This is a genomic window from Rhizobium sp. PRIMUS64, assembly GCF_023006465.1.
Taxonomy (GTDB): domain Bacteria; phylum Pseudomonadota; class Alphaproteobacteria; order Rhizobiales; family Rhizobiaceae; genus Rhizobium; species Rhizobium leguminosarum.
In genome coordinates this window covers 1-49,064 of sequence record NZ_JALBGX010000048.1, presented here as the reverse complement: position 1 = coordinate 49,064, position 49,064 = coordinate 1, and the positions used below count along the sequence as shown (strand labels likewise).

Below are 49,064 nucleotides of genomic sequence, written 5' to 3'. Positions count from 1 at the left end.
CTCGGCGCGCGCGCCGTGCTCGTCGGTGGGGTTTGCGCGCCGCTCGGCCGCGCCATCAACATGTACGACGGCGGACTTGGCCGCGGCATGGCCTATCCGTCGAAAGCCTCGGAAGTACAGCGGTTCCTACGTCAGGAACGCATCGGCCCACCCATCGTAGCGGTGGAAGCGGCCATCCTGATCGGTGAATTCGGCAGCGAGCGTAAGGGCATTGACGGCAAGGACATGGTGGTACGCAGTCAGCCGGGCGTCGGCGGCATCGACGCTGAGGACGGCTGGCGGTTCGCCCCGGACGAGACCGCGCGCATGCTTTTCGCGCCACTGGTCAACCTCGATTTTGCGGTTATGCATTCGGTGTTCGACGCGGCCGCACGCCGGCTGGACCGTGCGCCACCGGGCGGACTGCAGGACGTCGACTACGACTCCGACTGGGGCGGCTTTCCGCTCTTCGATCCGCGCGAGCCGCCTGTGGCGGCGGCTATCCGGGGCACCTATCGGCGTTACGAGACGCATGACGAACTCGGCAAGGAGCGGCCGCAGAAAATCACTCCGGGTGGGTTTGCCGTGTTCAGGAAGCGGACGAAGCTTGCCGCGAAGATCGATCCGCCCCGCAAGCGCCAGGAATATTATCCCGACCCGGCCGCGCGCGAGCTTGTGATTGCGCTCCGGTATCCCGACCAGCCGGATCGATACCTCGCCGGCGAGGCGATCCGCGTTTCCTTCTACGCCACCGCCAAAGCGGCAGCTTCGATGAACCCGGGCTACCCCGACGCCCGACCGGTGCGGATCAAGGTGAAGGCCGTGCCGTCGTCTGCGACGCCGCTGGCCAGCCACGACGATCTCAGGAAGCGCGCAGCTGAAGCCGGCGTCCCCTTCACGGCACTGGAGCCGACGGCGGACGGCGTGCCGGTGATGACACTGACCCTCTGCCTCGCGCCCGGTGAGGACTTCGAGGTCGAGACGTGGTGCCTGCCGTCCCGGCAGAGCCTGCAAGCCTGGTTCGACCTGCCGGAGGCCATGGCGCTGATCATGGGCTGCGCCATCGACAACGCTTCCGTGAAGAGCTGCCTGTCGCTTGCGCAGAATACAAGCGGAACTGCCGACGATGCCATTCTCCTGCGCCGTGGCGAAGCGTCCATTCCATGGTCGGCGGTGAAGCGCGCGGCATCGGCCGTCTACGATACGCTTTTACGCCGTCCCCTGCCCGACATCGCGTCGGTGCGGCGCTTGCGCGCCATACATACAAGCGGCCTGCCGAAGGACGACCCCGTGATCGACGAGGTAAGGCTGCTGCGGCTCTCGGCCGCGACGCAGAAGACCTGGCTGGAGAGCGGCTTCGGACCGGACAAGGACGAAGACGGCGGCAGCAACGTTGTTGTGCTCGGCCTTGCCGGCTTCGATCCCGACACCACCGAGACGGTGGAACTGCACGCGGAGGCGGTGATGCCGATCGGCGGCACCTTCGACAACCTCGAGCTTGGTCGGAACTACTACGGACGCGCACGCGGTGAGTGGCCGCGCACGCAACCGGATCCCGACGGGCAGCCGGAACCGATAAAGAAGAGCCAGCGTCAGGGGAATGCCGGTAAAGCCGGTAATAACGAGCCCAGCTACATGGACGAGCTGTTCGGCTTCGATGTCGCCCGCGACGGCAAAGCTGCACCGCGGCTCGGCCAAGGTATCGTGGCGCGCTGGCCGATCAGGCGGACGCAGCAGGTGCCCGCCGATTTGGCTGCATTGACGCGGCAGGGCCGGCAGTTGAAAGACCTCCAGCGAGATGCGGAGCCGACCGACACCAAGAGCCGCGCCGTGTTGGAAGGAATCTTCCCCGATACGCTCGCCCGCCGCGTCAAACTCTGGCTAGTGGCGACGTCACGCACGGCCCGTCATATCCCCGATCGATCGAGCTATCCCACTCCCGCCGAAGCGGAGATCGACCGCGACCGCATGTTCAGGAAAAGCCGTCCGGTGCGCGAGGTCATCCTGCCGGCGACGGAGCGGCCGGCGGCACTGACGACGAAGAGCCTTTTGCCGGCCTATGTGTGGACCAACGAGGGCAGCAAGCGGGAGCGGCGCACCAAGGTGCGCATCCGGCTGCGCCGTCCGTGGTGGACCTCCGGCGAGGACGAGCGGCTGGGGATCGTCGTCTGGCCGCCCAATCTGATGGACGCAAAGGGTACGCTTGAGCGCGACGAATGGACCAACGCCGAACTCGAGCAAGGCATCGTCCGGCGCAAAAGCCCGCTGGCACCGAACGAAGGACCGAACGAGATCGACCTCCACCGTTTCGCTGCTCCTGGAGCGACGGCGAAATGGCGCGAAGGCTTCTTCACTGACGCCGACCTCGGCATCGGCGGCTCCTTTGTCACACGCTGGGGCGCCGATCCGATCTTCGCCTCCGAGGAAATGGCTTGGCTGATCGACGACGCGGCTTTCCGCGATGTCAGCGCCAGCCGGGCGGACTTCGTCAGGCCCATCGATCTCATCGCAACGGAAAACGAGGACTTCGCCGCGCACTGGCTCAGAGCTGAACGTTACAAGCCGCGCTTCGTCGAAAACGCGCTGATGCCCATCCCTAATGCCGACGATGATGGCACGAAGGACGAAGACGCAGAAAAGGATAAGGTTGACGATAAGGACAAGGCGAAGAGCGAGGCTGCTAAGCGGACGCCGGAATTCATGCTGGTCTCGCTGGTCACCTATACGCCGCGCTTCGATCCGGATTTCGAGCACTGGTATGTCGACGTCGACCTCGACGTCGGTAATGCGCGCGATCCTTTCGTCCGTTTCGGGCTGGTCCGCTTCCAGCCCTTTGCCAAGCGCCACCTGCAGGTGTCTCAGCCGGTCGCCGAGTGGGTGCAGGTCGCTGGCTATTTCCGCGACGTGTCGGCCTCGCGCATCCCGGTCGATGGACGCGACTGGGTAAAAGTCGACATCGGCATGGCGACCGGCGTCGCCTCGGGCAAGCAACCCGACGCGAAAGGCCCCGGAACCGCGGCCGGGGAAACGCCGCTTTTGCGCCTGACCTTGATCGAAGTCACCCGCTCGCCGCACGGGCAGATCCTTGAACGCGTCGCGCGCCTCGATCCGGAGGAGTTGAAGGACGAGGTGTTTGCGCGTGCCATCGACAGCACGGCCGGCGGCCTCATCGTCACGACACGCCAGGTCAATGGCGGCGCGTCGCGCCTTCTTGACCTGCGCCTGCCCATCCCCTCGCGCGGCGAGGCATATGGTGTGCATTATGCGGTTCTGGTCGAAGAGGTGACGAGAACGCCTCGCTCGACCTTTTCGAACGAGCCGATCCGCGGCGATGCCGACATTCTTGAAGGCGAGCGCTTCATCGAATCGGGCGTCCGCTTCGCGGTGCGCGTCGAGATCGGCGAGGCCGTGCCGCCTCCCGAAGGCTAAAATGGAGGGAATTTCATGGGCGCTTTGAGTTTCTGGCACCTCGCCATCGTCACACTGGTTGTTCTCGTCCTCTTCGGCAGAGGCCGGCTTTCTGGGCTGATGGGCGATGTCGGCAAAGGGTTGGGAACGTTCCGCCGCGAACTGTTTGGCGCACAAAGAAGCATCGAGGACACAGAGCGTCGCCTGAAAAAGGACAAGTTCAGGCTTTAATTTTACCCCGATCGATGCGGTACCGCTCGGCCAGCAACCACTACGTCCAATCCTGACGTTCGCAGATGTCGTTTGGCACTTAAACGGGTTCATCCTCAATTTCTGAGATTCAGGGGCAGCATTCTCGCCCTCATCAGTTCTGGGCCGGCGCGACCATTGCTCGCTTCAGCATCTTGGGGCGGTTGATCTGAGGGAGCATGAGGCTTTGTGGGGCGATCATGCGGCGCGGGCTGTTTCGTCGATCTCTTGATTGTCATTGGCCAGGCCTGGATACCACTGCCGGAAGGTCGAGCGCAGGGAGCCGTAGAGGGTTTGCGTTCGGGTTTGCGGCAGAAGATGCGCACCGGTCCTGCTCCGTTGCATCTGTTGCTTCTGGGGAGATGACGGCGTTGACGGTCGCCTCAACGAGGGCCGAGGAGATGCGCTCTCCAGAGCGATAGCGCTCGCCGTAATTGATCAGGCTCGCGCTGTTGGAGGCGGTATAAGCCCGGACCTCTCCGATGACGCTGACGACGGCATTTGATGGGCCGGAACTCCGCTGACATAGTGGTTCGGTCAGCGCTCTGCCGAGCTTGCCGTTGTGTCGGGTGGCAGGTTCGGTCTGCCTCGATTGCCGATGGTCTCATTCTGCGCGGCCGAATCCCTAACCTGATGGAGGCTGGTGGCATCTGCGTCTCGTTAACCATATGAATTAACGCTGTTCTTTTCTATTGTGGAAGTCATCCTAACCTTAACTTCCGTCACCGATAACGGCCTTCACCGCGAGAGATAACCATCGATAAGTACAGGTTATCGATGGTTAGACGATCGCTCCCCGATTAACTCTCAGTTGGAGGCGCACGGGCATGCTCGCTACCAATGGTTACGGGTTTTTCTTCCCGTTCCTAGGGAGTGCGAGGATCCGCCTGGAAAGCTGTATTCACGCTCGTTTTCAATTAACGAGCTCTTCGAAAGTACGTGACCTCGGGGGCGATTAGGTCTGTAAGATTTCCTCTCAAAACTGCGAGTAGACGATTCAAAGTCTTTCGCCTATCGATTGCTTATGAAATCGTCGCTTGAACATATGCCGCTTCGCAAGCAGAGAGAGCTCGGCCGTGTCCTCGAAATCCTGCATGAGGAATTTGAAGATGCGCTGAAAGAAGGCACGGCCGATTTCAAGAAGCGGGGCAGGATCCTGAAGGTCATCTTGTTCGGCTCTTATGCCAAGGGTGGATGGGTTGATGAACCATTCACGATGAAGGGGTATCGCTCCGATTTCGATCTGCTGATCATCGTCAACAATCGCAAGCTCTGCGACTTCGCCGAATACTGGCACAAGGCAGCGGACCGGCTGATCCACGAAGCCTCGATCGAAACGCCGGTTAGCTTCATCGTCCATTCCAGACGCGAGGTGAATACCTACCTCAAGGAAGGGCAGTATTTCTTTTCCGACATTCGAAAGGAAGGCATCGTCCTTTATGAGCTCGACGATGAGCCGTTGGCCGAGCCCGAGCCTCTTTCGAAAGAGGATCGGCTGCGGTTGGCGAAGGGGCATTTTGAGCAAAGGTATAGTGAAGCCAGCGCTTTTCTCCGAACAGCTGAATTTCAACTCAGCAAGTCGGAAGGGACCGGGGACGCCTGGTCAAACCTGTCCGCATTCAGCCTGCATCAAGCACTCGAACAAGCCTACTCTTGCGTTCTACTTACGCTGACCAACTACGGTCAACCTTCCCACAACATCAAGTTTCTGCGCTCGCTCGCGGAAGAGCAAGACCGACGGCTGGCCGAAGCCTTTCCGCGGGACCAGCATCGCGAGCGAGCCTGGTTCAACACACTGAACGAGGCCTACGTGAAGGCACGCTATTCAAAGCATTATGAGATCAGCGAGGAGGCGCTCACCTGGCTTGGAGAGCGGGCCACCGTGCTGCTCGATTTGGTGAAGGCCGTTTGCTCCGAGCATATCGAAAAGCTCAATCACGACAGCCACTAGGAGTGAACGGCACGACTCATTTGCTACTCAATCGGTGCAACCGTTGGCCGTCAGCACGCCCCGGATGGTGACAGGTGGGCTGGATCAATAAGCTGCAAAAATGCCCGAGGATGAACCGATGAACCTAGGCCGAAGACCTCGCAAAGCTCAGCCGGCGAGCACTGGGACGCAACACTGGCGCCGGCGTGCGGCAAGGCGTTCCGTCAGTGGACGACGGTAATCACGGGAATTCCGGCTTCCTCTGCAGCGCGAAGGAGTGCGGTACGCGCTGCCTTTGCCGGAATATTACCTTTAATGGCATCGAGACATGTTCTTACCGCCGCGATGTATTCCTTGCCATCGTCGGTCGGCCATACGGCGACTAGAGCCTCGGCAACCTCGCGGAGTGATCGTATCAGCCGATGCTTTTCTTGACCGCTCATCACAAGCATCAGAGGAAAGAAATCCTCGCTTCTATGCCAATCCACTTTACCGACCGTTTGCACGAATAGCCGCCCTTTATTCGTAAGAAGCGACGCCGGACACGGATCGACAGCGCTTCACCAGGGAGGTTCTGTCTGGATACAGCAACATCGCTAAAGCCTCCCTGGTGTCCTTTCAACAAGGATGAGCAAAATTTAAGTCGGAGCGCCGAGGGGAAGACGGACCTAAGTCGGACTGGCCGGCCCAGAACCTGCTTCTCATATTAGGCGTGAGGTAACATGAAGTTCCGTGGAGGGGCGGAACAGGAGGAGAGTATGAAGTTCGGCCCCAATAGTCATGAAGACCGCTGTTCGGAAGGCCATAGTGCGGCCTCCACTATCGCAACGATATCAGCAGCTCTTTCCGTCGATCCTGACATTGACAGCAGCGCCATCGAGATCAGGATGCTCGGCCCCGTCGTTCTGCTCGAAGGCTACATAACAAATGCTGCAGACCGCGACAAAGCCATCTCGATTGCAGCGATGATCGTCGGCAAGGAAAACGTCCAGGACCGGATGTTGAGCCGTTTCCCCATGCAGTAGTTGGCGGTATCCATACGGGCTGAGACCAAGGTCCGATGTCGCCCCGGCACGAAGTCCCAGCTCTGGAACAGTTTTTCTGTTTGACGGTTTCGACCTCCAGCGGAACCAACCGCGTCAAAGGAGAAAAACAGATGAATATCAAAGCAGTAGGAATTGCCGCCAGCATCCTGTTGGCATCGACGTCAGCGTTCGCGCAGTCGTCAACGGTGACAGGTGCGGTAGGCGGAGCTGCCACGGGCGCGATTGTCGGCGGTCCGGTGGGTGCTGCTGTCGGTGGCATCGTCGGCGGCGTGGCAGGCAGCGTCATTGATCCGCCGCCTCAGAAAGTGATCACTTATGTCCAGCAGGCTCCGGCCCCGACCGAACGCGTCGTGGTGAAGGAGAAGGTGGTTGTAGGACAGCCCCTGCCGGAGACCGTTGTCGTGACACCAGTCCCCGATGATCCGAAATATGCATACGCGATCGTCAACGATCAGCGTGTGATCGTCGAACCTTCTTCCCGAAAGGTCGTCCAGGTCATCCAATGACCGACGGACCGGCTTAGGCCGTTTTTCTAACAGTGAGGGCACGCATGCGACGCATGAGAATGCGAGGCGGCATCGCGTGCCCGAAACCTCGGAGATTGATCATGAAAAGCAACCATCTCACCATGCTCGTGGCAGCGTTGTCACTGAGCGTGTCGCCCCTTGCAACATTGCCGGCAGCAGCCCAGCAGGACAGCAAGAGCAGCGGCCAGGCCCAATCCGGTTCTCAAACGGGCACGGACACCGGTTCGCAGTCCGGCTCTAGCGCCGCCGGCACTGGCACCGACTGCACCCCCGACGCCTCGGGAGCCTGCCCGCAAGGCAAGGGCCAGTCATCGCAGCAGAAATCCGGTCAGGGCTCGGATACCCAGAAGAGCGCCGAGCAGCCTTCCCAGGACAAGTCTTCGACGAGTGGAAGCGCCTCCGGCAAGGCTTCGACTGAAACCAAGCCTGGATCGCAAGACGCCGGTAGCGGCACGGCGACCGAACAGAAGCCCGCCGCCAAGTCCGGCACCACCGACAACAGCGGCGCAGCCACTTCAGGTACCAAGAGCAGCACGCAAAATGCCAAGCCCGCGGAGGGCACGGGCAAAGGCGCCACCACGCAGAGCGGTGATGCCTCGAAGCAATCGACCGACCAGAACGCGACGACGAACAAGAGCTCGTCCGAAACCAACGTCAACAACAACACCACGACGAATAACCAGACGAACACGAAGACCAACGTGAACATTTCCGTCGAGCAGCAGACGGAAATTCGCACTGTGGTGAAGGAGGTCCATGTCGAGCCGGTGAAGGAAGTCGACTTCACGGTTTCCGTCGGGGTGAAGATCCCGAAAAAGGTACGGCTGGAACCGCTGCCGCCGCGCATCGTGAAGATCGTTCCGCAATATGAAAGCTACCGCTTCTTCATTCTTGCCGACGGTCGGATCGTCATCGTCGATCCTTCTGCATTCACCATCGTCTACATCATTGCGGCATAGCAGCCGGTGCCTCGGCGGCCTTCCGCCGCCGGGGCGCTGCGCGAAATTCCGCGCGCGGTCAGCACGGTATGGGCAATCTGGCGTTGGAACATCGAAGGTGGCACGACGAAAGCTCGGTACACAGGACCTATTATCCGAGGATTTGTATCATCTTCGTATGGCGAGGAAAGCTGCCCGATCGAATAGGCTGCCCTAGTTCGGGGCTCAAAGAAGTAAGTCAGGAAGCGATCATGCGTTATGTCAGCGTAGGCGGCGTGGTTGCCCGAAGCCCCATGGCGGACGGGCCCATAGCGAGGGGTTGCAGGAGGGCGCGGGTCACCAGCAGTGTCAGTTGCTCGAATGCAAGCCTGGCGTTTCGTTGCCCGGGGACGATGTATTCGTAGCGCCCTTCGCTGAGAGGAATTTGCCAGCTACCGCCGAACTTGCTGCGAGCTGCTTATATTCGAAACCTCGACAAACCCCACAATCGCATCATCTCCGCTGGAGCTGAGATTTCCACCGGGATCACGTAGGGGTCTGCAGATCGTAGCGCCGTGACGCTCTTGCGCTTCTTGATCGGAAGTCCGTGGCCCATATTGGCGACCGAATAGAGGGCCACTTTCAGCTGGCCGCTCATCTTCCACGACTGCAACCTGCCCCATGGTTTTTCCTCCAAACGGCCGCTGCTCTCTGCAATGCCTTGGACTTCGAGCCACTGAGCAACACAGGCGAGCGCATTGACCGGCTTGACCACCCGGTCTTCCATGCCCTGCCAGATGGTTATCGCCGGCCATGCCTTGGCTTCCGGGGAAATCTCAGCGATGGGTCGTCCCCATCCGCCCAGTGGCGGCGTCGCACCTGACTTCATCGCGCGCAGGGCCGACATTGCGTCACGTGCAGATCCGAAAGGCATGCCGGCGATGATCGCGGCGCCGGCAAACAAGGAGGGATAGTTAGCGACAAGGGCGCCCGTCATCGCCCCGCCGGCGGACAGCCCAGCGACGAAGATCCTCGAACGGTCAACGCGATGTCGCTCACATATGTGCTCGATCATCTGCTTGATTGAACACACCTCGCCGCGGTCGCGAGCGACGGCGCTTGGTCGAAACCAGTTGAAGCAATTTTGCGAATTGTTTGCTCTCTTCTGCTGCGGATAAAGAAGAACGAAACCGCGTTCTTTCGCGAGCTTGGAGAAGCCGGCCGCGGCATCCAGGCTTTCGGGAGTCTGATGGCAGCCATGAAGCAAGACGACAAGAGCGGGGTTCTTCGGCAGCCGCGTCGTCGGGACAAAGGATTTCATCACCAGGCGGCCCGGATTGCTTCCAAACGCGGTTGTCTCGACTAATATCGGTTTCGGGGGACGGGATGTTTTACGTTTCGTTCTGCCTCGGGTCGCTTTGACAGCTTTCTCGATCTGCTTGCTGATTTTCTTTTGGGCTCTGAGGGCCTTTAACAGCGATCTGCCGAAACCGAGCTTCATAGGTCCAGGTTCTCAACCCGCGACAAGAGCGTTCGCAGACCTGGCTGGGCGGCGTCACGCACGGCGTCTTTCAGTGGAAACCATCGTGTCTTGCGGATGCTCTTTTCCGGGAACTTGTCCGCGAACCCTAAATCCTGCAGAAGATGGACGGCCACCCGGTAGTGGTTGGGACCCGTCTCCTTTCGATACGAAAACGAACCGAAGACGGTCTCGTCGACGATGCCGACCACTCCGGCTTCCTCGAAGGCCTCTCTCAGCGCCGCAGCGCTGCTGGCTTCACCATCTTCGACGCGCCCCTTCGGAATGCCCCAGCGACCGTTCCGTCGGCTGCCTACAAAAAGGATATCAAGTCCACCGTCTTCGGTCCTACGGTAGCAAAGAGCACCAGCCCGCGCGATATCGCGACCAGACAGGGTTTTCGTAAGTTCCGTCTGGGCGCCTTCGTTGAGCATTGTCTGCCTCCGGTTCGAAGCCCGCGCAAGCTAGCTGGGAGACTTTCAAGAGTCCAGTTTGCTTCAGTCCTGGCGTGTGGGAACCACGGCGTCGGCAGTTTCAACGAGCGCTACGAGCAACATCGACGGTCTTGGTTCCCGCGGCGGCCCGATAATAGATTTCAGTCACCCGAAACCGGCCATCGATACGCTTGCATTGGACGATGACGTCGATCGCAATCTTCAGCATCTCGCGTATGTCGTCTCGCTCCAGATCTCTCCCGCCGTCAGATTCCTTGATCAGCAGTGTGAGCTGCTCGAATGCAAGCCTGGCCGAGTCGGCATGCACGGTTGTGATCGAGCCCGGATGACCGGAGTTTACATTGCGAATGTAGTAGAACGCGGTGCCGTCGCGCAGCTCCTGAAGAAGAATGCGATCTGGCCGCATGCGCAGGCAGGATTCGAGCAGATCTTTTGCCCCGACCTTTGCCAGCCCTTGGCCGCCCTTGGAGTAGAAGAGGCGGACATGGTTCGGCTGCGGGATAACGAGCTCTTGCGTGTCCTCGATCGAGATGATGCGTTCGCTCGAAGGGATATGGCGGATCAACGCCTTCGAAAGCGTCGTCTTGCCGGAACCGGTTGCCCCGGAAATGATGATGTTCTTGCGTGCGTAGACGGCCTCTCGAAGAAATGCCTGGTATGACCCGGTTCGATGCAGTTCCAGGAGCCTACGGTCGATTGCAGAGACGTCCGCGTCTTCCTTTGCCACCTCGGCGAACAAGCCGCCTTGATCAAGATCGTTCAGGCTCAGCGACACCGAGGACGGCTTTCTGATCGTGATGCTGACCGTTCCCTTCGTCGTGGCAGGCGGTATGACGATCTGGATTCGCTCATCCCCCGGCAACGTGGCCGAGAGGATGGGTCGGGTTTCGTCGATCGACTGGTTGGAGAAGCTCGCGACAGCCCGCGCCAGCCGCATCAGCTTGTCGAACGACAGCTCCGGCAGATCGTGGGTTTGCCAACCGGCCGAGCCCTCGGTGACCACCTGGGTCGGCCAGTTGATGATGACCTCGTAAAGCGACTTGTCGCGGAGAAAAGGCGACAGCGGTACCAGCAACTCGCGCACGACACCGGAATCGGCTCCCTCTGTCATGAGCGGCCCTATTTCGTGACCCGGGTGGAGGTGCGGCTGAAGTCGCCAAGAACCGCCCGATCGTAGATGCGGTTGCGCGGTTCGCTCACGCGAAGCCGATAGACGCTCGAGAAGTCGAGATCACGCGCCACGAAGATCGAGACCAGCTCTCCTTGATGCTTCAACAGTGTCGGCGGAATATTGATCGACTGCTCGACGGCGATGGTCGCGGCCTGCTTGCCGGCGCTCGTCGTGTTGTCTGCCTCGACATCGCTATCCTGCAGTTGGCTGTTGGCATAGGAGGTCGCGTCCCCGACGATCGACAAGAGGATCGCACTGCCGAAACGCTCCCACCAATGGGTGTCGACGTAGCCGTCGACACCGGCACGTCCAAGGGCATCGGTTGCCGGCGATGCCAGCGTAATGATTACCCCCTTCGGCGTCTTTGCCCGGTTCCAGAGGACAAACAGGCGTTTCTGGCCACGTCGAAGGCCGCCACGATATTCGCCAACGACCTGCGTGCCCTTCTCCATCAGCACGACGCGGCCGTTGTCCGACAGGACGTCGCGGTTGATGACACAGCTCGTGAAGCCGGGTTGGTCCGAGGACAATGCCGTCTCCAGGACGCATGGAATGGACGTACCCATCGCAACGATGAAGTCGCGATTTCCGAGCGTGCCGGCGCGCGAGCCTTGCAACTGGGTCGGCGTCAACATCCGATTGAAGCGCTGGTCCTCGTTTTCCGCCTGGGCAGAGAGATTGCCCGGGTTGTTTCCCAGCGGCAGATAGTTCGAGGTGGCGTCAGTGCTCGCATCTTCGTCCTGACGACGGGCCGGCGGTGATTTCTCGCCACCATAGGCGATGACAGGCGCACGGCGGGCGGCGTCGAGGAGTTTCTCATCCTCGCCCGTCTGCTCGGGCATGCCGGGGGTTGGCAGGAGGTTTTCCGGCGGTGTGACGACCGGTTGGACCGGCTCCTTGGCCGGCTCGAAATCGGATGTCTGACGGATGACGACGCGCTCGGGCTGGACCCCGTCGGCGGGCTTCTCCTGCCCGCGCATCGACCAGAGCGCAAAGCCGACGAAAGCGACGATCGCCAGCGCCACCACGCCACGTCTCACCGCCGGATTGTTCTCGAGGCCCCGGCCCGTGCCCGTTTCGGCGCGCTCACCAGGAATGTGGGTGCTGTTGTCTTCCTCGGCCATGACGTCCTCCTATTGCCCTGTCGCAGCTTGCGTCTTCACGACGCGCTCGACAGAGGGTGAGGTCGTATTGGTATCGGGATTGATGCCGATACGATCATAGGCCTCGTTGAAGACGCAGAGGACGTCGCTTCCCCTGCGCAGGATGAATTTGCGGCTGATCGCGTGCACAAGCACCAGATTGCTGTCGACGGACTTCGGCACCAGGCTCTCGCTGCCGTCGGAGTTCTCCATGTAGATCGCCGGCATTTCCTGGTTGCCGGCAAAGGCGAAGGTGGTGACCTTGCCATTGTCGTAGACGGCCTGCGGTTCAAGTGCCGCGGACCCTTGAGCCGAATAGCGCCAGTTGCGTGGCCCATAGGCTTCGTGAAGAGCAAGGACCTTGTCCGCTTCGCCGGCTTGAGCTGCTTGCGCGCGGGCAGCGTTTTCCAGCCTCCGGCGTTCGGCCTCGTCGGTGGGATAGCGATACTTCACATAGAAGTAGGTGTTCTGCCCCGCCTCGACGGTGCCGTCGCGCACCGTCAGTTCCATCTGATAGCTGCGCGTCGAGCCGTCCCGCCTTGTCGTCACAACCGAGATGTTCGTCACCGGCTGGTTTTCGCGGGGCTTCAGGAACAGGATGTTGCCGGCCGGCGCCACCTCCCATGCGACGCTGTTGCCGAGCGCGACGTGGGCGATCTCCTCGTCGGCGGCGAACTCGATCTGCACCGAGGAGCGTAAGGTGCCGACGATCTTGGTGATGTTATAGGGCTGATAGTCGATGAAACGGACACGGCTATCCTGCGATGCGCCGCGCGGGATGTCGAGCGCGAACGCTGCCTGGGAAAAGCCGGCGGCCAGGGCCAGGGCGATCAGGGAACTCTGCTTCAATTGATGGCCTCCGGATCGGCGCGATAGTCGCTGACAGCAAAACCAAGCGGATTGGTCAGCCGGTCGGTCGAGGACATCGGCGCGTTGACATAGGAGAAGGTGAGCGTTGCAACCCAGTGGGTTGTCCGGACATCGTCACCGCGGGTGACCGTCCTGGTATAGCGCACCGACACGACATTGGCGTTGAGCAGCGAGATCGAGACGATGTTGACGCGTGACGTTGCGCTGCGCCCATAGATATTCTGCGGAGAGTCCGGATTGCCGCCGCGGTAGATCGCAGCAAAGCGCGTCTGTTCCGGCTGGGTCGAGAGGAGCGCGACGGTGCGAAAATTCTCCTCGGCCTCGCTCCAGACATAGGCTTCCCGGGCGCGCACATATTTGGCAGCGAAGTATTTGGTCACCGCCTCGTCATAGCTGCCGGCCGTCGAGGTCAGCGCCGAGACGACGTCGACGATGCCGGTCGAATTGTCGACCCGAACGACGAAAGGCTCGACCGTTTTCAAGGGCGTCAGCCCGGCAACGGCGAAGATCGAAGTGGCGGCAAGCACGCTGGCGGCGATCGCGATTGACCAGGCGATGCGCGCCGAGCGTTCTACCTGGACCAGCCGATCCTGATCGAAACGGCGCGCCTTGTCGAAATAGTCTTTCAGACTGTCCGTATTCACCATGTCACCGCCCCCGGCACGGCCGATAGGACCCCACGGCATCGAAATGCGCGAAGGCGGCAGGCTCCTCCGTCGGCGGCTCTTCGCTATAGGAAGTCGCCTGGCCGGCCGCCGTCGCCGGGACATTATCAGAGCCACTCTGCTTGGCAGGCTTGTCGTCCTCCCACTGCCACATGGCGCGGTTGAGCGGCCGGCGTGAATAGCCGTCGCATTTGGGCAAGGGGTGGGAGGCCGAAGCGCAGCCCGTGAGCTCCATGGCAATGAAAAGCGATAAGAAGATGCGGATCATTTGAACGTAAACCTCTGAAACGTTTTTCGTGGAGAAGTCATCATTCGGCTCCTCAGGATCTGAGGCGGCGGCTGACGGAACGGGCGCCTCGTCCAACCGCTCGGGCACCATGCGAGGCCGCCCAGGCAAGCGTGCCTTCGTGTGCGTCTCGGGCAGCACCATAGCCGTAGGTCAAAGACGCCCCGCCCGCCGCGAGCGCGGAGGCAATGCCTGGCAGCTGATAGAAGACGTAAAGGGCCGCAAGGCAGATGGCGCAAAGGGCGACCGGGCGCATCATGACGTCGGTATAGCTTTCGACCGCCGTGAAGGTCGTGTCGATACAGCTGATCAGCAGTGAACCGATCGCGACGACCAGGACCTGGAGAATGACGAAATTGACAAGCTGACCGATCCAGGATTCGGTGAAACGACGAGTGGACTGGAACATCGCAAGCGCGACGAAGATCGGGCCGATGGCCAGCACGATGGCAAGCGCCAGCCGGGCATAGAGCGAGACGATATAACCGATCGCCGCCACGGTGAAACTCGCGCCGATCGCCATCATCCCGCCGATGCCGGTGACGATGTCGGCCGGCCATGCGGCACGCGCCCAGATTTCCTTGGCGCATTTCTGGCCCTTGTCGAGCAGACTGTCGAAGGTGGAAGCGCTGGGCGCCGTTCCCGAGTTCAGCGCCTGCGAGATCTCGCGGGGCAGCGTCTCGAAGAAGATGTTGGTGACGTAGGTCTGATACTCGCTGGCGTTGCGCACCAGCATGACGATGATGGCAAGCTTCATCGCCCGAAACGCGAATTCGAGAATGGGCTCCTGGACCGAGCCGCGCAGGACAAGGTAGCCATAGAGCACGACGTAGAGCGTCAGCGCCGCAGTCAGCGGACCGCTGATCCAGCTGGCGATGTTCGACGTGCCCGACGAGATGAAATTCTCCAGAGGCGACTTGAACTGGCCATCGACGAAGCTGAAGACCTGGTACATGGCTCAGCCTCCAGGCGTAGTGCGGAGCCACAGCTTCCAGTGCGCCGCCTCCGCGTTCTGGCAATTAGGTGTCTGACGCAAGGCGCCGGGGTTGTTGCGGCATTCACTTGTGATCTTCGCCAGCAGGACCTCATCAGCCATCAGCTCATCGACGGTGTAGATCCTTTCTTCCTGGCCGAAGCAGCCAGAAAGGGTGAGTATGACGATGCCAGGCAGGAGAAGTTTCATTTAAGCGCCTCCCCCATGGCATCCAGGCGCTTGCGCCAATCCTCGGCCTTGCGCTGGTCGTCGACCTGAACCTGTGCCTGCTGGACCATCTGCAGAGCCTGCATGCGCAGCACATCGGTCTGCAGAAACGCGGTTTCGGCCTGCAGGCGTGCCTGAAGATCGGCGATATCCTTGGCATCCGCAGCACCTGATATCTGCTGGCGCAGCTGATCGATGCCGTCGATGCGCTTGGTGGCGGCATCGTAGATCTGCTGGCCGAGGCTCATCTGGCCGGCATTCTGGTTCTGGGCGCGCGCCAGTTCCTGCGCATAGAAATCATTGGCGCTGGTGCGATAGGTGGAATTATCATCAAGGAATTTCGAGGCGGAATTGCCGAGGACACCGGTGCCATTGCCCTTGAGCAGCCCTTCGATGGCATTGAAATCCTGCGGCAACGCCTTGCGGATCGAGGGATCGTTCAGCAGCCCGGCGACATCGGCCATATTGGTGACCTTGTTCAGCGATGCGTAAAGTTGCTGAGCCTGCTGGAGCTGCTGATTGAGCGTGTCCAGCTGGGATTTCAGCTGGGAGATGCTCTCGATCTGTTTGGCGATCGCCGTCTCATCGATCACCGGAATGCCCTGTGCCGACACCGTTCCAACAGGCACGAGTGCCGCCATCAACACCAGAGCAAACCCTGTTTTGAGCCTTTCCATCAACCCGTCCTCCTTCTTTGCTGAAACAGCGGCAGCCAGTCTTCAAGACGGTCGCCAACCTGCGCCCGGATCGCCTCGGCGAGTTCGATGTTGGCGGTGCGGCCGGACAGAATATCGAGCTCGTCATCGAAACCCCTGAGGTTCAATTCGGCGACGACGCTGTTGTGGCCCTGCTTGACGATGAAGCGGCGGCTTTCGACCGAAAGCTCGCGGGAGACAAGCTCGAACTCGCGCTCCGTCAATTTGAACCCGTCGACGTAATCGCCATGGTCGCCGCGCGGGTTGGGAAGGAAGATCTGCGTCGGGCACTGCTCGATGATCGTGTGGGCGATCGGCGAGACGATCGCGTCGCGCGGGCTTTGGGTCGCAAACAACATCAGCCCGTTCTGTTTGCGGATCGTCTTCAGCTTGTTCTGCGCGAGATCGCGAAAGCCCTCGTCCTGCAAAGCCTTCCAGAACTCGTCGATGACGATGATGATCCGACGCCCGTCGATCAGCTGCTCGATGCGGAAGAACAGATAGGCCATCAACGGGGCGCGGATTTCCTCATTGTCGAGGAAGTCGGTCATGTCGTAGCCAATGAACTTGGCGCCGATCCCGATGTCGTCGCCCTCATTGTCGAACACCCAGCCAAGCGGTCCTCCCCTCTCCCAACGCCTGAGCCTTGAGGCAATGCCTTCGGGATCGGTGTTGTTGAGGAAGGTGCGCAAGGCCCCGATCGAGCGCCTTTCCACCGGCAGGTCCGCCAGGCCATCGACGGCCGAGGCGATGTCACGCAGCTCCAAGACCGTCAGTTCACGCTTCGCCGACCCGACCAGCTGGCCGACCCAGCGGGCGAGGAAAACTCTGTTCTCAGGCGTCAGTTCAAGTGCCTTCAACGGCGCGCAGCCGGTGGCAACGCCGTTTCGAAGCGGCAGGTAGGTGCCGCCTGCTGCCCGGACGAACAGATCGGCTCCGCGGTCCTTGTCGAAGAAGACCATGTGGGGATCATGTTTTTCGAGCTGGGAGAGCATGAAGTTCAAGAGCACCGTCTTGCCGGAGCCGGACGGGCCGCAGACGAAGGTGTTGCCGAGGTCGCTATGATGGAAATTGAAATAGAAGGGCGAGCCGGAAGCAGTCTTCAGCATGGCGACGGCCGGTCCCCATTCATTGCCGTCTTTCTTGCCGGTGGGGTAGGAATGATAGGGGGCGAGCGCTGCAAAATTTCGCGTCGTGATGGCGCCCGATCTTGCGCGATAGCGGAAATTGCCCGGCAATTGCCCCCACCATGCCGCTTCAAGGCCAAGATCCTCGCGGGCGACGACCGCCCCGCCGTTGGTGAGATAGGCGCGTGCTTTCGCCATGTGGTCAGCAAGCTCCTTCACCGAAGGCGCAAAGACCGACAGCGCCAGATGGTGCTCTCCAAGGACAAAGCGGTTCGACTCCAGCTCGTCCATTGCATCGCCAAGCTCTTCGATCTGCGACGCCGCCTTGTCGCCAGCGCTGACCATCTGGTTTTGTTTGCGACCCATGATCGTGCGCGCATCGGCTTTCGAGACGAAGGCAAAAGACTGCGTCAGGATGAGCTCGAACGGCGCCGTCAGGATGCCGTCGAGCATGCCGCTGCGGGTCGTTGCCGGATATTCCTTGAACCCGAATAGGCCGGCATAGCGGCTTTCGGCCTCATGACGGATCTCGATCGTCTCCCGCCCGAAGATCACCCGATCCGAATAGATCGCCGAGGATATCCGGCCCTCCGTCAGCGGGATGCGCTCCCGCCGGCCGCCGACGATCTGATGCAGGACCTCGCTAGGCTCGGAGAAGAGAATGTTGTCCTGCTCGTAGAGGGAAAGCACCCGGGGTTCGAAGCGCTTTAGGCCGGCGGTCACGTCGGCTAGCTTGTCTCGGAGGTGCTTCAAGGCATCCTCGTCGACTTCGATGCCGGCGCGGCGCGCCCTGCGCAATCGGGAAAGCAGCCTGGCTGCTTCTTCGGCGGGATCCCGGCCCGGATGCCAGACCAACGAAAGGTAAAGATCGTTTCGAAACAGATCCTCCGCGACCATGCGGTCACGGTAGCGCGCATTCAGCCCTTGCGAGAAAGAATTGGCGAACTCTCCCTCCGGATAGGCGTTGTCGCGACGACGAATGACATGCGTCCAGAGCGCCAGGCGCTCATCGGCGATGTTGCGGTAGAGTGTATTGAGATCGCGGTGCAGACTGTTGAGATCCAGGACATCGGCGGTCTCGAAGGATATGCCTTCGAGCGCGAGCATCACCATCAGCGCCCTGGATTCGAGGGCAATCGTCGTCTCATCGACATGACGGACGTGCGGAATGAAGGTCTCGGGCCCGAGTTCGCGCGAGCGAAGCGTTGCGATGCTAGGCAAGGGTCAGATCCTTTCGTCATAGCGCCTGATGAGCGTCAGGGGCGAGAGGGTCGCGCCGCCCCAATAGGCGGCGTTGCGCGACCGGCCGCGGGTCTCGATCCACGAGATCAGGATGCGGAACATGTTGTGGTCGTGCTTGACGAGCGTTCGGAATATGAAATGGAAGACGACGCCGACAAGCGCGTAGGCGATCGAGCCAGCGGTGATGTAGAGGATCGTCGTCAGCATGACGTTCATGCCCATCGCCTCTATCGTCACGCCGGCGATCATCGCCGGGCGGGTGCAGGCAAGGAACAGGGTGTCCTCCTCGATCGCGGCGGTGGTCGGCATGATGATCAGCTTCCGACGATCGTGTTGACGAGTTCCGTCGCACCGAAAATCCCGCCGATGCCGATGATCCAGAAGCCGGCGCGGCGCAGATCCATGTAGCCGAACATCCAGGCGATGCAGATGATGATGACGGCGATGACCGCGAGCAGCCGGGCGATGTTGCCGGTCAACATGTCGACGATGTTCTGCAGGACGGTTTCGACGCCGGCTGCCTGGGCAAAGGCAGGCTCCACCAGGCAGGCGACGATGGCTGCGGCCATCAGGAGAGGGGCCGCCACAGGGCGAAGGTTTGCTTTCGAGATCATTGGCTTTGCTCCGATCGAGTTTTTTGAAACACGAGAACCTGGGATGAGCGCCGGGCGTTGAAGACGTCCCACGATGCGGCTTCACCGGATCGGGTAGCGAATTGTTCGACCGCGGACGCCTCCCGGCTGGGTGACGGCTCAGCGCGAGGCGCTTCGTCACGCGGCTCGACGATGGTGAGAGACGCCAGGCTGGCAGGCAGTCGCCCGATTTCCTGGCGGACCTGCTCGTCATATCTGACCATCTTGCCAACCGACGGATCGTCATGCCCGTAATAGGACTGAAGCATCACTGTTTCGGCCTGCTTCGCATCGGCGCCGAAACGCAAGGCAAGGCGATAATAGCCGTCGAGCAGGGTGGCTGTCGCCTTGAGGTTCATACAGGGATCGAACGCATCCGAAATCGATAGCTTGAGCCTGCGCAGTTCCGCCTCGCCAATGCCGCCAAGACCGATCTGAATGTCCTGACGATTGGCAACGAGGGAGGTCGCGAGTTCAATTGCCTCAGCCTTTGATATGGGTTGACGCTCAAGCGGCGGGCCGCTGTTGATGCGAATGGCGAAAGGCTTGAAACCACTTTCGAGACTGATGACGGCGGCGAGCGTCCTGACCTCCACCATGGGCGCGCAATCCTGGGCGAGATCCATGAAAGTGACGGCCATCGATCAGTACCAGACCCGTTGCGTCGCCATCCCATCGATCGTCACGTCGACATAGTGGGGCTGCGATCTCACCTTCGGGCGGGCCGTCGGGTAGCCCATGCATCTGCGTCCTCCATCCGACCGTTGCCATCGCGGGGACAGGACCGAGCCGTTGCCGGAACTGCGGCTCTCACCGACATTGGGGCATAACGCGTCGCTCACTGGCTGGAGGGCCGCCGACACGCAGATGGTTTCTTGCCCGCGCGGGCCATAATCGGTCTTCAGCCGGTATCCGGTTTCGCAGTAATAGGGCTCATAGCCCGGGCGCGAACTGTGGAAGGTGGCGCCGCTGCATGTCGGGAAGGAATGCCCCTCGGCAAGCTCACGCCACAGTTTCTGGATCGACGGCCGGCATGCGGCGAACTGCGTTGGGCCTCCGGGGTTGGAAAGGCACAGGATAACCTCGCAGCCCCACTCATTTGCTTGCGCCTTGCCAGGTGAAGTAAGGTAGGGTGGCGCCAGGCAGCAGGCCGCGACGACCGAGTTGACGAAAAGGTTTTTCATGAGCACGACCCTCCAGAGGACATCCGGTTGCGGAAGTGGTGGCTTGCCTATATAACAATCTATACTGATTTATATAACACAGTAAAATGGTATGACAAGAGCACTCGAAACCCAATGGCGCAATCTGGCTTTCTCAGGTCTCATCCTGCACGAAATCCTCGATCATCCCCTCGAAGACGAGACCCCTCAGGCAAGGCTGAAACAGGTCGGCATGATGACTGTTCTCTACAGCATGAACCAGGCACACCAGAAGTTAACCCTTTCCAGTATCATGGAAATTACCGCTCTGACACGCACCGGCGTCAAGGAGACGGTAGATCTCTTGGTGAAACGGGGGATGCTCGACGAGACGATCGTGAAGAACTCGATGGGTCGTGGAACGGCGCGCCAGTTCGAGATTTCACAAGCGCTCCTGGAGAAACTGAGCTCATTCGGAGCCGGATGAATGACCGATTTAAGTGACGATTTTTGTCGTCTAAAGTCCGTCGCTCAAGATATCGGTGCAACGCCTGCAGCGACCCATGGTGGCGGTCGATCGATGCCAGCTGAAGAATGGAAGGCGATGGATCATCCCTTTCCTGCCGAGGATGACACCGTTTGATCGGATGGCAATCCAGCCATCTCAGGCGCCGTCTTCCTCATAAAGGGAAAGAATCCTGCCGTTGGGGAGGCGTTCCAATTGCATAAAGGCGGCGCCCGACTGAACAGAAAAACGAAGGCTTGCGGGGGCACCTCACCCGCGTGAGGCGCGCCTGTTCCTGCCCTCATCCGAGGGGTTCAACCCTCAGTGGATCGTCCAATTCACCATGGCGTAGCGGGCAATTTCTGGCCGAAGCTCGAAGGTCCGTCGCAGAAGCCGGGCAGCCTCGTCCATGACAAAGACGACGTCCGTCAACTTTTCGATTTCAACGTGAAGCCGATAGGCTTCGACCTCGTCGAGTCCTGCTCCCAGAAGTCGCCTCGCCGCATCGATCACGCGTTCGGTGCGATCAACGACCTCGAGACTATTCTTGATGATCATGTCGAGCATGCGTTTTCCCCTCGCTTGCAGGTCAAGCGTGGCGGAGAATCACCTTATTCGCAATCCCGAAACGACCTAGATCCGATCTCGTACCCTGTCGTAAAGATCGCGCATCTCATCGAGCACGCGGTCGTAACGCGAGCGGGGCGGCGCCGAGCGGGACCCTCCTATTGCGAAGGCGATCGCCCCGACGGCGGCTGCGACCGCAATCATCGTCGAAACAGGATACAAATTCACCGTCGCCTCTGTCTGCCTGGCAGCTTTCCGCGCGCCACTCTTGATAGACTGGGCAGCATCCGACACCTGCTTCTGCAACGTTTCGAGCTGCTTGCGAACGGCTGCGAATTCTTCGCCAGGATCATAAGCGGGCTGGACAGCGGCCCCGACTTCTCCCGTCGCAGTATTCACGATGCCCTTTGGTACCGGGCTGCCGATTTTCGGGCCGGCGGCTTCGAGGGTAGCAGATTTAGGGGACTTGCGAGGTGGCATGGTTGTCCTCCTTACATTTGGTTCTCGGGTAAAAATGGAGTTGCGCCCTAGGAGGGCAAGCCCTTTGCAAAAGTGTCCAACGAAGCGAGCGTTACGTGAGCTTCCCGACCAGTTCGGCGTAGTCTGAGAAAGTGAACTGTTGCCGCGCTGGGCGGCTTCATTGGCCAGTAACAGGAGGCACGATGGCAACCACGAAAACTCCCAACGAACTTTTCCTTGATATCTGAAGCCCATCTATTTCGCGGAAATCAAATCCTGAAGGTCCTACCGAAGACGGCGCACCGCCCTGTCGGAAGAGGGCAAGGCAGGCTTCCTGCTGCAGCGCGACGAAACCCACGGCCTGATCGAAGGTCTTGTGCAGGTCTTCAGCCCGAGAAAGAGCAGAAAACTGCCGCCAAAGCGCTGATCTCCATGATTGGATAGCTCATTCTGTCGAACGAAACCGCCAGGTCGCGGATGGCGCCGGGCGTGTCCCCGCTTCCGGCTTCACTCACGCATGCGGATCCCCGCAATCATGAATGAGAGAGATGTCATTCCACGGCTATCCAAAATTCGCAAACATATACAATTTGCGCACGAAACAGTGCTTTTGCGGTCTGCATTCCATCGGAAAACGCAGGAATTAACAAAGACTTAAGCAATTTGGATACTTCTTGCACATTAGTATGACTTATTGACGGTGGTCTTTTTGCGCTCGGATCTTTCATATTCAGTTGATCGGGTCTTCAAAACCCTTCGCGGTCTCGGAAGGGACAGGGGCGGCAATGTCGCGATCGTCGTTGCCCTCACCCTGGTGCCGATGATCGTCGCAGTCGGCGCGAGCTTTGACTATATTCGTACCTACAATGTCCGCCAGAGGATGCAGAGCGACCTGGACACGGCCTTGATCGCCGCAGTCAAAGAGATCGATACCGACGACGCCGTCGCTCTCAAGCAAAAGGTATCCGACTGGTTCCACGCGCAGGTCGAAAACAGCTATACGCTTGGCGACATCGACATCGATACGTCAAACCATAAGATCACGGCGACGGCGAGCGGCACGGTTCCGACGACGCTGATGAAGATCGCCAACATCGACACCGTTGACGTCAGCGTGGCAAGCGCCGTCAAGGGGCCGGCCACCTCCTATCTCAATGTCTACATCGTCATCGACACATCGCCGTCGATGCTTCTAGCAGCAACAACGGCCGGCCAGTCGACCATGTATTCCGGCATCGGCTGCCAGTTCGCCTGCCACACGGGCGATGCGCACAAAATCGGCAACAAGACATACAACAACAACTATGAATACAGCACGGCCAAGAGCATAAAGCTGCGCGCCGATGTCGCCGGCGATGCCGTCAAGGACGTGCTTGCCCTGATCGACACCTCAGACAGCAACCATCAACGGATCAAGGTCGGACTATATAGCCTCGGCGATACGCTCACAGAAGTTCTCGCCCCGACGCTGAGCACGGACACGGCGCGCAACCGGCTCACAACCTCAAGCTACGGCCTCACAAGCGCGACCTCGAAGGCAGCCACCTATTTTGACGTGTCGCTTGCAACGCTCAAACAGAAGGTCGGGACCGGCGGGGACGGAACCTCCTCAAACTCGCCGCTCAAGCTGGTTCTCTTGCTGACGGACGGCGTTCAATCGCAGCGCGAATGGGTGACCGACAAGGTGACATGGAAGAACGGGCAGGCGACGTATGGGGCATACTGGAACAAGGTGGCGCCTCTCAATCCGGACTGGTGCGCCTACGTCAAAAACCAGTCCGCCACCATGGCGGTTCTCTACACCGAATACCTGCCGCTCACTTCGGATTGGGGCTACAACGCAACCGTCGGCTCGACCATGGCAAGCGCCAACTGGAAGGGCACCTATGGTGGTACCATGCAAAGCGGCGTGTCGACCAGCATCACCAGGCGCGACTACATCCCCTATGCGCTTTCCGACTGCGCATCGTCCAAGAGCTTGTTCCTCTCAGCCTCGTCGTCGGCCGAGATCACGGCAGGCCTGTCGGCGCTATTCACCCAATATCTCGCATCCGTCCGGCTGACCCAATGAGACGAGGGAAACGCTTCGCATCGTTGCGCCGGCTGCTTGGCGATCGCAAAGGGGTCGCTGCGATCGAATTTGCGATCCTGGCTCTGCCGCTCTTCATCATGATTTTCGGCATTATCGAAGTGTCGCTGATGTTCTTCGTCAATTCGGCGCTGGACGCTTCGGTTCACAAGATCTCCCGGATGATCCGCACCGGCGAGGTTGCATCTTCGAAGATTACGCTGGCCGATTTCAAAGCCAGGATTTGCAACGACATGCTTCTCTCGTTCAGCTGCTCCAGCGGTCTCCTGGTCAAGGTGATCGTGCTTTCCGACCTCTCGTCCGCCGCCAGCACGGATCCCATCGATGACAGCGGCAATCTCACTGTGACCGAGACCTATGATATCGGCAAGGGCAGCGACTACATCCTGGTTCAGACGTTCCTGCCATGGACAGCCGTCGTCAATTTCTTCAGCCTGTCGAGCGCCAAGCTTTCCGACGGCCGCTACCTACTCGGATCTTCCGTTCTCTTCCGCAACGAGCCTTTCTGACATGATGAAACGGAGCCAGTCCCTTTTCCGCCTCGCCCAATCCCGCGCCCGTCATCTCATGCGCGACCGGTCGGCGGCTTCGGGCGTGGAATTCGCGCTGGTCCTGCCGATCCTGGTGATGCTGCTGTTCGGCACCGTCGATCTCGGCCATGCGCTCACGGTCAGCCGAAAGATAGACGAGATCGCCTCTTCCACAGGCGATATGATTTCACAGCAGGGCTCCTGGACGAAGTCCGATGTCGCCAAACTTCTCTCCGGCGCCAGCTTCATCCTGCAGCCCTATGAGACGACAGGGCTCACGATCACCGTCGCGGTGGACGATATTGCCAAGAGCGGCAGCGCTACGGTCAACTGGTCTGCAGCACTCAACACCTCCGCACTGAACTCCGGCACGGCGAGCACGATCGAGGTCCCTTCGGAGATCCAGGATGACGGCGTACAGGTGGTGCTGACCAGGGTGCAGTACACATTGACGACGCCGGTCTCGGCGTTCTTTTCAAACTTCACCGGGCAGAATGGCTACAGCTTCGATCGCCATTACTTCAATCGCCCGAGGGTCGGCGACAAGATCACTTACAAGTAAGCTCCAGAGTCTGTCGGATTTCGTCCTCTGCGGGCCGATCGTTCCCAACAGTCCGCCATACAGCTACGGCGGACGGCATTGACCCAAAGCTTGCTGGGTGCATAGTCGCGGGGGAGTTGGGTGAAGACGGCAACCGCTGCCTTCGTCGTGTTGGAGGCTATCTGGTTTGGCGCGGTGATGTCGCGTAGGGCCGGCTGCGGGCTGCGGAGCAATCAAATGAAAATCGACCGTATTGGATTCGTCGGCACCGGCGCGATTACCGAAGCGATGGTTCGCGGGCTTCTCACTGAGCCGGCCTATGCATCCGAGATTCACGTGTCTCCACGCAGCGCTCACATCGCCGCGACGTTGGCTGACGAATTCGCCGCCGTGAGAATTGCCAAGGACAATCAGGACGTCGTCGAGCGCAGCGACATGGTATTCCTGGCGATACGGCCGCAGGTCGCCGAGGAGGTCGTGCGCGCGCTATCGTTCAGGGATGGCCAAATGGTCGTCAGCCTCGTTGCGGCAACGGAGCGCCAGGCCCTCTCCGAATGGATCGGCGCCGACGTGCATCTCGTGCAGGCGATACCCCTGCCCTTCGTCGCCGGCCGGCAAGGCGTCACGGCCATCTATCCGCCCGATACCGCCGTCGCAGCGCTTTTCGATGCGCTCGGAACGACTGTCCAATGCCAGTCGAGGAAGGAATATGATCTTCTCGCGGCAGCGAGCGCAATGATGTCGACCTATTTCGGCATCATGGAGCAGGTTGCCGTCTGGCTGGAAAGAAGCGGCCTCGAAAAGGCGAAGGGACAGGCCTACATTGCCCCGCTCTTTGCAAGCCTGGCGCAGAAAGCGAACAGCCCCGGCAACGAACCGTTCAGCGCGCTGAGCCGCGAATTTGCGACCAAGGGCGGACTTAACGAGCAGGTTTACTCAGACTTCGAGAAGAAGGGCGGCCTTGCCGCCCTGACCGCTGCACTCGACGGAGTACTTGCCCGGATCGAGGGCAGGAACTAGAACGTCGGCGGCGTGCAGGCGCTGATGACCTCGCAGGGCACCGGCCCGACACAGCGGAAGCGGTGCGGGCGCCTGCTTTCGAAATAGTAGGCGTCACCCGGCCCGAGGATCCGCCGCTCGTCATCGACCGTCACCTCGAGCCTTCCCGAGAGCACGATCCCGCCTTCTTCGCCCTCGTGAACAAGGGGAACCTTTCCAGTGTCGGCGCCCGGCTGGTAACATTCCTTGAGGATTTGCAAGCTGCGTCCGAACAGGTTTTCCCCAACCTGCCTGTAGGAGATTGCGCCCTTGCCGATCTCCACCAGCTCCTCGGCGGCATAGAAGGCCTTCCTTGGACGCTCGGGCTCGAAGGCGAAGAATTCCGCCAGACCGATGGGGATGCCGTCCAGAATTCGCTTCAGGGCTCCGACCGAGGGATTGGAGGCGTTCGATTCGATCAGCGAGATCGTCGAATTGGGCACTCCGGTGCGCTTGGCGAGCTCACGCTGGGAAAGCTTATGGGCGATGCGGAGATGGCGAAGACGGTTGCCGATATCGACTGACATGATGCGGTTCGTTTGTGTTGTCCAGAATATCCAAAATTATATCTTTACATCCTTTGAATTTCAACAGTTTGCGCCGACAAAGAAAAGGACTTGTTTGAAAGGGAGAAATTGCCATTCTCGGCGCCACCCCAAAGGAGGCCAGGATGGACCAGCTCAGCAAAACGAACGCACCCGTACTTGAAAATTTCTGGATGCCGTTCACTGCGAACCGGCAATTCAAGGCCACACCGCGGCTTCTCGCAGCAGCCGAGGGAATGTACTACACCGACATCGATGGAAATCAGGTGCTTGACGGCACGGCCGGGCTCTGGTGCTGCAATGCCGGCCACGGCCGCAAGAAGATTTCCCAAGCCGTCGAACGACAGCTTGCAACGCTGGATTATGCACCGACCTTCCAGATGGGGCATCCGATCGCCTTCGACTTTGCCTCGAAGCTGGCTGCGAACGCGCCGGGCGGCCCGCAAGCCAAGCTCGACAGGATCTTCTTCACCGGCTCAGGCTCGGAATCGGTCGATACGGCGCTCAAGATTGCCATCGCCTATCAGCGGGCGATCGGCCAGGGCACCCGCACGCGGATCATCGGGCGTGAGAAGGGATATCATGGCGTCGGGTTCGGCGGCATTTCCGTTGGCGGTCTCGTCAACAACCGGCGGGTCTTCCCGCAAATACCGGCCGACCATATGCGCCATACGCTCGACATCGGGCGCAATGCATTTTCAAAGGGCCTTCCCGCTCACGGCGTGGAACTGGCGGACGATCTCGAGCGCCTGGTGCAGTTGCACGGCGCCGAAACCATCGCGGCCGTCATCGTCGAGCCGATGTCGGGATCGGCAGGCGTCGTTCTGCCTCCGAAGGGCTATCTGGAGAAGCTGCGCGCAACCGCCGACAAGCACGGAATCCTGCTGATCTTCGACGAGGTCATCACCGGCTTCGGGCGTCTCGGCACGCCTTTCGCAACCGACTACTTCGGCGTCGTGCCCGACCTGATCACCACGGCAAAGGGCATCACCAACGGCACGATCCCGATGGGCGCGGTCTTTGCCAGCCGCAAGGTCTATGACGGCCTGATGGTCGGACCTGATAATGCGATCGAACTCTTCCATGGCTACACCTATTCCGGCCATCCGGTCGCCTGCGCGGCCGGGCTCGCTACTCTGGAGATCTACGAGGAGGAAGGCCTGCTGACCCGCGCAGCCGATTTGGCCGAGTATTGGCAAGAGGCCCTCCATTCGCTGAAAGGCCTCCCTCACGTCGTCGACATCCGTAATCTCGGACTGGTCGGCGCAGTCGAACTGGCTCCTCGTGACGGCGCGCCGGGAACCCGCGCCTACGAAATCTTCGTCGACTGCTTCAACAAGGGCCTGCTGATCCGGGTGACCGGCGACATTATCGCCCTTTCCCCGCCGCTCATTATCGAGAAAACCCAGATCGACAGAATTGTTTCGACACTTGGCGATGCCCTGAAGCGCGCGGCATAGATCCGCATCCCGCGTGCCGCTCCCGTCGGCGATCGGACGCCTGGTCCATCGTCGACGGAACCATCCGGCACACCGAGACGGAGCTCAGCGCTTCAAGGTCTGTGACGGTAGTTGGCCGAAACGCTTCCTGTATTCGGCAGCAAACCGCCCCAGATGCGTAAATCCCCATCTGAGCGCGACGTCGGCAATGCCTTGCTTCGCATCAGACGCGAGCAAATCGCGATGGGCCGCGGCCATGCGAAGTTCATGCAGGTAGGCCATCGGAGTCGTATCCCTGAACTGCCGAAAACCCTGTTGCAGAGTGCGAACGCTTACCTTGGCGGCCATCGCGATATCGTTGAGCGAAATCGGCTCGGCGATGTGTTCCTGCATGAAGTCGATCGCCCATTTCACATGGCGTGGGGCTGGTGCCGGAGCAGGGAGCGCAAGCTGGTTCGAATAGCGATTGGGGCAGCTTTCCAGAAGCAGGTAGACCGCCGCGTCGAAGAGCGAGCCGACGGCCAGCGGCGACCGTTGCAGCGGCCCGTTGCCGCTAAGGCCGCGATGGAGGCTCGAGACAAGCTGCTGCAATACAAGCCCCGGGCCGGCCGTCAGATCGATGTGAGGATGAAAATCGATATCGCCGCTGATCGTTCGCTCGAACATCTGCGTGAGGTGGCTGATGATCTTTGCCTGATCGATGAACAGGCCGAAATGACGGCGGGGGCCAAACAGGCGAGCACCTGTGGCACGACCTGCTTCAAGGATCGTGCCACGAGCGGGAACCGAATATATTTGCTCCCTCATGCCGTCGAAGCATGCGTTTCCCTCCATCGGCAGAAAAACGATCATCCTGTCGCAGGGCGCCTCCCGCCTGACGAGAACCGTGCCTTCATAGGTGCAGTCGGCAACTGCTACCTCTCCGACGGAGATGAAATTGCAGTGGAATGCAATGGGCATATTGCCTTCCGCCGAAACCTTGATCGGGGAGTTTGGTGTCGACAATATCTCCGAGAGCTCGTCCGGGTCTGTTCCGCTGTGCGCCGTTTCCCGAAACGACATGTTCTGCGCCGCCAGCTGTCGGGTGAGGCCGCCATTGTTCTGGATATGAGAATTAACCGACATACGGGACCTCTAAAGACGATGTTCACAAGTGATAATGGATTTGCGCAATCATGCTCATCTTGTTTTGCGTTACCCGGGCGGTTTCAGCCGTAGCGGCTGATTGCGAGATCCCTCGCGTCGATTTCCGGCTGGCGGCCGCTGACGAGGTCGCCGATGAGCCGCGCCGAACCGGTGCTCATGGTCCAGCCAAGTGTGCCGTGGCCAGTATTGAGAAAGAGGCCGGCGACTTTTGTCGGGCCGATGACCGGCGTGCCATCAGGCGTCATTGGCCGCAGGCCGGACCAGAAGGAGGCCTTGGAAATATCGCCACCGGGGAAGAGATCGGTAACTGAATGTTCCAGCGTGCTGCGGCGGGCCAAGCCGAGATCATTGGTATAGCCTGATATTTCAGCCATGCCGCCGACGCGGATGCGGTCGCCGAGCCGGGTGATCGCGATCTTGTAGGTCTCATCCATGACGGTCGATTCCGGCGCGCGCGACGCATCGGTGATCGGGATGGTGAGCGAATAGCCCTTGACAGGATAGACCGGCAGCCGGATGCCGAGCGGCTTGAGCAGCAGCGGCGAATAGCTGCCGAGCGCGATCACCACCGCCTCCGCGCTCATCCGCTCACGATCGGTGATGACCCCACGCACCCGGCCGGCTTCGACATCCAGCGCCTTGATCGTCGTTCCGTAAGCGAAGCGGACGCCGAGCGCCTCGGCCTTGGCAGCCAGCGCATTGGTGAACTTGAAGCAATCGCCGGTTTCGTCCTTCGGCGTCAGCAGACCGCCGACAATCTTGTCGCGCACGTGCCTGAGCGCCGGTTCGAAGCGGACACAGCCGTCCCGGTCCAGCACCTCATAGGGAATGCCGTCGGCAGCCAGCGCCTTGACATCCTTTGCCGAGGCCTCGAGCTGCTGCTGCGTGCGGAACAGCTGCAGGGTTCCCTGCATGCGTTCGTCATAGGCGATGCCGGTCTCCGCGCGAAGTTCGGCCAGCGCGATGCGGCTGTAATCGGCAAGGCGCAGCATGCGGCTTTTGTTGATCGCATAGCGCTCGGAGGTGCAGTTCGACAGCATCCTTGCCATCCAGGAGAGCATGGCCATGTCTAACTTCGGGCGCAGGATGAGCGGCGCATGCTTCATGAACAGCCACTTCATGGCCTTCATAGGAATGCCGGGCGCTGCCCATGGCGAGCAATAGCCGAAGGAGACTTCCCCGGCATTGGCAAAGCTCGTCTCCAGCGCCGGACCCGACTGCCGGTCAACGACGGTGACGTCATGGCCGGCCTTGGCCAATTGATAAGCGGATGTGACGCCGACGATGCCGGCTCCTAGAACGATGACCTTCATGATGTTCCCAATGATGGAGCCGCCGGCTCTCAGCGATATTGCCTGTGATAACGATCGCCCAGGCCGGTTAGGATTTCGTAAGAAATGGTGCCGGCGTCGCGGGCAATGTCCTCGAGCGTCTGATGGCGGCCTAGCACTTCGACAAGGCTACCGAAGGTCAGAGCGCCTTCGGGCAGCGCTGATATGTCGACGGTCGCGCTGTCCATCGACACGCGGCCGACGATCGGCAGGCGAATGCCCTTGAAATAAACGGCGCCGCAGTCGCTGAGGCTCCGCGGCAACCCATCGGCATAGCCGGCGGCAATGGTGGCGAGACGCGTTTCGCGTTGCGTGACATGCGCGCCGCCATAGCCGACCTTAGCACCCGCCGGCACGCTGCGCGTCTGCACGACGGCGACATCAAGGCTGACGACCGGCTCCATCGGGTTCTTCTCGCCGGCATTCGGAGCACCGCCATAAAGCGCGATGCCGGGGCGGGCGAGCACGCCGTGATAGGCCTCGCCCAGGAAAACGCCGCCGGAATTGGCGAAGGAAATATCGAAACCCGGAAATTCATCGGCAATACGGGACATCTCGGCAAACTGCTCGCCGTTCTGCTCGCTATCCATGTCATCGGCCGACGCCAGATGGCTCATGATGAACAGGATTTCGACATTGGTGCCATCGCGAAGTGCCGCGGCCAGCTCTGCTCGCTCTTCCCTGGGAAAACCGAGCCGCGACATGCCGGTGTCGAACTGCAGGACAGCAGGCAGGCAGCGCTTCAGAATGCGCGCAGCCGCCGACCATTGCCGCCACTGCGCCAGCGAATTGAGAACCGGGACGATGCCCATCTCGGCGCAGGCGATCTCGTTGCCCGGCTGCAAGCCATTCAGCACGAAAACCTGAGCGTCCTGCGCAAGAGCCGGCCGGAGCCTCACGGCCTCGACAAACTGGGCGACGAAGAAATGCCTGCAACCTTCGCCGTAGAGCGTTCTCGCGACCCGCTCGGCGCCGAGGCCATAGGCATCGGCCTTGACGACGGCGCCCGCACGGACCGGCCCCAGCATCGATACCAGCTTGCGATAGTTGCGGCCGAGGGCGGCAAGATCGATCGTCAGATAGCCCGTGGCTCCCTGCGCGGTCGTAGCGATGCGTGTGCGGGAAGCCAAAATATCGCTATCCATGTCCACCCCTTTTCGATTTCAAGGAGTTTATGAAATAATGAGCGAAATTGCCTATCATTCAGCAGTCGATTATTGCTTGATTTGCTTATTAACCGCATCATCAACGAAAATTTGGAACAATCTCTCATGCCCGCTCTCGACGCGATCGATCGCAATATCCTGAGACTGCTGCGCCTCGATGCGCGCATGAGCAACGCCAAGCTCGCCGCCGAGATCGGCCTCTCTCCCTCGGCCTGCCTCAGGCGCATCAAGATCATGGAAAAATCAGGCGTGATCCGCGGCTATACGGTGCTGGTCGACACCGGCAATGCAGATGAGATGATCGCCGTGATCATCAACATCACCCTAGAGCGCCAGACAGAGGACTATCTTGATCGCCTCGAGGCGGCGGTTCGCCGGCATCCCGAGATCCGGGAATGTTTTCTAATGACGGGTGGCTCGGACTACCTGTTGCGGGTGGAGGTTGCCAATGCGGGCGAGTTCGAGCGGATCCACAAAGAGATCCTTTCGACCTTGCCCGGCGTCCTCAGGATCCATTCCAGCTTCTCGATCCGCAATGTTCTGGCGACGCGCACGAGGGGCCGGCGCTGAACCGCGATCACCAAGTCTATATCAGTTCGAGCGCCGTGGCCTTGGCGACCGCTTCGCTCGTCGTGGCGACGGTTAGCTTCCGCCGCGCCGAGGCGAGATAGAGCTGCACCGCGCTTACCGAAATGGACAGGCGGGCGCAAATCTGCTTCGCGAGCAAGCCATTGGCCGTCATCTCAAGACACTGCAGTTCGCGGCGCGACAATTGCCGAAAATCGGTTATTTTTCTCATCCCCGACAGAACCATCGCCCTGTCGTGGAGATGGTGGGCGAGAAACTGGAGGTCGCGCATGCTGTCCATGCGAAACTGTCGCCAGTAGGCGTCCGGGTGATTGGAGGTCACCGTAAACAGCGATCGCTCTCCGTGAGGTCCGCGCACCGGCAGGGTTACGCCTTGCCGGCCGACACCGAAGGCCATAGCCTCCTTGAAGAAGCCATATGCCTGGCCTGAATCCCATTTAGACGCAGACCATTCCACGGGCAGGAAGCCGCGCCGGCCGAGGCGCACGACGGGATCGATGCTGAAGTAGTCCCGCTCAAGATATTGCTTCACCCACTCGGGCGGGTAGGTCAACATCAGCAATGGATTGCTGGCCGTCGCCCCCGAGGAGCGGGTCACATGCAGAACCATGTGCGATATCGCATAGATGTGGCGGACTTCGTCCAGCGTCGTTTCGAGATCCCGCAATGTCGGCGATGCGGAAATTCGGTCCAAACTGTAGAAAAAACGAGAACTGCTCAGCATGAGATGGACTCGTGGTTGCGTGTTTTCCTGACTGCTCGCAGTGGTAACATTTCGCGGCTGCCGAGAACAGCATATTTTATGGCAACCATGGCGCGATGTGAAGAACAGGTTAAAGAGCTGGCGAGACCTATCCCACTGCTGGGCGGCAGAACAGCGACGACGCTTACCGCATGCCGCTATCGGCGAGAGCTCTGGCAGGATTGGGAGAGGCTTGCTCCAGAAGTCGAGACAGGTTGGCCCGAAGTGTCCGACAATTGTCCGCCGTCACGTCCCATAGGCCGACATACAGCTTGCCGATCTCGGGCCGGGATCGGGCAAGCGGCGTCGGCCTCCAGCCGATCCTGCGGTACACCCCGACCATCGCGACATCATAGACGCCGACGATGCTTTCGATACCCGTGTCGAAGGCAAGATCGCAAAGCCCTGAGAGCAGTTCCGTGGCGACCGTGCGCGATTGGTCTATCTCTCCGGCAAGCGGATGAAGGCAAAAGCGGGTACATTCCCAGGTCGTCGGGCTATCGACGTCGATAGGCTGATCGAAGAAATGCCGGAACTCGCTTTTGAGCATCGTCGCTCCTGTGGTCGGCAGCAGGCGCAGCGAACCCGTCAGCGTGCCGGAAGGCCGTTGCGTGACGAGATAGACGGGATCTTCCGCCTCGTCGTATCGGTCCCTTTCCCACTGGTCCCGGACATCGACCTGCCATCCTAGCCGATCGCGAAAAACGGCGGCGCGTGCCCGGAACATTTCATCGAAAGCACGTCGATCGGTCTCGAGCATGTCTTTGGTGAGTATCCGCAACATATCCGTCCCTCCTGATGTGCTGACGTTTCACAACAGGAGGTCGACCGGGAGCAATCTGGATATTTCACCAGGTTGACCGGTGCTTCGCTTTGCCTTCCCCTTTCATAAGAAGTTTCTGATGTTCGTCGATCGAAAGCTCTTGGTAATTGCCAATTTTAACGCAACCAACGGGAGGATTGTTGATGACCCACGACATGGCACGCGGCAAACGTATTCGAGAGGCGATATCCCGGGGCAAATTCCGGAAAGTTCACGCCCTGGCGGCCGAACTAGACGTGTCCGTCGCCGCCGTCTCACGCTGGCAGAATGGTGGCCATACCTCGCTGGAAAGCGCCTGCGCGCTCGCCGACCTGCTGGATGTCTCCCTCGACTGGCTGCTGCTCGGGCGAGGCACCATGGACTGGCATAGGAACAGCGCGATCTCCGCCACGGAATTGCAAATGGTTCTGGCGTTGCGCAACCGGTCTGCGGCAACACGGTCCAATCTCGCTGGGCTGGTCGAATCCATCCCTCCGGAGCACCCGTAACGCCAAGCGCAATTCTGTGAGATTTTTTGACCTGAGATCAACACGTTTAGGTTGCTAAAAAGCAGATCGTCGACGATCTTTCTAGCTAAAGCTTCAACGGCGACACAACAGGGCAGCCAGCCCGCCCTGCCCTCGCCGCCGCAGAGACCTTGTTTTCACTCTCAACGCAGAAGGGTCGTTGGCGTCGGCTTTTGACGTGAAACTATAAATACGCTGCCCGGAAATTATCGAAAAAGCGCATCGCCACCCATTCGGCCGCGATATTTCTCCCATCCGGATCCGGAATATTTCCTCGATCTGGTCCCAACAAGTCTCAACCGATTTTGGAGTCAGTCAATGACAGTTGCGCTTTGGAGTCAGTCCATGACAGGGGCGAACCCGGCCCATATCGGCGCCGCTGCGCCTGCAGTCAAACCGCGGCCTGCCTTCGAGCAGACCGATCTAGTTGCATTGTCGCGCTATTTTTCTCTTCTGATGATGCGCAACATTACAAGCGATGGTTATGTCATCGAGGATCCGGCATCGCCCGGCGTCTTTTCGGCCCCGGGCTGCGTCATCGCCGCACCCTCCTATCCCGCGAACACGCCGGGTGTCGACCAGGACTATGTTTTCAATTGGGTCCGCGACGGGGCCATTACGGCCATCGAGATCGCACTTGCCGGCTTGCTGCCCGTTCCGGGCGGAGTTTTGCCGAGCTTGGTCGACTACGTGAACTTCGCCGCGCTCTGCCAGGCGAATGCGAAGAATTCCGCGACCGTCACACTTGGCCACGCCTGCTTCACCATCACCGGCGAGGTTCGTCCGTGGTCGGAGCAGAATGACGGGCCGGCCATTCAGTCGATTGCGATCCTGACCTTGTTCGATCAGCTGGATGGCGCCACGCAGACGATCGCCAAACAATTGGTCGAAACAAACCTCTCTTATCTTCTCGACGTTTACCAGAACAAGACCACAAATCTCTGGGAGGAATATGAGGGCTATTCCTTTTTCGCAAGAGCCGTACAGCTGCGCTTTTTCCGGGAAATTTCCACAAACACGATCGGCATTGCGGTGCCTGCCGGGGTGGCCGATGCCATCTCCTGGCTGGAAAACCAGCTGGCCACACACTGGAACGGGCAGCTCTATGTGAGCATTCTGGATGCCGCGGAGCAAGCCGGTTACGACGCGAACATCGATATCGTCTCTTCGGTCTGCTATGGCGGGATCGAGCCGACCGATACCAAGCTTCTGGCAACCGCGGCCATCCTGCGGCGCCAGTGGGCCGATCCTTCGTCTTCGAACTATTACCCGATCAATGGCGCCGACGCGGCCAAAGGGCTCGGACCACTCTTCGGGCGTTATCCAGGCGACCATTACGATGGCGATGTGGCGGCCCCGGTGGTCGGCGGGCATCCCTGGGCTCTGTGCACCGCCAACTTCGCCGAGTTTCAATATCGGCTTGCCAATGCCATCGCGGCCAGCGGCGCCATCCCCCTCGATCAATTCTCCGAGCCCTTCTTCGCGGAACTGGGACTTGGCGCATCCAGCAGCGCCGCCGACGCGTCCGCTGCCTTGCGGGCTTCGTCCGACGGCATGCTGCGCGCCATCGTCTATCACAGCGATCACTATGAGCTGAGCGAACAGTTCGATGGAACCGTTGGCTACGAGAAAAGCGTCCGGAATCTGACCTGGAGCTACGCCTCCTTTCTCTCGGCAGTCAGAGCCCGCTCCGCCGCCGCCCCGGCCGCTGCCAAGTCCAAACCCCGAAACTCCCGCGGCGCGAGGTCATGACGATTTCAGGCCGTCCGGCCTGAAATCTCGATTGAATCCAGAACGGCATGATCCGCAAAGCCTGATGCGGCTTTCCGGCAATAATGGAGGACCAACGTGCTTTTTCCCCTCGAATCCGCGATAAAAGCCGATGCCAAGACCGTCGCTACGTCTGACGACTACGATATCGTCATCGTCGGCAGCGGCATTTCCGGAGCAATCATTGCCAAGCAGGCTGCGGAGGCGGGCAAGCGTGTCCTTATCCTTGAAGCCGGAACCGGTGCCAATAGCACTCTGGCAGGCTATGACAATCTGTTGACGACGTTCTATTCGGCAGCCTCCAAGGACAACCAGTCGCCCTTTCCGCTGAATGCCAACGCGGCCATGCCCCGCAGCCCGCAGCTTCGCAAGCTGCAGGCGGGGGAAACCAATAGCTCGACCTATATCGTTCAATCCGGCCCCTATGTCAGCGATACGACATATACCCGTATTTTCGGCGGAACGACCATGCACTGGGAGGCGAAAACGCCCCGCCTGCTTCGCTCGGATTTCAAAACGCGCACCATTTTCGGCCAAGGGTTGGACTGGCCGCTGAGCTTTGAGGAAGTCGAGGATGATTACCGCCTGGCCGAGCGGGAAATCGGCGTATCGGCGGATGTCGAAGATCAGCAATATCTGGGGCAGACCTTCCCGGGCGACTATGTCTTTCCCATGCGCGGCCTGCCGCTTTCCTATCTGGATCAGCAGGTCAACAAGGGCATCGAAGGCACCAGTGTCGAACTTTACGACAAGACTTATCCCCTGAAGGTCAGGCCCTATCCGCAAGGGCGCAACAGCATACCGAACCCGGCCTATGACGGTGGGAAGGGCTACCGCCCCATCGGCGCAGTCGATACGCATCAGGTCGAAGAGGGAGGTCGCTGCCAGGGCAACACCAACTGCGTACCGCTCTGTCCCGTGCAAGCGCGCTACCACTCCGGCAAAACGCTTGCCAAGGCGTTCGCGGTAAACGGGAAAAGGGGCGAGCAGCTTGTCGAACTGTTGCCGCAGGCGGTCGCATCAAAGGTCAACATCGATCCGGATAACGGAAAAGTCCGCTCCCTCGAGGTGAAGATTTACAAGGACCCGGCCTCACCGGCCCACGAGACCATCACCGTGAAGGGCAAGGTTTTCGTGCTTGCGGCAGGCGCGATCGAAACGGCGCGTCTCATGCTGGCCTCCGGCCTGCGCAGCACCAGTGGTCTTGTCGGACGCAATCTGATGGACCACGCCTATCTGCTGAACTGGGCGCTGATGCCGGAAATCTGCGGCACGATGCGCGGAACCAGTTCGACGGGCGGTATCGTGGACCTGCGGGACGGCCCTTTCCGGGAAAGGCAGGCCGCCTTCGCCATCGATATCCATAACGACGGCTGGGGTTGGGCCACGGGTGCGCCGACCTCCGACCTTCTGGAACTAGTGGATGATCACAACCTCTACGGGGCGGATCTTCGGCGCGGCATGATCGACCAGGTTTCGCGGCAGTTACTGCTGGCATTCATGATCGAGGTCATGCCCGTCGAAAGCAACCGCATCGCGGTGGACCCGCAATATACCGATGCTCTGGGCAACATGCGGCCCATCCTGTCCTTCACGGTTCCGGAATATACCATGAAGGGTGCCGCCTATGGCCGCCAGTTTGCGCGCACCGTCTTTACGCGTCTGGGCGCGCAGGATCATACCAAATACGACCCCAGCGATTTCGGCTATGTGGCCTATGAGGGGCAAGGCTATGCGATCCGCGGCGGCAATCATCTGGCCGGCACCCATATCATGGGAACGACGAAGACCAATTCCGTCGTGGACAAGAACCAGCGCAGCTGGGACCACGAAAACCTTTATCTCGTGGGCGGCGGCAGCATGCCAACGATCGGCACGGCCAATGTCACCTTGACGCTGGCCGCCATGTGCTTCCGAAGCGGCCGCGACATTCTGAAGTCTCTGCATTGAATGAAGACCGGCATCCTCTGCTTGGAACGAACCGACGGTCTCGACGCAAGCGACACGAAGCCGACCTGTGCACCCAACTTATCTTTCATGGAGCTTGAGCATGTATTCCTACAGCATTAAGACGCTCGATGAGCTGAAAGAGTTTCTCTATCGGGCGATGCAGCTCGAACATGCGACGATTCCGCCGTATCTGACGGCGCTTTACTCGATCAAGCCCGGCGTCAACCAGGATGCGACCCAGGTTCTGCGCGTGATCGTCGTAGAAGAAATGCTGCATCTGACCATTGCGGCCAATATTCTCAATGCCATCGGCGGCACGCCGGATCTTGTCAGGCCGGACTTCGTAGCCCGCTATCCCGCCGCCCTGCCGGACGGTGAGACCGATTTCAAGGTCAGTATCCAGGCTTTCAGCCGTGAGGCGCTGGCGACTTTCCTGAAAATCGAGCGGCCGGCCCAGCGTCCTGAACATCTCGTCGGCAAGGGCCTGATATATCGCAAAACTCCAACTGATATCACCGCGCTTGCCAGCCATCCGAGGCATGAGGACCTCCATTTCTTCAGTATCGGTGAGTTCTACTCGACTATCGCGGAGGGCATCAAATACCTGGAAGCCGAAGCGCATGGGGCGGGCACAACCATCTTTACCGGCGACGGTTCGCGCCAGATCACCTCGGAATATTATTACTCCGGCGGCGGCGAATTGTTTCCCGTGACCGATCTCAAAAGCGCCTTGGAAGCCATCGACCTCATCATTGAACAGGGCGAAGGCGACGGTGGTGGTATCTACGACGATGACGACCACGAACTGGCCCATTACTACCGTTTCGAGGAACTGGTCAAAGGCCGCTACTACCAGAAGGGCGACCAGCCCGGCCACCCCACAGGTCCGCAGTTACAGGTCGATTGGGAAGGCGCCTATCCCATAAAAGAGAACCTGAAAGTGAAGGACATACACGAAGGCTCGGAACTGCGTGAGGCGGCGATCGCCTTCAACACGCGCTATGGCGAATTTCTCCAGCTTTTGACGCGTGCCTATAACGGTCAGCCGAGCCTGCTGCTGGAAGCCGTTCCGACGATGTTCGAATTTCGCAACATGATCCTCGAACTCATCCACAATCCCCTGCCGAAACATCCCGACAAGAACGGCAGCCCCACTTATGAGATCCCCGGCGGTATCAAACAGTCAGCCGTCACCCGGCAGGCGGAGGTGAACGCATGAGCAACCGTTTCGAGGCATTTCTGGGTCTTTCCGTCGAATTGACGGCCTTCTCCCAGTTCGATCTTCTGGGAACGGGCCTGGCGGAACGCTATCTCGCCACGCTCGACAGGGTGGTCGGTGGCGAGATCGCCGACGCGCTGCTGGCCGCTTTCGCCGCCCTGCCACCGCCGGAAGGTGAGGCCCGTATCCAGGCAGTGCGCACGACCATTCTGGGCAATGAATTGCTGGGAGACGTGGCCCGCGCGCTAATCAAGCTCTGGTATTCCGGCACCTGGTTCGAGTTGTCCTCCGCCTGGACGGAGCGCTTTGGCCCCAGGGCTGCGAATACCACCTTCGTCGTTTCTCCCGATGCCTATGTCGAGGGTCTGCTCTGGAAGGCGATCGGAGCCCACCCCGCAGGCGCCAAGGGGCCTGGTTTCGGCTCCTGGGCCTTTCCACCGAAAATTCCGGCTTTTGCGGCTCTCGATTCCAAAACCTGAACTGACGCCATTTCCGCTTGTCTTCAAAGAACTGGATGATTGCCATGACAACACATCTGCATCGACTGACGCCCGCCAAGGTCTGGCTCGGTGTCATCCCCACGCTCTGGTGGAATGACGATTTCATCAATATCGACATCGGAATTCCCTACGAGCAGGCTCTGAGTGAAATGGCGCTCGCCGGCTATGTCGGATGCGGTGTCGGCCATAAATATCCGACGGATCCGAAAATATTGCGGCCTGTCCTCGAACTCCGGGGATTGCGGATTTCCGAGCCTTGGGTGAGCACCTATTTCACCATCAATGCGATGAAGCGTCATACGCTTGATAATGTCGATGCTCAGCTCGACTTCCTCGAAGCCATGGAAGGCGGCAGCGACGATCCACGCAGGGCCGATCTGGTCGTCGCCGAGTTTGGCGGAGCGGTCAATCCGCTCCCCGTTGCCCTGTTTCCGAATTGCCCCGATTTCTCCGAGGACCAGTGGAAGCAGTTGATCGAAGGCCTGCATGAGGCGGGAGAGAAAGCCAGGGCTCGCAACCGCCGGCTCTGCTATCACCCGCATCTGGGGACCGGGGTGATGAAGACGGAAGCGATCCACCGGCTCATGGACGAGACGGATCCTCGCCTGGTGAACATGCTTCTCGATACCGCGCACCAGGCGGCTGCCGGTGTCGATCCACTGGCGCTGGCCAGAAAATACGCCCACCGCATCAAGCATGTTCACCTGAAAGACTTTCGCGCCAAGGTGGTTAGGGAGATGCACACCGGAGGATTGTCCTTCCAGCAAGGGATCGAGGCGGGGATCTTCACCGTCCCTGGCGACGGCTCCATAGAGACCTTTCCGGAAATCCTCGATGCGTTGGCCGAGGCGGATTTCGCCGGTTGGATCTGCGTCGAAGCAGAGCAGGACCCGGCAAAGGCCAATCCGCTGCAATACGCGAAAATGGGCCGCGAATATCTGCGCAAGCTGCTTGGATGGTAGCCCGGCGCGCACTGTTTGTTTCAGCCCGATGACGATGTGGAGGAGGTGGGGACGGATCTCGCCTCATGACAATGTCGGGCGAGACATCATCCTGAACCACGCATTACTGGATAGCGACAGCTGGAGCGATGAAGATGGAAGAGGCACGCAGGCGAGATATATATTTCAGCTTCTTTATGTTTACAGCCGATTTGAGGCCGAATGACGCGGGCTATACCCAGGTTCTCGTCAGGCATCTGAAAGCTCTTACCGAGATCGGCTACACCGGCTTCGATGTGCATATCGCCCCAGGATCGGCCCATGTCGGTCATCACACCGAGGTCGAAAGCTATATCAGCCTCAAGAGGGCGTTCGATCAGGCGGGCTTCCGGGATGTGAAGTTCACAACCAATGTAGGGACCACGCGAACCTTCGATCCGACCTCCCCTTACGAGGAACAGCGCAAGCAGGCTTTGTCCTATCTCAAATCCCGCGTCGACATCACCTCGGTGCTGGGCGGGGAGAATACGATCATGTCAGGGCCGTTCCTGTACCCCTATGGCATCTTTCCGCTGACGGATGACGGTGAAGGGATCTGGAGCGATGCGCTTCAGGATTGGATGAAGCCACGATACGCAGCGGCGGCCTCCATCTTCCGGGAATTGGCGCAATATTCCGCGAGGAAAGGGGTGAAGCTCGCCATCGAACCCGTCAAGAATTGGGAAACGCCCGGGCCGACCATGGTCTCGGAAGCGCTGGATTTTCTCGAAAGCGCCGACATTCCGGTCTGTGGCGTCACGATCGATACAGCCCAGGTCGTGATGGAAAGCCAGGGGCCGGCGATCTTCAGGAAAAATGTCGCCCGTGCAGTACAGCAGAACCGGCTGAATTACATTCATATCTCAGCGCCGGACCGGGGCGCTGTTAAAGATAGCTGGATTCCCTGGGAGATCATGCTGGACGAAATCGAGCCGGTCTATTCCGGCCCCTATCTCGTCGAAGTCTTCAACGCGATTCCACCCTTCGAGAGTTCGATGCGAATGACGCGCAGGCGCTTCTGGCGGCCCGGTGAGGACGCGCCGGAAGCGGGCGTCGACAGCGCCTACGACGTTGCGCGCGCCGCCCTGAAGACATTGGAGGAAAAGATCGCGTCCCGCGGCCGTTGATCTCATCCGTGATGGCGCTCGGGCGCACATGTTGGAACAACCCGGGAATGTTGGCCAGGAATGAGGAGCCCTCATCTCCGCCGTGCCCGGGTGAACGTCAAACCTCAGCAAACGACCTTCAATCAGGGAGATACCTATGGTCACGCAATTGCCGGATCCCATTAAAATCGTCAGGCGAGCAGGCGATGTCCGTATTCATACTTTCATTTCAGCTTTCACGGATGACAACATCGCCAATGCAACGCACATAATCGAAAGCAGGAACAAGCTTGTTCTTGTCGATGGGCAATTCCTCGTTCCCTATGCGCTGCAATTCAGGGAGTATGCCAACAGTATCGGCAAGGAGATCGACCGGATCTACCTGTCGCACAGGCACCCCGACCATTGGTTTGGCCTGGGAGCCGCATTCAGCGACATTCCGATTTATGCATTGCCGGAAACGAAAGAGTTCCTGAGGCAGCACGGACAAGATTCCGTCAATGACCATTGGAAAATGGGCAATCTCGCTCCGAAGAGCTTGGTAATTCCCGAAAAAACTGTCCGCGCCGGCGCGGAAATCATCGACGGAGTCAAATACGTATTTGATGAAGTTGTTGATACGGAGATCGATTTCCTTCTCACCATCGGTCTTCCGGACGTCGGCGTTTTTATTGCACAAGATCTGATCTACAGCGGAACGCACCTTTATCTGACGAAATACATGGAGCATTGGATTGGGATTTTGCAGGGTATGCTGCTGTCCGACTATGACCTGTTCCTTCCCGGTCACGGCTTTCCGGCTGACAAGAACGAGGTTGCCAAAAATATAGAGTATCTGTCCGTCGCCATGGAGGCCGCCGGCAACGGACTCACCAATGATGCTTTCAAGCGCTTCATGCTGGAAAGATTTCCCGAACGAAAATGCCCCGGAATATTCGACATATACATACCGCGCTTATTCGATAACGCGAGCGAGTTTTAATACGTCAATTGTCGTCAACAGGGGAGCCGTTGGAACATGGGCGATACATACACAGTTGGGCAATATCTGGTCGACAGACTTCGTGAGCTGGGCCTGGGGCACCTGTTTTCCGTAGCGGGTGATTATTCGATCGAATGGGTGAACAGTTATGTCGAGAAAAGCGGTATTCAGGTCATCGAAGAGGTGAATGAACTGAACGCCGGTTATGCGGCTGACGGCTATGCGAGACTGAAAGGAATTGGTGCGCTATGCGTTACCTATTCGGCAGGCTCGCTTTGCGCAACAAATGCGATCGCCGGATCTTACGTCGAGAAAGTGCCGGTCGTTCTGATCAACGGTGCGCCAAGCATCAAGAAAACGCTCACATTCGAACAAACCGGCTACAGTTCGCATCACTTCATCAGCGGGCGGGAAACGGATCTTCAGGTGTTCGAATACATAACGGCCGCTGCCGTCCGCATCGATAGCCCTCATCTTGCGCCAATGCTCATAGATTATGCGCTGACGCAGTGCATCACGGAAAGACGTCCGGTCTATATCGAGTTGCTGGAGGATATGGTGGACCTGGAATGCACGCGTCCGTCGAATGCATTAAAAGCGGCGCCAGACATATCCGACGAGGGCAGTCTCAATCAGTCGATCGCGCAAATCAGCGAAAGATTGCAAAGTGCCACCAAACCCCTGATCTGGATCGGTGTCGAGATCGACCGGTTTGGCCTTCACGACCAGGCGGAGCGGCTCATTCGGGACCTCAGGATTCCCTACGTGACCGAGCTTTTGAGCAAGGCCATCCTATCGGAAGACGATGTCCAATTTGCCGGGGTGTTTGATGGCGAATCGTCGTCACCCTATGTTCAGTCTTTGGTCAAAGACTCCGACTTCGTATTGGCGCTGGGCGTCTGGTTGACTGATATCAATGATTTGGGTTGGCCTATCGATCTCGATAAAACCGCATTCGCCTCCTGGGATACAGTGAAATATGGCACGATCTTCAACGCAGAGGTTTCGCTGGCGGATCTCGTCAACGGCCTGATTGACAAGAGGCTGACGTGCAAAGCCCAAAGTCTTCCGGCGAAAACAGCCCGGCAAGCGCCGGTCGTGAATCCGGCAGGCGAAATTACCTATCAGGGCTTCTACGATTTCATTCAGCAGCAGATCGACGGAAATACTATCGTTGGTGCCGACGCGAGTTTGAATTATTTCGGGAGCCTGCTTCTTGAAGTGGGTGCTCGCCGCGGTTTCACCGTACAATCATCCTATTCGGCGATCGGCTATATCGGCCCGGCCGCGACCGGCGTTTCGCTGGCGAAGCAAGATCGACAGAGGCTGATGGTCTTTGCGGGGGATGGCGGGTTTCAGATGACCGCTCAATGCCTCTCGACACAAACCCGCTTCAAACTCAACCCGATCATCTTCGTGATGGACAACGGCATCTATGGCGTGGAGCAATGGCTTGCCGATGCATCGGTTTTCCATGGTAACAAGCCGTTCTACAATTCATGCATCCTGCACCGATGGAATTACAGCAAGTTGGCAGAGGTCTTTGGCTGCCAAGGCTGGAAGGTGGACACCTATGGCGAACTGGCGGAAGCCATAAATGGCGCCAAAGAAAACCTGAACAGTCCGTCCATCATCCAGGTCGTCGTGCCTCAGCGGTCGATCCCCGATAATGCGAACTGGAAAGCAAGCTAGAGCTGTTCAGCTTTTGGCGGAAGCGCGGAACCGCCCTAGCCTTTTGTTTTTACGCAATTCCGGACGAAAAACCGCTTCACGCTTTTCCTGGAATTGCTTTAGACCATGTCGCGCGAAACCGTGCAGCAGATGCCGCAGAAATGGTGACCCAGTTCCGCCTGCTATCGCGAGATTGTCTGCCTGATGCCGGCAATCCCGCGGCGCAGGAAGGGATCGGTGTGGATGTAGAAGAACTGAACACCCTTCTGCAGCCAATGAGGCAGTTCATCGGTGGTAACAAGCGTGCCTGCAACCCTGCCTGCTTCGCGGATCTTGTCGACCGCGACCGAGACCTTGTCCATGACCACTTCGGGACGCGGCTCGCCGAAGGGCGGAGCCGGCGGATAGCCCATATTCTGCGAGAGATCGCCAGGCCCGATGAAGAAGACGTCGATGCCGTCGACCTCCAGCATCTCGTCGAGATTGTCGATGGCATCCACCGTCTCGATCATCGCCACCACCAGGCGTTTGTCGAAGTCGGACGGAAGAGCGTAACGGACGGCATCGACGATGGCGCGAGCCTGCTCGGCCGTGTCCACCATCGGGACCATGATGCCGTCAGCGCCCGCATTCAGATACCTGATGATGATCGGGCGTTCGTGCGAATGCGGCCTAACGATCGCCGCTCCGCCGACAGAACGGACAATCTGTGCAGTCATGCGCACATCGTCGAAGCTCCAGGTTCCGTGTTCGCAGTCGACGAAGACGGAATCCGCGCCGAGTTCCACCAGCCGGGCTGCCAGGCCCGACGAGGAGTGGTGCGGCGTATACATGGTGACTGCCTCGCCGGCCAAGAGCCGGGCGCGCAATTTGGCTCCGTTCATCAAGGTCCTCCCAATTCTATTTTTTCGGCATATCCGGCGTATTGGCCGGCGCTCCGACCCAACGCGCAATTTCGATATCCGCTGACGTGTCCCGCATGAATGTCGGGCAGATGTGAAGCTCGGGGATCACGGCGCTCTTGTTCAGGCTGGCGCAGAGGACGATCGCACGGGCGACGTCATGAGGATCCATCATGACGGCACGTTCCTCCTCCAGAGGAGGCCGCGCGCGATTGTCCATGATCGGCGTATTCGTCTCGCCGGGCAGGATCGTCGTCGCCCGGATCCCCTGATTGCGATAGGTGTTGTGCAGGAAGGTCATGAAGTTCTTCACGCCGGCCTTGGCCGCACCATAGGCCGCGCCACCGAGCAGGTTGGGGTTGATCACCGCGAGCGACGAGACCGTAATGATCGTCCCCTCGCCCTTAGCGATCATGTCCGGAAGCACCGCCTGGGTCAGGTTGAAGACGGCGGTCAGATTGATGTTGATGGTGGAAGTCCACTCTGCCTCGCTCAAGAAGCGCGCGTTCAGCACCTTGCTTGCGCTGCCCGCGTTGTTCACCAAGATGTCGACGGGCCCGACGCTATCCTTGATCCACGTCACGGCCGCAAAGATCTCTTCACGCGTCTCGATATCGAGCGCACGCGCGACGGCCTTGCCATGAGCCTCTTCGATCAAGGCCGCCACCTCGCGCAGCGGTTCGATCCGCCGCCCGGTCAGCACGACGGTGGCGCCGTCTTTTGCCAGCAGCAGGGCAGTCTCGCGACCGATCCCGGAGCCGGCTCCTGTTACCAGAGCGATTTTTCCTTGAAGAAGTCCCATATCTTTCCCCTATTCGGCCGCAGCAGCGATCGGGCCAGAATAGCCGTAAATTTCCCGCGCAGCCTTCGCCGTGATCAGGTTTTCGGAAAGATCCTGCTCGATGAGTGCAGACGAACGATCGCTCACAGGTCCCCAACCGCCGCCGCCAGGCGTCTCGACCTCGAGGCGCTGGCCCGTCTTCAGGACCACCTTGCCCTTCGGGAACTGGGGCTTGCCGTCCTTCATGACCTTTCCTGCCGATCCGCTTTGCCCTTCGACGACGCCGAAGCAGGGATGGCGGACACGCTCGGAAGCCAGATAGATGTTCATCGGGCTCTTGCCGAGGTTGCGGAGCACGACTCGCTGGCCGAGACCGCCGCGATGCTTGCCTGCTCCACCCGAGTCCGCGATCAGTTCCTTCCGCTCCGTCAGCACGGGCACGGCAACCTCGAACATCTCGATGGCCGTTACCTTGCAGTTCGAGGGGAAGCTCAGCGTGTCCAGACCATCGAGCTCTGCGCGCGCGCCCTGCCCGCCGTGGAAATTCTGGACGGAGCCATATTGCGTGCCGTCGTTGCGCTGACCGACGCAATTGGCGGCCCAGATCGGCGCGCCGCCGCTGTCGCCCATAACCTTCTCGGGCACGACGCCTTCGAGCGCCTTGAAGATCAGCGAAGGAATGACGTGCCCGATCAGGTTCCGCGAATTGCCCGCCGTCCAGTGCTGCGGATTGAGGATGCAGCCGAGCGGAGCCTCGTCGGTGATCGGGACGATGCAGCCCTCGTTATTCGGGGTCTCAGGGTCGAGCAGGCATTTCAGAGCATAGACCGAATGGGCGTAGCGATAGTTCGTCCGGCAGTTGATCGAGTGCAGAACCTGATCGGAGGTGCCGGTGTAATCGACATGGATCGACTCGTCCTTGATGATCACCGAAGCCTTCAGCGTCACGTCGACATCGTAACCGTCGAGCAGAACCTCGGCCGCGTAGCTGCCGTTCGGCCATTCCCGGATCGCCTTGCGTGTCTGCGCTTCGGAGCGGAAATGGATGGCGGTCGCCAGGTCCTCGACGTCGTCGAGACCGTATTCATCCAGGAATTTGACGAGTTCGCGGCCCATGACGTTGTTGGCAGCGATCATCGACTCGAGATCGCCGCGTACTTCGGTCGGAAGGCGTACCGACGCTTCGATGATGTCGAAGACGTCCTGGTTCGGAACGCCGGCCTTCAGCAGCTTGATAATCGGGAAGCGGATGCCCTCTTCGTAGATGTCGCTCGCTTCGGAATGCAGAGGGGCGCCGCCGATATCGGGAAGATGAGCGATGGACCCGGCATAGGCGACGACCTTGCCGTTCTTGAAGATCGGCGTGATCATCGTGACATCGGGAAGATGACCGGTGCCGATCTCCGGATCGTTGGTCGCCAGCACGTCGCCCTCTTCGAGCTTGTCTGCCGGGAACTTCGGCAGGAAATAATTCTGGGCCGCAGCCGGGAGCGAGGTGATGAAGACCGGGATCGACCAGGTGCATTGCGCCAGAGCCCGTCCCTTGCTGTCCAGGAGGACGGTCACGTAATCGTGGTTCTCGCGGACGATCGGCGAGAATGCCGTCTTGCCGAGGACGTTGTCAGCCTGGTCTGCGATAAAGATCAGACGGTTCCACATGACCTGAAGGTTGATCGGGTCGTTGAAATCGGTGGCGGGTTTCGACATCTGAGTACCCCTTAGTGAATGTTGATCACGAGGTTGCCATGGGCATCCACATGGAAGACGCCGCTTGGGCCGACGACAGCAGTTGATTCCCGCTGCTCGACGATTGCCGGGCCCTTGACCTCTTCGCCGACGGGAAGCTTGTAGTGGTCGTAGACCGCAGTCTCGACAACGCTGCCGATCTCCTGGAAATAGACCTTGCGGCTGCCCTTCTTCGCGTCGGCAACGACGGTCTCGTGCGGGCGCGTGACCTGATCCTTTTCGCCGCCGGCGCGCAGGCGCCAGGTGATGACCTCCAGCGGAGCGGCAACGGTACGGCCAAACAGTTCGCGGTATAGCTTGAAGAAATTGCCGCGGAGCTCACTGAGGAATTCCTCCTTCGGCAGGGTCCGGTCAGGCAGAACCACGGTGATTTCATGGCCCTGGCCGACGTGGCGCATGTCGACGGTGTAGCGGTTGCTGATCGTATCCTTCGGGACGCCCGCCGCCGACACGACTTCGGCGCCCTGGGCCGAAAGCTCGTCCAGCAGCCGGTTCATGGCATCCATATTCCAGGCGTCGAGTGCCATCGGATGACTTGCGGAAAGATCGACTGCCACCGGAGCGATCAACAGGCCGATCGCCGAGCTCACGCCTGCACCGGTCGGGCAGATGATGCGGGAAATGCCGAGCTTGCGGGCGATGCCATAGGCGTGGACCGGACCGGCGCCGCCGAACGCGACCATGGGCAGCGACCGAGGATCGACGCCGAGATCGGTCGCATGCATGGCGGCCGCCTTGCTCATGGATTCGTTGACGAGGTCATGGATGCCCCATGCGCAGCGCTCGACCGAAACCTCGAGCGAGTCGGCAAGTTTGGCCATCGCTTCGTGGGCGGCTTCCTTGGACACTTTGAACGAGCCGCCAACGAAGGATTCGGTGCCCATGTATCCGAGCAGGATGTCGGCATCCGTGACGGTCGGCTGGGTGCCGCCGCGCTGGTAGGCCGCCGGTCCGGGCATGGCGCCCGCGGAGTGCGGGCCGACGTCGAGCAGGCCGAGAGGGTTTTTGGCGGCGATCGAACCGCCGCCCGCGCCGATCTCGATCATCTGGATCGACTGGATCTTCAGCGGGAAACCGGACCCCTTGCGGAAGCGCTGATAATGGGCGACCTCGAGATCGGTGCCGACATTCGGCTCACCGTCCGGGATCAGGCAGAGCTTCGCGGTCGTGCCACCCATATCGAAGGACAAGACGCTCGCCTCGCCCGCCGTGCGGCCGAACTCGGCAGCGGCCACGGCG

51 protein-coding genes and 1 pseudogene are annotated in these 49,064 nt (G+C 59.8%); 23 read left to right on the top strand and 29 right to left on the bottom strand.

The annotated features are described in order from the left end of the window. Both MOV76_RS19665 and MOV76_RS19660 read left to right on the top strand, forming a co-directional pair. Window positions 1-3,408, top strand: a 3,408-nt coding sequence (locus MOV76_RS19665) for a hypothetical protein (protein WP_247265119.1), incomplete at its 5' end; no start/stop codon positions are given. Between the two features lie 15 nt (window positions 3,409-3,423). Further along, the gene (locus tag MOV76_RS19660; RefSeq protein ID WP_130794982.1) at window positions 3,424-3,618 is read left to right on the top strand and encodes a twin-arginine translocase TatA/TatE family subunit; all 195 of its coding nucleotides are present in this window, start codon (window positions 3,424-3,426) and stop codon (window positions 3,616-3,618) included. A gap of 216 nt (window positions 3,619-3,834) precedes the next feature. Here the strand turns inward: MOV76_RS19660 and MOV76_RS19655 are convergent. Continuing rightward, window positions 3,835-4,120: pseudogene (locus tag MOV76_RS19655) on the bottom strand (ISKra4 family transposase); the annotation flags it as partial. 540 nt (window positions 4,121-4,660) lie between these two features. Between MOV76_RS19655 and MOV76_RS19650 the strand changes: the two are divergent. Continuing rightward, window positions 4,661-5,587 carry a nucleotidyltransferase and HEPN domain-containing protein gene (locus MOV76_RS19650; RefSeq protein WP_247265118.1) on the top strand — a complete coding sequence of 309 codons (927 nt, stop codon included), beginning with the start codon at window positions 4,661-4,663 and terminating at the stop codon, window positions 5,585-5,587. A gap of 203 nt (window positions 5,588-5,790) precedes the next feature. Here MOV76_RS19650 and MOV76_RS19645 read toward each other — a convergent pair whose 3' ends face one another. Next, entirely contained in the window at window positions 5,791-6,072 is a 282-nt protein-coding gene (locus MOV76_RS19645) for a DUF982 domain-containing protein (protein WP_247265117.1), read from the bottom strand. 252 nt (window positions 6,073-6,324) lie between these two features. Between MOV76_RS19645 and MOV76_RS19640 the strand changes: the two genes are divergently transcribed. The 3 genes from MOV76_RS19640 to MOV76_RS19630 all read left to right on the top strand — a co-directional run bounded on the left by MOV76_RS19640 (window position 6,325) and on the right by MOV76_RS19630 (window position 8,098). Beyond that, complete coding sequence (locus MOV76_RS19640) at window positions 6,325-6,591, top strand: BON domain-containing protein (protein ID WP_247265116.1); 267 nt, start codon at window positions 6,325-6,327, stop codon at window positions 6,589-6,591. 131 nt (window positions 6,592-6,722) lie between these two features. Further along, on the top strand, window positions 6,723-7,118 hold the full coding sequence (locus tag MOV76_RS19635; protein ID WP_247265115.1) for a DUF1236 domain-containing protein: 396 nt from the start codon (window positions 6,723-6,725) through the stop codon (window positions 7,116-7,118). Between the two features lie 101 nt (window positions 7,119-7,219). Next, entirely contained in the window at window positions 7,220-8,098 is an 879-nt protein-coding gene (locus MOV76_RS19630) for a DUF1236 domain-containing protein (protein ID WP_247265114.1), read from the top strand. A 436-nt stretch (window positions 8,099-8,534) separates the two neighbouring features. Here MOV76_RS19630 and MOV76_RS19625 read toward each other — a convergent pair whose 3' ends face one another. The 15 genes from MOV76_RS19625 to MOV76_RS19555 all read right to left on the bottom strand — a co-directional run bounded on the left by MOV76_RS19625 (window position 8,535) and on the right by MOV76_RS19555 (window position 20,245). Beyond that, window positions 8,535-9,557: a PHB depolymerase family esterase gene (locus MOV76_RS19625; RefSeq protein WP_247265113.1), complete on the bottom strand. Its 1,023-nt coding sequence runs from the start codon at window positions 9,555-9,557 to the stop codon at window positions 8,535-8,537. Next, the gene (locus MOV76_RS19620; RefSeq protein WP_247265112.1) at window positions 9,554-10,009 is read right to left on the bottom strand and encodes an NUDIX hydrolase; all 456 of its coding nucleotides are present in this window, start codon (window positions 10,007-10,009) and stop codon (window positions 9,554-9,556) included. Before MOV76_RS19620 ends, MOV76_RS19625 begins: the two co-directional genes overlap by 4 nt. Window positions 10,010-10,109: 100 nt before the next feature. Beyond that, window positions 10,110-11,141: a P-type DNA transfer ATPase VirB11 gene (gene virB11, locus MOV76_RS19615; RefSeq protein ID WP_247265111.1), complete on the bottom strand. Its 1,032-nt coding sequence runs from the start codon at window positions 11,139-11,141 to the stop codon at window positions 10,110-10,112. 8 nt (window positions 11,142-11,149) lie between these two features. Next, on the bottom strand, window positions 11,150-12,325 hold the full coding sequence (virB10, locus tag MOV76_RS19610; RefSeq protein ID WP_247265110.1) for a type IV secretion system protein VirB10: 1,176 nt from the start codon (window positions 12,323-12,325) through the stop codon (window positions 11,150-11,152). A 9-nt stretch (window positions 12,326-12,334) separates the two neighbouring features. Then, the gene (gene virB9 / locus MOV76_RS19605) at window positions 12,335-13,192 is read right to left on the bottom strand and encodes a P-type conjugative transfer protein VirB9 (RefSeq protein ID WP_247265109.1); all 858 of its coding nucleotides are present in this window, start codon (window positions 13,190-13,192) and stop codon (window positions 12,335-12,337) included. After that, window positions 13,189-13,860 (bottom strand): virB8 family protein, encoded by a 672-nt coding sequence (locus tag MOV76_RS19600; protein WP_018245399.1) that lies wholly within the window; start codon window positions 13,858-13,860, stop codon window positions 13,189-13,191. Before MOV76_RS19600 ends, virB9 begins: the two co-directional genes overlap by 4 nt. A 1-nt stretch (window position 13,861) precedes the next feature. After that, window positions 13,862-14,146, bottom strand: coding sequence for a hypothetical protein (locus MOV76_RS19595; protein ID WP_018245400.1), 285 nt, complete (start codon window positions 14,144-14,146; stop codon window positions 13,862-13,864). A gap of 52 nt (window positions 14,147-14,198) precedes the next feature. After that, window positions 14,199-15,119: a type IV secretion system protein gene (locus MOV76_RS19590; RefSeq protein ID WP_247265108.1), complete on the bottom strand. Its 921-nt coding sequence runs from the start codon at window positions 15,117-15,119 to the stop codon at window positions 14,199-14,201. A 3-nt stretch (window positions 15,120-15,122) separates the two neighbouring features. Further along, window positions 15,123-15,347: an EexN family lipoprotein gene (locus MOV76_RS19585; RefSeq protein ID WP_247265107.1), complete on the bottom strand. Its 225-nt coding sequence runs from the start codon at window positions 15,345-15,347 to the stop codon at window positions 15,123-15,125. Beyond that, a complete protein-coding gene (virB5, locus tag MOV76_RS19580; RefSeq protein WP_131704404.1) occupies window positions 15,344-16,042 on the bottom strand; it encodes a P-type DNA transfer protein VirB5 in 699 nt (232 codons plus the stop codon). Before virB5 ends, MOV76_RS19585 begins: the two co-directional genes overlap by 4 nt. Continuing rightward, window positions 16,042-18,408, bottom strand: a complete 2,367-nt coding sequence (locus tag MOV76_RS19575; protein WP_247265106.1) for a VirB4 family type IV secretion/conjugal transfer ATPase — start codon at window positions 18,406-18,408, stop codon at window positions 16,042-16,044. Before MOV76_RS19575 ends, virB5 begins: the two co-directional genes overlap by 1 nt. 3 nt (window positions 18,409-18,411) lie before the next feature. Continuing rightward, complete coding sequence (locus tag MOV76_RS19570) at window positions 18,412-18,738, bottom strand: type IV secretion system protein VirB3 (protein ID WP_247265105.1); 327 nt, start codon at window positions 18,736-18,738, stop codon at window positions 18,412-18,414. A 5-nt stretch (window positions 18,739-18,743) separates the two neighbouring features. After that, complete coding sequence (locus MOV76_RS19565; RefSeq protein ID WP_018245406.1) at window positions 18,744-19,043, bottom strand: TrbC/VirB2 family protein; 300 nt, start codon at window positions 19,041-19,043, stop codon at window positions 18,744-18,746. Next, window positions 19,040-19,702, bottom strand: coding sequence for a lytic transglycosylase domain-containing protein (locus tag MOV76_RS19560; RefSeq protein WP_247265104.1), 663 nt, complete (start codon window positions 19,700-19,702; stop codon window positions 19,040-19,042). The genes MOV76_RS19565 and MOV76_RS19560 overlap by 4 nt, the downstream gene beginning before the upstream one ends. A gap of 3 nt (window positions 19,703-19,705) precedes the next feature. Then, on the bottom strand, window positions 19,706-20,245 hold the full coding sequence (locus MOV76_RS19555) for a hypothetical protein (RefSeq protein WP_247265103.1): 540 nt from the start codon (window positions 20,243-20,245) through the stop codon (window positions 19,706-19,708). Between the two features lie 91 nt (window positions 20,246-20,336). Between MOV76_RS19555 and MOV76_RS19550 the strand changes: the two genes are divergently transcribed. Then, window positions 20,337-20,690 carry a hypothetical protein gene (locus MOV76_RS19550; protein ID WP_018245409.1) on the top strand — a complete coding sequence of 118 codons (354 nt, stop codon included), beginning with the start codon at window positions 20,337-20,339 and terminating at the stop codon, window positions 20,688-20,690. Further along, entirely contained in the window at window positions 20,691-20,846 is a 156-nt protein-coding gene (locus tag MOV76_RS19545; protein ID WP_155256966.1) for a hypothetical protein, read from the top strand. Window positions 20,847-21,029: 183 nt separating this feature from the next. On the opposite strand, the gene MOV76_RS19540 is transcribed toward MOV76_RS19545, so the two are convergent. Both MOV76_RS19540 and MOV76_RS19535 read right to left on the bottom strand, forming a co-directional pair. Beyond that, on the bottom strand, window positions 21,030-21,275 hold the full coding sequence (locus tag MOV76_RS19540) for a hypothetical protein (protein WP_018245410.1): 246 nt from the start codon (window positions 21,273-21,275) through the stop codon (window positions 21,030-21,032). 66 nt (window positions 21,276-21,341) lie between these two features. Next, complete coding sequence (locus MOV76_RS19535; protein WP_018245411.1) at window positions 21,342-21,755, bottom strand: hypothetical protein; 414 nt, start codon at window positions 21,753-21,755, stop codon at window positions 21,342-21,344. A 688-nt stretch (window positions 21,756-22,443) separates the two neighbouring features. Between MOV76_RS19535 and MOV76_RS19530 the strand changes: the two genes are divergently transcribed. The 4 genes from MOV76_RS19530 (at window position 22,444) to MOV76_RS19515 (ending at window position 25,914) form a co-directional block, all read left to right on the top strand. Beyond that, entirely contained in the window at window positions 22,444-23,805 is a 1,362-nt protein-coding gene (locus MOV76_RS19530) for a TadE/TadG family type IV pilus assembly protein (protein ID WP_026188666.1), read from the top strand. After that, window positions 23,802-24,332, top strand: a complete 531-nt coding sequence (locus MOV76_RS19525; protein WP_018245413.1) for a TadE/TadG family type IV pilus assembly protein — start codon at window positions 23,802-23,804, stop codon at window positions 24,330-24,332. The genes MOV76_RS19530 and MOV76_RS19525 overlap by 4 nt, the downstream gene beginning before the upstream one ends. Before the next feature lies 1 nt (window position 24,333). Beyond that, window positions 24,334-24,915 (top strand): TadE/TadG family type IV pilus assembly protein, encoded by a 582-nt coding sequence (locus MOV76_RS19520; RefSeq protein ID WP_018245414.1) that lies wholly within the window; start codon window positions 24,334-24,336, stop codon window positions 24,913-24,915. A 216-nt stretch (window positions 24,916-25,131) separates the two neighbouring features. Further along, window positions 25,132-25,914 carry a pyrroline-5-carboxylate reductase gene (locus MOV76_RS19515; protein ID WP_247265102.1) on the top strand — a complete coding sequence of 261 codons (783 nt, stop codon included), beginning with the start codon at window positions 25,132-25,134 and terminating at the stop codon, window positions 25,912-25,914. Here MOV76_RS19515 and MOV76_RS19510 read toward each other — a convergent pair. Further along, window positions 25,911-26,459 (bottom strand): cupin domain-containing protein, encoded by a 549-nt coding sequence (locus tag MOV76_RS19510; RefSeq protein ID WP_018245416.1) that lies wholly within the window; start codon window positions 26,457-26,459, stop codon window positions 25,911-25,913. The genes MOV76_RS19515 and MOV76_RS19510 overlap by 4 nt on opposite strands. A gap of 143 nt (window positions 26,460-26,602) precedes the next feature. Here MOV76_RS19510 and MOV76_RS19505 point away from each other — a divergent pair, with 143 nt between their 5' ends. Next, window positions 26,603-27,937 carry an aspartate aminotransferase family protein gene (locus MOV76_RS19505; protein ID WP_018245417.1) on the top strand — a complete coding sequence of 445 codons (1,335 nt, stop codon included), beginning with the start codon at window positions 26,603-26,605 and terminating at the stop codon, window positions 27,935-27,937. An 84-nt stretch (window positions 27,938-28,021) separates the two neighbouring features. On the opposite strand, the gene MOV76_RS19500 is transcribed toward MOV76_RS19505, so the two are convergent. From MOV76_RS19500 to alr, 3 genes are all read right to left on the bottom strand, one after another. Then, window positions 28,022-29,041, bottom strand: coding sequence for an AraC family transcriptional regulator (locus MOV76_RS19500; protein ID WP_018245418.1), 1,020 nt, complete (start codon window positions 29,039-29,041; stop codon window positions 28,022-28,024). Window positions 29,042-29,124: 83 nt separating this feature from the next. Continuing rightward, a complete protein-coding gene (locus MOV76_RS19495; protein ID WP_018245419.1) occupies window positions 29,125-30,375 on the bottom strand; it encodes a D-amino acid dehydrogenase in 1,251 nt (416 codons plus the stop codon). A 29-nt stretch (window positions 30,376-30,404) separates the two neighbouring features. After that, window positions 30,405-31,538, bottom strand: a complete 1,134-nt coding sequence (alr, locus tag MOV76_RS19490) for an alanine racemase (protein ID WP_247265101.1) — start codon at window positions 31,536-31,538, stop codon at window positions 30,405-30,407. 126 nt (window positions 31,539-31,664) lie between these two features. Between alr and MOV76_RS19485 the strand changes: the two genes are divergently transcribed. Then, the gene (locus MOV76_RS19485; protein ID WP_003550368.1) at window positions 31,665-32,129 is read left to right on the top strand and encodes an Lrp/AsnC family transcriptional regulator; all 465 of its coding nucleotides are present in this window, start codon (window positions 31,665-31,667) and stop codon (window positions 32,127-32,129) included. A gap of 16 nt (window positions 32,130-32,145) precedes the next feature. Here the strand turns inward: MOV76_RS19485 and MOV76_RS19480 are convergent, their stop codons facing one another. Continuing rightward, entirely contained in the window at window positions 32,146-32,871 is a 726-nt protein-coding gene (locus tag MOV76_RS19480) for a LuxR family transcriptional regulator (protein WP_258719797.1), read from the bottom strand. Between the two features lie 163 nt (window positions 32,872-33,034). Beyond that, window positions 33,035-33,673 (bottom strand): acyl-homoserine-lactone synthase, encoded by a 639-nt coding sequence (locus MOV76_RS19475; protein ID WP_247265099.1) that lies wholly within the window; start codon window positions 33,671-33,673, stop codon window positions 33,035-33,037. Between the two features lie 182 nt (window positions 33,674-33,855). Between MOV76_RS19475 and MOV76_RS19470 the strand changes: the two genes are divergently transcribed. The 9 genes from MOV76_RS19470 (at window position 33,856) to MOV76_RS19430 (ending at window position 44,417) form a co-directional block, all read left to right on the top strand. Further along, window positions 33,856-34,200 (top strand): helix-turn-helix domain-containing protein, encoded by a 345-nt coding sequence (locus MOV76_RS19470; protein WP_018245423.1) that lies wholly within the window; start codon window positions 33,856-33,858, stop codon window positions 34,198-34,200. A 336-nt stretch (window positions 34,201-34,536) separates the two neighbouring features. After that, window positions 34,537-35,970, top strand: a complete 1,434-nt coding sequence (locus MOV76_RS19465; protein ID WP_247265098.1) for a glycoside hydrolase family 15 protein — start codon at window positions 34,537-34,539, stop codon at window positions 35,968-35,970. Between the two features lie 96 nt (window positions 35,971-36,066). Further along, the gene (locus MOV76_RS19460; RefSeq protein WP_247265097.1) at window positions 36,067-37,938 is read left to right on the top strand and encodes a GMC oxidoreductase; all 1,872 of its coding nucleotides are present in this window, start codon (window positions 36,067-36,069) and stop codon (window positions 37,936-37,938) included. A 100-nt stretch (window positions 37,939-38,038) separates the two neighbouring features. Next, a complete protein-coding gene (locus MOV76_RS19455; RefSeq protein WP_247265096.1) occupies window positions 38,039-39,157 on the top strand; it encodes a ferritin-like protein in 1,119 nt (372 codons plus the stop codon). Beyond that, window positions 39,154-39,636, top strand: a complete 483-nt coding sequence (locus tag MOV76_RS19450) for a hypothetical protein (RefSeq protein ID WP_247265095.1) — start codon at window positions 39,154-39,156, stop codon at window positions 39,634-39,636. The genes MOV76_RS19455 and MOV76_RS19450 overlap by 4 nt, the downstream gene beginning before the upstream one ends. Window positions 39,637-39,680: 44 nt before the next feature. Beyond that, window positions 39,681-40,619 carry a myo-inosose-2 dehydratase gene (gene iolE / locus MOV76_RS19445; protein WP_247265094.1) on the top strand — a complete coding sequence of 313 codons (939 nt, stop codon included), beginning with the start codon at window positions 39,681-39,683 and terminating at the stop codon, window positions 40,617-40,619. Window positions 40,620-40,747: 128 nt separating this feature from the next. Further along, window positions 40,748-41,764, top strand: coding sequence for a sugar phosphate isomerase/epimerase (locus MOV76_RS19440; RefSeq protein WP_247265093.1), 1,017 nt, complete (start codon window positions 40,748-40,750; stop codon window positions 41,762-41,764). A gap of 136 nt (window positions 41,765-41,900) precedes the next feature. Next, on the top strand, window positions 41,901-42,725 hold the full coding sequence (locus tag MOV76_RS19435; protein ID WP_247265092.1) for an MBL fold metallo-hydrolase: 825 nt from the start codon (window positions 41,901-41,903) through the stop codon (window positions 42,723-42,725). A 36-nt stretch (window positions 42,726-42,761) separates the two neighbouring features. Next, window positions 42,762-44,417, top strand: coding sequence for an alpha-keto acid decarboxylase family protein (locus tag MOV76_RS19430; RefSeq protein ID WP_247265091.1), 1,656 nt, complete (start codon window positions 42,762-42,764; stop codon window positions 44,415-44,417). Between the two features lie 161 nt (window positions 44,418-44,578). On the opposite strand, the gene MOV76_RS19425 is transcribed toward MOV76_RS19430, so the two are convergent. From MOV76_RS19425 to MOV76_RS19410, 4 genes are all read right to left on the bottom strand, one after another. After that, window positions 44,579-45,280: an HpcH/HpaI aldolase/citrate lyase family protein gene (locus tag MOV76_RS19425; RefSeq protein ID WP_247265090.1), complete on the bottom strand. Its 702-nt coding sequence runs from the start codon at window positions 45,278-45,280 to the stop codon at window positions 44,579-44,581. A 16-nt stretch (window positions 45,281-45,296) separates the two neighbouring features. After that, window positions 45,297-46,100: an SDR family oxidoreductase gene (locus tag MOV76_RS19420; protein WP_247265089.1), complete on the bottom strand. Its 804-nt coding sequence runs from the start codon at window positions 46,098-46,100 to the stop codon at window positions 45,297-45,299. Window positions 46,101-46,109: 9 nt separating this feature from the next. Continuing rightward, window positions 46,110-47,786 carry a hydantoinase B/oxoprolinase family protein gene (locus tag MOV76_RS19415; RefSeq protein ID WP_247265088.1) on the bottom strand — a complete coding sequence of 559 codons (1,677 nt, stop codon included), beginning with the start codon at window positions 47,784-47,786 and terminating at the stop codon, window positions 46,110-46,112. A gap of 11 nt (window positions 47,787-47,797) precedes the next feature. Further along, window positions 47,798-49,064 (bottom strand): hydantoinase/oxoprolinase family protein (locus MOV76_RS19410; RefSeq protein ID WP_247265087.1); only part of this gene is annotated, 1,267 nt, incomplete at its 5' end.

Excerpts from the sequence above, each read along its gene's own strand:
- MOV76_RS19660 (WP_130794982.1), top strand. The coding sequence starts at position 3,424 with ATGGGCGCTTTGAGTTTCTGGCACCTCGCCATCGTCACACTGGTTGTT.
- MOV76_RS19650 (WP_247265118.1), top strand. The coding sequence starts at position 4,661 with ATGAAATCGTCGCTTGAACATATGCCGCTTCGCAAGCAGAGAGAGCTC.
- MOV76_RS19640 (WP_247265116.1), top strand. The coding sequence starts at position 6,325 with ATGAAGTTCGGCCCCAATAGTCATGAAGACCGCTGTTCGGAAGGCCAT.
- MOV76_RS19635 (WP_247265115.1), top strand. The coding sequence starts at position 6,723 with ATGAATATCAAAGCAGTAGGAATTGCCGCCAGCATCCTGTTGGCATCG.
- MOV76_RS19630 (WP_247265114.1), top strand. The coding sequence starts at position 7,220 with ATGAAAAGCAACCATCTCACCATGCTCGTGGCAGCGTTGTCACTGAGC.
- MOV76_RS19625 (WP_247265113.1), bottom strand. The coding sequence starts at position 9,557 with ATGAAGCTCGGTTTCGGCAGATCGCTGTTAAAGGCCCTCAGAGCCCAA.
- MOV76_RS19620 (WP_247265112.1), bottom strand. The coding sequence starts at position 10,009 with ATGCTCAACGAAGGCGCCCAGACGGAACTTACGAAAACCCTGTCTGGT.
- virB11 (WP_247265111.1), bottom strand. The coding sequence starts at position 11,141 with ATGACAGAGGGAGCCGATTCCGGTGTCGTGCGCGAGTTGCTGGTACCG.
- virB10 (WP_247265110.1), bottom strand. The coding sequence starts at position 12,325 with ATGGCCGAGGAAGACAACAGCACCCACATTCCTGGTGAGCGCGCCGAA.
- MOV76_RS19600 (WP_018245399.1), bottom strand. The coding sequence starts at position 13,860 with ATGGTGAATACGGACAGTCTGAAAGACTATTTCGACAAGGCGCGCCGT.
- MOV76_RS19595 (WP_018245400.1), bottom strand. The coding sequence starts at position 14,146 with ATGATCCGCATCTTCTTATCGCTTTTCATTGCCATGGAGCTCACGGGC.
- MOV76_RS19590 (WP_247265108.1), bottom strand. The coding sequence starts at position 15,119 with ATGTACCAGGTCTTCAGCTTCGTCGATGGCCAGTTCAAGTCGCCTCTG.
- MOV76_RS19585 (WP_247265107.1), bottom strand. The coding sequence starts at position 15,347 with ATGAAACTTCTCCTGCCTGGCATCGTCATACTCACCCTTTCTGGCTGC.
- virB5 (WP_131704404.1), bottom strand. The coding sequence starts at position 16,042 with ATGGAAAGGCTCAAAACAGGGTTTGCTCTGGTGTTGATGGCGGCACTC.
- MOV76_RS19570 (WP_247265105.1), bottom strand. The coding sequence starts at position 18,738 with ATGCCGACCACCGCCGCGATCGAGGAGGACACCCTGTTCCTTGCCTGC.
- MOV76_RS19565 (WP_018245406.1), bottom strand. The coding sequence starts at position 19,043 with ATGATCTCGAAAGCAAACCTTCGCCCTGTGGCGGCCCCTCTCCTGATG.
- MOV76_RS19560 (WP_247265104.1), bottom strand. The coding sequence starts at position 19,702 with ATGGCCGTCACTTTCATGGATCTCGCCCAGGATTGCGCGCCCATGGTG.
- MOV76_RS19555 (WP_247265103.1), bottom strand. The coding sequence starts at position 20,245 with ATGAAAAACCTTTTCGTCAACTCGGTCGTCGCGGCCTGCTGCCTGGCG.
- MOV76_RS19550 (WP_018245409.1), top strand. The coding sequence starts at position 20,337 with ATGACAAGAGCACTCGAAACCCAATGGCGCAATCTGGCTTTCTCAGGT.
- MOV76_RS19545 (WP_155256966.1), top strand. The coding sequence starts at position 20,691 with ATGACCGATTTAAGTGACGATTTTTGTCGTCTAAAGTCCGTCGCTCAA.
- MOV76_RS19540 (WP_018245410.1), bottom strand. The coding sequence starts at position 21,275 with ATGCTCGACATGATCATCAAGAATAGTCTCGAGGTCGTTGATCGCACC.
- MOV76_RS19535 (WP_018245411.1), bottom strand. The coding sequence starts at position 21,755 with ATGCCACCTCGCAAGTCCCCTAAATCTGCTACCCTCGAAGCCGCCGGC.
- MOV76_RS19525 (WP_018245413.1), top strand. The coding sequence starts at position 23,802 with ATGAGACGAGGGAAACGCTTCGCATCGTTGCGCCGGCTGCTTGGCGAT.
- MOV76_RS19520 (WP_018245414.1), top strand. The coding sequence starts at position 24,334 with ATGATGAAACGGAGCCAGTCCCTTTTCCGCCTCGCCCAATCCCGCGCC.
- MOV76_RS19515 (WP_247265102.1), top strand. The coding sequence starts at position 25,132 with ATGAAAATCGACCGTATTGGATTCGTCGGCACCGGCGCGATTACCGAA.
- MOV76_RS19510 (WP_018245416.1), bottom strand. The coding sequence starts at position 26,459 with ATGTCAGTCGATATCGGCAACCGTCTTCGCCATCTCCGCATCGCCCAT.
- MOV76_RS19505 (WP_018245417.1), top strand. The coding sequence starts at position 26,603 with ATGGACCAGCTCAGCAAAACGAACGCACCCGTACTTGAAAATTTCTGG.
- MOV76_RS19500 (WP_018245418.1), bottom strand. The coding sequence starts at position 29,041 with ATGTCGGTTAATTCTCATATCCAGAACAATGGCGGCCTCACCCGACAG.
- MOV76_RS19495 (WP_018245419.1), bottom strand. The coding sequence starts at position 30,375 with ATGAAGGTCATCGTTCTAGGAGCCGGCATCGTCGGCGTCACATCCGCT.
- alr (WP_247265101.1), bottom strand. The coding sequence starts at position 31,538 with ATGGATAGCGATATTTTGGCTTCCCGCACACGCATCGCTACGACCGCG.
- MOV76_RS19485 (WP_003550368.1), top strand. The coding sequence starts at position 31,665 with ATGCCCGCTCTCGACGCGATCGATCGCAATATCCTGAGACTGCTGCGC.
- MOV76_RS19480 (WP_258719797.1), bottom strand. The coding sequence starts at position 32,871 with ATGCTGAGCAGTTCTCGTTTTTTCTACAGTTTGGACCGAATTTCCGCA.
- MOV76_RS19475 (WP_247265099.1), bottom strand. The coding sequence starts at position 33,673 with ATGTTGCGGATACTCACCAAAGACATGCTCGAGACCGATCGACGTGCT.
- MOV76_RS19470 (WP_018245423.1), top strand. The coding sequence starts at position 33,856 with ATGACCCACGACATGGCACGCGGCAAACGTATTCGAGAGGCGATATCC.
- MOV76_RS19465 (WP_247265098.1), top strand. The coding sequence starts at position 34,537 with ATGACAGTTGCGCTTTGGAGTCAGTCCATGACAGGGGCGAACCCGGCC.
- MOV76_RS19455 (WP_247265096.1), top strand. The coding sequence starts at position 38,039 with ATGTATTCCTACAGCATTAAGACGCTCGATGAGCTGAAAGAGTTTCTC.
- MOV76_RS19450 (WP_247265095.1), top strand. The coding sequence starts at position 39,154 with ATGAGCAACCGTTTCGAGGCATTTCTGGGTCTTTCCGTCGAATTGACG.
- iolE (WP_247265094.1), top strand. The coding sequence starts at position 39,681 with ATGACAACACATCTGCATCGACTGACGCCCGCCAAGGTCTGGCTCGGT.
- MOV76_RS19440 (WP_247265093.1), top strand. The coding sequence starts at position 40,748 with ATGAAGATGGAAGAGGCACGCAGGCGAGATATATATTTCAGCTTCTTT.
- MOV76_RS19435 (WP_247265092.1), top strand. The coding sequence starts at position 41,901 with ATGGTCACGCAATTGCCGGATCCCATTAAAATCGTCAGGCGAGCAGGC.
- MOV76_RS19430 (WP_247265091.1), top strand. The coding sequence starts at position 42,762 with ATGGGCGATACATACACAGTTGGGCAATATCTGGTCGACAGACTTCGT.
- MOV76_RS19425 (WP_247265090.1), bottom strand. The coding sequence starts at position 45,280 with ATGAACGGAGCCAAATTGCGCGCCCGGCTCTTGGCCGGCGAGGCAGTC.
- MOV76_RS19420 (WP_247265089.1), bottom strand. The coding sequence starts at position 46,100 with ATGGGACTTCTTCAAGGAAAAATCGCTCTGGTAACAGGAGCCGGCTCC.
- MOV76_RS19415 (WP_247265088.1), bottom strand. The coding sequence starts at position 47,786 with ATGTCGAAACCCGCCACCGATTTCAACGACCCGATCAACCTTCAGGTC.